Origin of the sequence: Apibacter sp. (assembly GCF_025291155.1) — a bacterium.
Lineage (GTDB): Bacteria > Bacteroidota > Bacteroidia > Flavobacteriales > Weeksellaceae > Apibacter.
Window position 1 is genome coordinate 1 of the sequence record NZ_JAMBJZ010000003.1, and the last position, 47457, is coordinate 47457.

Annotated in this window: 41 protein-coding genes, 1 rRNA gene and 1 other RNA gene; 27 read left to right on the forward strand and 16 right to left on the reverse strand. The window is 31.6% G+C overall.

Annotated features, from left to right (window positions below; translation table 11 throughout):
* The 10 genes from M3Z80_RS00695 to M3Z80_RS00740 all read left to right on the forward strand — a co-directional run.
* The coding region (locus tag M3Z80_RS00695) for an MIP/aquaporin family protein (RefSeq protein ID WP_293916555.1) at window positions 1-714 on the forward strand (714 nt) is incomplete at its 5' end.
* Window positions 715-781: 67 nt separating this feature from the next.
* Window positions 782-1432: a fructose-6-phosphate aldolase gene (gene fsa / locus M3Z80_RS00700; RefSeq protein ID WP_293916557.1), complete on the forward strand. Its 651-nt coding sequence runs from the start codon at window positions 782-784 to the stop codon at window positions 1430-1432.
* Between the two features lie 45 nt (window positions 1433-1477).
* The gene (locus M3Z80_RS00705; protein WP_293916559.1) at window positions 1478-2899 is read left to right on the forward strand and encodes a sn-glycerol-1-phosphate dehydrogenase; all 1422 of its coding nucleotides are present in this window, start codon (window positions 1478-1480) and stop codon (window positions 2897-2899) included.
* Window positions 2900-2963: 64 nt separating this feature from the next.
* A complete protein-coding gene (locus M3Z80_RS00710) occupies window positions 2964-3827 on the forward strand; it encodes an HAD-IIA family hydrolase (RefSeq protein ID WP_293916561.1) in 864 nt (287 codons plus the stop codon).
* A gap of 4 nt (window positions 3828-3831) precedes the next feature.
* Window positions 3832-4542, forward strand: coding sequence for an L-ribulose-5-phosphate 4-epimerase (locus M3Z80_RS00715; protein WP_293916563.1), 711 nt, complete (start codon window positions 3832-3834; stop codon window positions 4540-4542).
* A 30-nt stretch (window positions 4543-4572) separates the two neighbouring features.
* Entirely contained in the window at window positions 4573-6255 is a 1683-nt protein-coding gene (locus M3Z80_RS00720; protein ID WP_293916565.1) for a ribulokinase, read from the forward strand.
* 34 nt (window positions 6256-6289) lie between these two features.
* Window positions 6290-8002: a ribulokinase gene (locus M3Z80_RS00725; RefSeq protein WP_293916567.1), complete on the forward strand. Its 1713-nt coding sequence runs from the start codon at window positions 6290-6292 to the stop codon at window positions 8000-8002.
* A gap of 168 nt (window positions 8003-8170) precedes the next feature.
* The gene (locus M3Z80_RS00730) at window positions 8171-10198 is read left to right on the forward strand and encodes a transketolase family protein (protein ID WP_293916569.1); all 2028 of its coding nucleotides are present in this window, start codon (window positions 8171-8173) and stop codon (window positions 10196-10198) included.
* A gap of 2089 nt (window positions 10199-12287) precedes the next feature.
* Window positions 12288-13958 carry an alkaline phosphatase PafA gene (pafA, locus tag M3Z80_RS00735; RefSeq protein ID WP_293916571.1) on the forward strand — a complete coding sequence of 557 codons (1671 nt, stop codon included), beginning with the start codon at window positions 12288-12290 and terminating at the stop codon, window positions 13956-13958.
* A gap of 63 nt (window positions 13959-14021) precedes the next feature.
* Window positions 14022-15209, forward strand: coding sequence for a porin (locus M3Z80_RS00740; RefSeq protein WP_293916573.1), 1188 nt, complete (start codon window positions 14022-14024; stop codon window positions 15207-15209).
* A gap of 59 nt (window positions 15210-15268) precedes the next feature.
* Here the strand turns inward: M3Z80_RS00740 and M3Z80_RS00745 are convergent, their stop codons facing one another.
* From M3Z80_RS00745 to folE, 4 genes are all read right to left on the reverse strand, one after another.
* Window positions 15269-15778, reverse strand: a complete 510-nt coding sequence (locus M3Z80_RS00745) for a TlpA family protein disulfide reductase (RefSeq protein ID WP_293916576.1) — start codon at window positions 15776-15778, stop codon at window positions 15269-15271.
* Window positions 15779-15853: 75 nt separating this feature from the next.
* Window positions 15854-16219 (reverse strand): hypothetical protein, encoded by a 366-nt coding sequence (locus M3Z80_RS00750; RefSeq protein WP_293916578.1) that lies wholly within the window; start codon window positions 16217-16219, stop codon window positions 15854-15856.
* Window positions 16220-16237: 18 nt separating this feature from the next.
* Window positions 16238-17716 carry a cysteine--tRNA ligase gene (gene cysS, locus M3Z80_RS00755; RefSeq protein WP_293916580.1) on the reverse strand — a complete coding sequence of 493 codons (1479 nt, stop codon included), beginning with the start codon at window positions 17714-17716 and terminating at the stop codon, window positions 16238-16240.
* A 2-nt stretch (window positions 17717-17718) separates the two neighbouring features.
* Window positions 17719-18387 carry a GTP cyclohydrolase I FolE gene (gene folE, locus M3Z80_RS00760; RefSeq protein WP_293916582.1) on the reverse strand — a complete coding sequence of 223 codons (669 nt, stop codon included), beginning with the start codon at window positions 18385-18387 and terminating at the stop codon, window positions 17719-17721.
* Between the two features lie 338 nt (window positions 18388-18725).
* Between folE and M3Z80_RS00765 the strand changes: the two genes are divergently transcribed.
* Window positions 18726-19040, forward strand: coding sequence for a YkvA family protein (locus tag M3Z80_RS00765; RefSeq protein ID WP_293916584.1), 315 nt, complete (start codon window positions 18726-18728; stop codon window positions 19038-19040).
* 1 nt (window position 19041) lies between these two features.
* Window positions 19042-19944 (forward strand): tRNA (adenosine(37)-N6)-dimethylallyltransferase MiaA, encoded by a 903-nt coding sequence (miaA, locus tag M3Z80_RS00770; RefSeq protein ID WP_293916586.1) that lies wholly within the window; start codon window positions 19042-19044, stop codon window positions 19942-19944.
* A gap of 198 nt (window positions 19945-20142) precedes the next feature.
* Here miaA and M3Z80_RS00775 read toward each other — a convergent pair whose 3' ends face one another.
* The 8 genes from M3Z80_RS00775 to M3Z80_RS00810 all read right to left on the reverse strand — a co-directional run bounded on the left by M3Z80_RS00775 (window position 20143) and on the right by M3Z80_RS00810 (window position 26685).
* A complete protein-coding gene (locus tag M3Z80_RS00775; RefSeq protein WP_293916588.1) occupies window positions 20143-21303 on the reverse strand; it encodes an iron-containing alcohol dehydrogenase in 1161 nt (386 codons plus the stop codon).
* Between the two features lie 108 nt (window positions 21304-21411).
* A complete protein-coding gene (gene atpG, locus M3Z80_RS00780; RefSeq protein ID WP_293916590.1) occupies window positions 21412-22281 on the reverse strand; it encodes an ATP synthase F1 subunit gamma in 870 nt (289 codons plus the stop codon).
* Between the two features lie 25 nt (window positions 22282-22306).
* Entirely contained in the window at window positions 22307-23884 is a 1578-nt protein-coding gene (atpA, locus tag M3Z80_RS00785) for a F0F1 ATP synthase subunit alpha (RefSeq protein WP_293916592.1), read from the reverse strand.
* A 33-nt stretch (window positions 23885-23917) separates the two neighbouring features.
* On the reverse strand, window positions 23918-24460 hold the full coding sequence (gene atpH, locus M3Z80_RS00790; RefSeq protein ID WP_293916594.1) for an ATP synthase F1 subunit delta: 543 nt from the start codon (window positions 24458-24460) through the stop codon (window positions 23918-23920).
* Window position 24461: 1 nt separating this feature from the next.
* Window positions 24462-24956, reverse strand: a complete 495-nt coding sequence (locus M3Z80_RS00795) for a F0F1 ATP synthase subunit B (RefSeq protein WP_293916596.1) — start codon at window positions 24954-24956, stop codon at window positions 24462-24464.
* A 104-nt stretch (window positions 24957-25060) separates the two neighbouring features.
* Window positions 25061-25258: an ATP synthase F0 subunit C gene (gene atpE, locus M3Z80_RS00800; protein ID WP_055425716.1), complete on the reverse strand. Its 198-nt coding sequence runs from the start codon at window positions 25256-25258 to the stop codon at window positions 25061-25063.
* Window positions 25259-25276: 18 nt separating this feature from the next.
* Window positions 25277-26380, reverse strand: a complete 1104-nt coding sequence (gene atpB, locus M3Z80_RS00805) for a F0F1 ATP synthase subunit A (protein ID WP_293916603.1) — start codon at window positions 26378-26380, stop codon at window positions 25277-25279.
* 110 nt (window positions 26381-26490) lie between these two features.
* Window positions 26491-26685, reverse strand: a complete 195-nt coding sequence (locus tag M3Z80_RS00810; protein WP_293916605.1) for an AtpZ/AtpI family protein — start codon at window positions 26683-26685, stop codon at window positions 26491-26493.
* 194 nt (window positions 26686-26879) lie between these two features.
* Here M3Z80_RS00810 and M3Z80_RS00815 point away from each other — a divergent pair, with 194 nt between their 5' ends.
* The 4 genes from M3Z80_RS00815 to accC all read left to right on the forward strand — a co-directional run bounded on the left by M3Z80_RS00815 (window position 26880) and on the right by accC (window position 29593).
* On the forward strand, window positions 26880-27359 hold the full coding sequence (locus M3Z80_RS00815; protein WP_293916608.1) for a YceD family protein: 480 nt from the start codon (window positions 26880-26882) through the stop codon (window positions 27357-27359).
* 34 nt (window positions 27360-27393) lie between these two features.
* Entirely contained in the window at window positions 27394-27594 is a 201-nt protein-coding gene (gene rpmF / locus M3Z80_RS00820) for a 50S ribosomal protein L32 (protein ID WP_293916610.1), read from the forward strand.
* 132 nt (window positions 27595-27726) lie between these two features.
* Window positions 27727-28203, forward strand: coding sequence for an acetyl-CoA carboxylase biotin carboxyl carrier protein (accB, locus tag M3Z80_RS00825; protein WP_293916612.1), 477 nt, complete (start codon window positions 27727-27729; stop codon window positions 28201-28203).
* Window positions 28204-28234: 31 nt separating this feature from the next.
* The gene (accC, locus tag M3Z80_RS00830) at window positions 28235-29593 is read left to right on the forward strand and encodes an acetyl-CoA carboxylase biotin carboxylase subunit (protein WP_293916614.1); all 1359 of its coding nucleotides are present in this window, start codon (window positions 28235-28237) and stop codon (window positions 29591-29593) included.
* An 88-nt stretch (window positions 29594-29681) separates the two neighbouring features.
* On the opposite strand, the gene M3Z80_RS00835 is transcribed toward accC, so the two are convergent.
* The 3 genes from M3Z80_RS00835 to M3Z80_RS00845 are packed head-to-tail and all read right to left on the reverse strand — an operon-like array spanning window position 29682 to window position 32213.
* Window positions 29682-30233 (reverse strand): IS1096 element passenger TnpR family protein, encoded by a 552-nt coding sequence (locus M3Z80_RS00835; RefSeq protein WP_293916616.1) that lies wholly within the window; start codon window positions 30231-30233, stop codon window positions 29682-29684.
* A gap of 5 nt (window positions 30234-30238) precedes the next feature.
* A complete protein-coding gene (locus M3Z80_RS00840) occupies window positions 30239-31657 on the reverse strand; it encodes a CCA tRNA nucleotidyltransferase (RefSeq protein WP_293916618.1) in 1419 nt (472 codons plus the stop codon).
* Between the two features lie 7 nt (window positions 31658-31664).
* Window positions 31665-32213 carry an L-threonylcarbamoyladenylate synthase gene (locus M3Z80_RS00845; protein WP_293916641.1) on the reverse strand — a complete coding sequence of 183 codons (549 nt, stop codon included), beginning with the start codon at window positions 32211-32213 and terminating at the stop codon, window positions 31665-31667.
* Window positions 32214-32439: 226 nt separating this feature from the next.
* Here M3Z80_RS00845 and secD point away from each other — a divergent pair, with 226 nt between their 5' ends.
* From secD to M3Z80_RS00860, 3 genes are all read left to right on the forward strand, one after another.
* Window positions 32440-35310, forward strand: coding sequence for a protein translocase subunit SecD (gene secD, locus M3Z80_RS00850; RefSeq protein WP_293916620.1), 2871 nt, complete (start codon window positions 32440-32442; stop codon window positions 35308-35310).
* A gap of 219 nt (window positions 35311-35529) precedes the next feature.
* Window positions 35530-35823 (forward strand): Sec-independent protein translocase subunit TatA/TatB, encoded by a 294-nt coding sequence (locus M3Z80_RS00855; protein ID WP_293916622.1) that lies wholly within the window; start codon window positions 35530-35532, stop codon window positions 35821-35823.
* The gene (locus M3Z80_RS00860; protein WP_293916625.1) at window positions 35823-36374 is read left to right on the forward strand and encodes a phosphatase PAP2 family protein; all 552 of its coding nucleotides are present in this window, start codon (window positions 35823-35825) and stop codon (window positions 36372-36374) included. The genes M3Z80_RS00855 and M3Z80_RS00860 overlap by 1 nt, the downstream gene beginning before the upstream one ends.
* Here M3Z80_RS00860 and M3Z80_RS00865 read toward each other — a convergent pair whose 3' ends face one another.
* A complete protein-coding gene (locus M3Z80_RS00865) occupies window positions 36375-37610 on the reverse strand; it encodes a nucleoside permease (RefSeq protein WP_293916627.1) in 1236 nt (411 codons plus the stop codon).
* Between the two features lie 975 nt (window positions 37611-38585).
* Between M3Z80_RS00865 and ffs the strand changes: the two genes are divergently transcribed.
* The 8 genes from ffs to M3Z80_RS00905 all read left to right on the forward strand — a co-directional run.
* Window positions 38586-38683, forward strand: an RNA gene (gene ffs, locus M3Z80_RS00870) — signal recognition particle sRNA small type.
* 62 nt (window positions 38684-38745) lie between these two features.
* On the forward strand, window positions 38746-40398 hold the full coding sequence (locus M3Z80_RS00875; RefSeq protein ID WP_293916629.1) for a CTP synthase: 1653 nt from the start codon (window positions 38746-38748) through the stop codon (window positions 40396-40398).
* On the forward strand, window positions 40376-42229 hold the full coding sequence (yidC, locus tag M3Z80_RS00880; RefSeq protein ID WP_293916630.1) for a membrane protein insertase YidC: 1854 nt from the start codon (window positions 40376-40378) through the stop codon (window positions 42227-42229). Before M3Z80_RS00875 ends, yidC begins: the two co-directional genes overlap by 23 nt.
* A 91-nt stretch (window positions 42230-42320) precedes the next feature.
* The gene (fumC, locus tag M3Z80_RS00885) at window positions 42321-43715 is read left to right on the forward strand and encodes a class II fumarate hydratase (protein WP_293916632.1); all 1395 of its coding nucleotides are present in this window, start codon (window positions 42321-42323) and stop codon (window positions 43713-43715) included.
* 369 nt (window positions 43716-44084) lie between these two features.
* Entirely contained in the window at window positions 44085-45077 is a 993-nt protein-coding gene (pfkA, locus tag M3Z80_RS00890) for a 6-phosphofructokinase (protein ID WP_293916634.1), read from the forward strand.
* A 43-nt stretch (window positions 45078-45120) separates the two neighbouring features.
* Entirely contained in the window at window positions 45121-46131 is a 1011-nt protein-coding gene (gene gap / locus M3Z80_RS00895) for a type I glyceraldehyde-3-phosphate dehydrogenase (protein WP_293916636.1), read from the forward strand.
* 407 nt (window positions 46132-46538) lie between these two features.
* Entirely contained in the window at window positions 46539-46694 is a 156-nt protein-coding gene (rpmH, locus tag M3Z80_RS00900) for a 50S ribosomal protein L34 (RefSeq protein ID WP_055425699.1), read from the forward strand.
* Window positions 46695-47347: 653 nt separating this feature from the next.
* A 16S ribosomal RNA gene (locus M3Z80_RS00905) occupies window positions 47348-47457 on the forward strand; the annotation flags it as partial.

A 47457-nucleotide genomic window follows, 5' to 3' on the forward strand; every position in this document is an offset into this window, starting at 1 on the left:
TTAGATAAAACCTATGGAGAGGGAAACAAAGCAGCATTGAGTGGGCCATTGGGCTGGGGATTTGCAGTAGCTATGTCAGTAATAATTTCATCTCCATTTGATACCGGCGGTCAGTTTAATCCGGCTGTAACACTAGCACAATGGGCGGCAGGTGTATTAGATCAAAAATTTGTCCTCCCTTACATTACCGCGCAATTTATAGGATGTTTTCTTGGAGCTCTTTTAGTTTCATTCGTATATAAAGGGCATATTTCAGCTACTTCCGGTGATTCTTCTAAGATACTCGGTGTTTTTGCTACTAATGCATCTATTAGAAAAAATAATTCAATTCAAAATTTTGCTGCGGAAGCTATTGGTACATTCTTTTTAGTATTTATAGGGCTTTCAATGAGTTCAAACCATGGGGGAGAAATTATTGAAAATACTACAGGTATTCCGCAATTTACACATTCTATGGTCGGATTCGGTTCACTAGGAGCTTTGCCTGCAGGATTTATGATTTTTGCTATTGGTATGGCCTATGGAGGGGTTACAGGATGGTCTTTAAATCCGGCTAGAGACCTTATGCCAAGATTAGTTCATCAACTGTTACCTATCAAAGGAAAAGGAAGCAGTGATTGGGGATATGGGATAATTTACGCTTCCATTGCACCTATAGTTGGAGGATTAATAGCTGCAGCCCTTTATGTAATAGTTAAGCCCTACTTTAATTAATAGATTAATAAAAAGTTCGTTTTAAAATATTCAATATAATCACAAAATCATAAAAAAATAAATAAAAATGAAATTTTTCATTGATACAGCAGATTTAGAGCAAATCAAGAAAGCTCAAGATCTAGGAATTCTTGATGGAGTAACCACTAATCCTTCCATTATGGCGAAAGTCGGAATTACCGGTAAGAATAGTATATATGCTCATTACAAAGCTATATGCGAAATTGTAGATGGAGATGTAAGTGCAGAAGTTTTATCCACAGATTATGAAGGTATTATCAAAGAAGGTAAAGAATTAGCTGAAATTGATAAACAAATAACGGTGAAAGTTCCTATGATATACGATGGAATCCGAGCCATTAAATATTTTTCAAGTAAAGGAATTAAAACAAACTGTACTCTAGTATTTTCACCGGGGCAGGCACTATTAGCCGCTAAAGCAGGAGCAACCTATGTATCTCCCTTTATAGGAAGACTGGATGATACCTCTACAGATGGGTTGAATTTAATTTCAGAAATCAGAGAGATCTATGATAACTATGGATATAGTACACAAATCTTAGCCGCATCGATCAGATCCTCAATGCATATAATTAATTGTGCAAAAATTGGAGCAGATGTTATTACCTCTCCTTTAGCACCTATACTTGATTTGCTAAAACATCCATTAACAGATATAGGATTAGCTAAATTTATAGAAGACTCAAAAAAGCTTTAAATTACATAAAGACCAACAAATTATCAACCACAAAAAACTAAAAAAATGTCTAAAGAAAGTATAAAATCGGCTTTAAAACAAGCAAAAGAAACGAAATTTCTTGAAATCGAATCTAATATACTCAGTAAAGTTCCACAAATATTTAAAGAACAATTCCCCGGAAAAAAAGCGATAATTATAGCAGATCCAAATACCTACAGAGTAGCAGGAAAAAAAGTTCATGAAGCAATAAAAAGTGCAGGTTTAGAAGGGGAAGAACCTTACATTTTAGATGACCCTAACTTGTATGCAGATTATATTTTTGTTGAGCAAATCAGAGATTATCTGAAAGATAAAGATGTTACCCCAATAGCGGTAGGTTCCGGTGTTATCAATGATCTGACCAAAAGAGCAAGCTCTGAGTTAAAACGTCCCTATATGTGTGTTGCAACAGCAGCCTCTATGGATGGGTATTCATCCGCCGGAGCTTCCATAACAAACAAAGGAGCAAAAATTACCCATGCCTGTGAAGCTCCCAGAGCCTTAGTTGCTGATATAGATATAATTGCAGCAGCTCCACCTTTAATGACAGCTTCCGGTTATGCAGATTTATATGCTAAAGTTATATCGGGAGCTGATTGGATATTAGCAGCTGAATTAGCCGATCCTAATCATCCAAAAAAAGGGATAGAACCTATGACTAGTGCATGGAATATCGTTCAAGACGGTTTAGCCGAAGCCTTACAAGACCCTACAGGAGCAAAAAAAGGTAATCCTAAGGCAATTGAATTACTAACAGAAGGTTTAATGTTAGGGGGATTTGCAATGCAATCCATGGAATCTTGGGGAGCAGGAGTAAGCCGTCCTGCATCTGGATCAGAACATCAGTTTAGCCATCTTTGGGATATGGAACATCATACTTTCAAAGGAGAAATGGCAAAAAAATTCGGTCTATATCCCAATCAAGATGAACAGGCACCGTCTCATGGATTTAAAGTAGGAATAGGTACTTTAGCAATTACCGCATTGTATGAAGTTATGCTAAAAGAATCCATAGATCAGTTAAATATAGATGCCGCGGTTGAAAAATGGCCAACCTTAGAAGCGCAATTAAAAGAAATAGATGAAATGTTTGCAGGAACAGAAATACATCCTTTTGCAATTGCCCAAACTACAGATAAATACGTTACAAAAGAAGAATTAAGAGAACAACTTAATAAAATAAAAAATAATTGGAATCAATTAAAAGGAAAACTTAGAGCGCAAGTCATTCCTTTTGAAGAAACTAAAAAGCGCTTAGCAGCAGTGGGAGCACCTGTTGAACCGGAAGAAATCGGAATTACACGAAAAAGGCTTAGAGACAGTTTTTATAGAGCACATAAAATACGCAGCAGATATACAATTTTGGATTTTGCTTACAGAGCAGGGTATTTTGATCAATGGATTGATGAATTATTCGGTGTAAATGGAGCATTAAAAGGAAAATAAATTAAAAGGCGCATATATACTAAAGTTATATATGCGCCTTATATATCATTTAAATATAAATTGTATGGAAAATTATATCACAGATATAAAAACGATTCCGAATGCTCTTTTAGAAAGAATAAAAAAGCTAAAACACGTTGCTCTAGATATGGACGGAACCATTTATAACGGCTCAACACTATTCCCTTATACAATCAGTTTTTTAAAACAGTTAAAAAGATTAGGAGTAAGTTATTCTTTTTTGACTAACAATCCTTCTAAAAGCATTTCAGATTATTTAAAGAAACTAGAAGGTTTAGGAATAGAAGCATCAGAAGAAGAAATGTATTCATCAGCTGTAGCTACCATAGATTATCTAAAATCGAAACATCCTCAAATAAAAAAGCTGTTTATTTTAGGAACTCCCAGTATGATTGAACAATTTAAAAAGGCAGGATATATCTCTACAGAAGATTCGGCGGAAGATGAACCGGATGCTGTGATAGTAGCCTTTGATATGACTTTGTGCTATGAAAGATTATGCAGAGCAGCTTGGTGGGCAAAACAAGGTAAAATATACATAGCTACCAATCCCGATAAAGTTTGTCCGACCGATAAACCAGTAGTTTTAGTAGATTGTGCCTCTATTTGCTCTTCTATAGAAACTGCAACGGGGAGAAAGCCAGATATCGTTTTAGGTAAGCCACAAAAAGAAATGTTGGATGGTATATTGTCAGCTAAAAAATTAAAATCTGATGAAGTAGCTATGGTCGGAGATAGAATTTACACCGATATGATGATGGCACATAATGCAGGGGCATTCGGAGTATTGGTATTGACCGGAGAAGCCACTTTGGCAGATGCGGAAAAAGCAAATCCGGAACTAGATATTGTTTTGCCAAGTATTGAAGTATTAGGAAATTTAATAGAATATTCACATTCAATATAAATCTATGAAAAAATATGCTCAAATAAAAGAAGAAGCATTTGAAGGTAACCGATTATTACCAAAACTAAACCTTGTATTATTTACCTGGGGTAATGTAAGTGTTGCAGATCACGATAAGGGTGTTTTTGCCATAAAGCCGAGTGGTGTGCCCTATGAAAAATTAAAAGCTGAGGATATGGTTGTGGTAGATTTTGATGGAAAAGTAGTTGAAGGAAATTTAAGACCCTCATCAGATACCCCCACCCATGCAGTTTTATACAAACATTGGTCAGATGTTAATTCAATAGTACACACCCACAGCACGTATGCTACAGCATGGGCACAATCCTTATTAGATATACCCATATTCGGTACAACTCATGCAGATCATAATATTTCGGATATACCCTGCGCTCCTCCCATGGACGATGAAATGATTAAAGGAGATTATGAATACCAAACAGGTTTTCAAATAATAAACATTCTAAAAGAAAAAAAGTTGAGCCATAAAGAAATGGAAATGGTATTAGTTGGAAGCCATGCACCTTTTACTTGGGGAAAGACAGCAGAAAAAGCAGTTTATAACAGTGCCGTTTTGGAAAATATAGCAAAAATGGCCTATTTAACTAGACAAATAAACCCTGATGCCTTGCGATTAAAAGAGGCGTTGATCCATAAACATTATGAAAGAAAACATGGAGCAAACGCTTATTATGGACAAGAAAAAAACAAATAATTACTACAAACAAACTGAATAAACAAAAAAATGAAGAACATTTCAAACAATTTAGTAATCGGTGTTGATTACGGGACAGATTCAGCTAGAGCCATATTAATGGATGCTGAAACCGGTAAAGAATTGGCGCTTTCCGTGAAAGAATATCCACGATGGAAAAAGGGCATGTATTGCGATCCTATAAATTATCAATTCAGGCACCATCCCTTAGACTATGTCGAAGTACTTGAGTATATCGTCAATGAAGTGGTGAATACTGTTCCCGTTGCTAAAGAAAGAATAAAGGCATTAGCCATTGATGTGACCTGTTCCACTCCGGTTGTTGTTGATAAAGAAGGTACACCCTTAGCCTTACGAGAAGATTTTTTTGAAGATCCTAACGGGATGTTTATTTTATGGAAAGATCATACAGGTGTCAAAGATTGTGAACATATAAATAATTTTTCCAAAAAATGGCATACCGATTATACAAGATATGCAGGAGGAGGAGGAAATTATTCAGCCGAACATTACTGGGCTAAAGCGCTTCATATTTTCAGAGAAGACCCTAAAATCAAAGAAATCGGGCATTCTTTTGTAGATGCCTGCGATTGGCTTTCTAATCTTATAGTCGGACTTAAAAAACCAGAAGAGTTAAAAAGAAATATATGTACAGCCGGTTTTAAAGTAATGTGGAATAAAGAATGGGGAGGCTATCCACCCAATGAATTCTTCAAAGAATTGGATCCGGTTTTAGATGGAATCGTTGATACTTTTTCTAAAGAAGTCTATACCTGCGTTGAAACTATAGGGAACTTAACAGAAGAATGGGCGGAAAGATTAGGACTTACTACCGACGTTAAAGTGGCTGCGGGTAATATTGATGCCCATGCAGGAGGAATTGGCGCAGGAGTAAGAAATAAAGCAATTGTACAAATAATAGGAACTTCTACCTGCGATATTATAGTTGGACCGAAAAGTGAAAACAATAAATTAATTCCAGGCATTTCCGGTCAAGCAGACGATTCAATAATTCCGGGTATGGTAGGCTATGAAGCTGGACAATCAGTTTATGGGGATTACTATGCGTGGTTTAAGAGGGTATTAATGTGGCCATTACGCGAAATATTTGCCAAGATAGATTATATAGATAAGGATACTAAAGATAAAGTAATTCAGGAGGTATATGATAAGATGATTCCTGAAATGGCCAGACAGGCAAAATTAATACCTGCTAAAGATAGTCATATTATTGCTACCGATTGGATCAATGGAAGAAGAACTCCTAATGTAGATTATGAATTAAAAGGAACTATAACCGGTTTAGCCTTATCAAGTACTACCCCTCTCATATATAAATCCATCGTTGAAGCAACCGCCTATGGTTCTCGATCCATTGTTGAGCAATTTATTAATAATGGGATTGAAATCGATGAAATTATTGCCGTAGGGGGAATCTCTCAAAAATCTCCGTATGTAATGCAGATTTTATCAGATGTATTGGGAAAACCTATTAAGGTTATAGCTACTAGAGAAGCCTGTGCCTTGGGGGTTGCCATGTGTGCAGCCGTAACAGCAGGTATCTATTCAAGATTAGAAGATGCGCAAGAAAAAATGGGTATGGGAATATCAACAATTTACTATCCAAATGAACAAAATCATAAACATTACAATGTTGAATATGAAAAATACAAACGGTTAGAGAAGGTAAAAGAGCTAACCGGACAACCATAACAAAAATATGGATACGGAATAAATGATAAACAATATGATTTATTCTGTCTCTTTAAAAAAACTTCAAACTAAAACCCAAAAAATGCAACTATCAAACAATTTAGTAATAGGATTGGATTATGGTACTGATTCCGGAAGAGCAATTTTAATGGATGCAGAAACCGGAAAAGAATTAGCCTTATCTATCAAAGAATATCCCAGATGGAAAAAAGGATTATATTGTAATCCCGTCAAAACCCAATTTAGACAACATCCCTTAGATTACTTGGAGGTTCTCGAATTTATAGTCAAAGATGTTTTATATAAAGTTCCGGGAGCAGCAGAAAAAGTAAAAGCGATAAGTACCGATATGACAGGTTCAACCCCAGTAGCGGTAAATAAGGAAGGTGTGCCTTTATCACTACTTCCTGAATTTGCAGAAAATCCTGATGCTATGTTTATTTTGTGGAAAGATCATACAGGGCAGAAAGACAATGCGTATTTAAATGATTTCTCAAAAAAATGGCATATAGATTATACCAAATCGGCTGGATGCGGAGATTATTCAACCGAACACTTTTGGACCAAAGCACTTCATATTTTCAGAATACCTGAGATAAAACAAGCGGCTTATTCTTTTGTGGAATCGAGCGACTGGCTACCCGCCATACTTTGCGGTATTACAAAACCCGAAGAAATAAAAAGAGGTATGGGAATTGCCGGATCAAGAGCAATGTGGAATAAAGAATGGGGCGGCTATCCGCCTAATGAATTCTTTAAAACGATGGATCCTTCCTTGGACGGCTTAGTTGATACTTTTCATAAAGAGGCCTATACCTGTGATCAAATTGCGGGAACAATAACCAAGGAGTGGGCAACCAAATTAGGACTTCCGGAAAATGTACTTATTGCTGTAGGAAATTTAGATTGTCATGCCGGAGCTATAGGTGCAGGAGTAAAAGATAAAGCTATGGTGGAAATTGTCGGAACTTCTACTTGTGCCATTACCGTAGGTCCCAAAAGCATAGGAAACAAATTGGTTCCGGGTATTCCACAACAAGCAGATGATATCATTCTTCCGGGGATGGTGGGTTTCGAAGCAGGGCAATCTGCCTTTGGAGACTTATATGCCTGGTTTAAGAGATTATTAATGTGGCCGTTGGATAATATTATGCTAAAATCAAATATCGGTGATCCGGAAACACGGCAAAACTTAAGGGACGAGGTATATGCGGAAATGATTCCAAGTTTGGCGAGACAAGCGAAGATAATACCGCCTAAAGATAGTAATATAGTATCTACGGATTGGATTAACGGAAGGAGGTCTCCTAATGTAAATTATGAATTAAAAGGAACCATAACGGGAATCGCCTTATCCAGTGTAGCACCTCTTGTATATAAATCATTAGTAGAAGCAACGGCATATGGAGCCAAGAACATTATTGATCGTTTTGTTGATAATGGGATAAAATTAAATGAAATTATTGCTGTAGGAGGGATTTCTCAAAAATCACCTTATGTGATGCAAGTCATGGCGGATGTGATAGGAATGCCCATAAAAGTTATTGCCACAAGAGAAGCATGCGCATTAGGAGTCGCTATGTGTGCAGCCGTGGTTGCAGGTATATATAAGGATTTACCTGAAGCGCAAGGCAAAATGGGAATGGAAATATCAAATATTTATTATCCGAATCAAGAATATAATAAACATTATAACCAAGAATTTAATAAATATTTAAACTTAGAAAATATCAAAGAATTGTTATAAATATAAACAGTATATATAGGGTAAAATAAGAACAATTTGTACATTTTGTAAAAATATTATGAAAAAAGCTAATAAAATTATTGCTTAATTTTCACAATATTACTTTAAATAATGAATACAAGTGTAATTAAAACGTAAATTTGAACCCCAAAAATTATAAAAAATAAAATGACCGACATTAAAACGTTAAATAGAGCAGCAGATAATATCAGAATATTAGCTGCATCAATGGTTGAAAAAGCGAAATCAGGACATCCGGGAGGAGCCATGGGAGGAGCTGATTTTGTCAATATATTATATTCCGAATTTTTAGAGTACGATCCTAAGAACCCAAAATGGGAAGGGAGAGATAGATTTTTTATGGATCCGGGACATATGTCACCTATGTTATATTCCGTGTTATCTTTAGCAGGAAAATATACTATGGATGATCTTAAAAATTTTCGTCAATGGGGAAGTGTTACGCCGGGACATCCGGAGTTGGATGTAGAGCGAGGAGTAGAAAATACATCCGGTCCCTTAGGGCAAGGACATGCCTACGCCGTGGGAGCTGCCATTGCAGCAAAGTTTCTAAAAGCACGGTTGGGAGATGTTATGGGGCAGACCATATATGCATTTATTTCAGATGGAGGAATACAAGAAGAAGTATCTCAAGGAGCAGGTAGAATTGCCGGACATCTAGGTTTAGATAATTTGATTATGTTCTATGATTCCAATGGAATTCAACTTTCCACCACAGTAAAAGAAGTAAATCAAGAAAATGTTGCGGCAAAATACGAAGCTTGGGGATGGAAAGTTATTAACATAGAAGGAAATAACCCTACTGAAATCCGTAAGGCATTACATGAAGCCAAAGCTGAAAAAAGCAGGCCTACCCTTATTATAGGACATACTATTATGGGAAAAGGAGCTGTCGATGCGCAAGGGCAATCTTTTGAAAATAAAGTTTCCACACATGGTCAACCTTTAGGAGAAGCCGGTGGAGATTTATCCAAAACCATTGTCAATTTGGGAGGAAATCCTGACGAACCATTTGCTATTTTTCCCGAAGTTCAGGCTCTCTATGCAAAAAGAGCAGAAGAATTGCAGGAAATTGTAAAAGTTAAGAACAAAGCCAAAGAACAATGGGAAAAAGAAAATCCCAAATTAGCAGAAAAAATGAAAATTTGGTTTTCAGGATTGGCTCCTAAGGTTGATTGGGATAGTATAACACAAAAACCAAATGCGGCAACACGTGCGGCTTCCTCAACCGTTTTAGAGGCCCTTGCAAGGCAAGTGGAAAATATGATTGTATCTTCTGCTGATTTATCCAATTCTGATAAAACAGATGGGTTTTTAAAACAGACCCATGCCTTCACCAAAAATGATTTTTCTGGATCTTTTTTACAAGCCGGCGTTGCAGAATTTACAATGGCTTGTTTATGTGTAGGAATGAGTCTTCATGGGGGGGTAATTCCCGCTTGTGCAACTTTCTTCGTTTTCTCTGATTATATGAAGCCTGTAGTACGAGTTGCAGCATTAATGGAGCAACCAGTAAAATTTATTTGGACTCATGATGCTTTCAGAGTAGGAGAGGATGGACCGACTCATGAACCGGTTGAACAAGAAGCACAAATCCGTTTAATGGAAAAGCTGCAAAATCATAAAGGGCGTAATTCAATGTTGGTTTTAAGACCGGCTGATGTACAGGAAACGACTACTTCTTGGAAACTAGCTATGGAAAACATTCATACACCGACAGCCTTGATTTTATCCCGTCAAAATATTAAAGATTTACCGGCCATAAAAGACCGTTATAATGAATCTTTACAAGCTTCTAAAGGGGCTTATATAGTTCAGGAAGAGGAAGGGTATGATATAATTCTATTGGCTTCAGGTTCGGAAGTATCAACCTTGGTGGAAGGTGCAGAATTATTGAAAAAAGACGGAATAAAGTGCAGAATTGTTTCAGTGCCTTCTGAGGGATTATTTAGAGCGCAACCTAAGGAATATCAAGAGTCTATCCTTCCAAAAAGCCAAAGAAAATTCGGATTGACCGCAGGACTTCCGGTAACATTAGAAGGATTGGTGGGCGAAAGCGGTAAAATTTGGGGTATGAATTCTTTCGGATACTCTGCTCCTGCTTCTGTATTAGACCAAAAATTAGGTTTTACACCAGAAAATGTTTATGAACAAGTGAAAAAAATGATTAAATAGTTTTCGTAATTGAATTAAAATTAATAGACTTTTTAAAAGGAGAATTATTATATAATTCTCCTTTTTTATTAGTGTAAATAATGTAAATATTCTATATTTATTTGTTATTATTTTGTTGCGTTAATAGGGGGAATAAGTTAATAATATGTTTATTATGTAATGGCTGGTTGTTTTTTAAAGTTAGCATGGAATCTATTAAACAAATAATACTACTAATATGAAAAAATTAAAGCTATTAATTATTGTTATTGCAATAACGTTAACCTATTCATGTAACAATAATGATGAGGACAAATTCAAACCAATCACAGAATATTCTCGAATTAAGAATTAGAATTTTGTAAGAGTATCCGGAGAACATTTCAATATTTCAAACATGCAAGTCGGATATTCCGTAATTAATAGGATATAAAATTACGAATTTAAACTTACAAGAAGATGAAGCCTTTACCATAACACCACAATCAGGCTGTCCAGTAGTTCATCAAATATTTAAATGAAGATTACAATTTATATTACCGAAATAAAAAAGTAGAAAAATTTTTTACTCTCGATAAATAAGAGGAATTTACACTCCATATTATTAAAAAGCCCAAAAATTTCAGACATATATATGAGCTAAATTAAAAAAATATTTAAATCTAATAAGGTAAAGATTAAAGTCTTGAAGATCCTACTAAAAATTATAAACAGTTACAAAGATTTTATCAAATTCATGTAGCTAGCTGATGATGAAAAATCTTTAAATTAAATTCTAAGACTATATCATATGCCATTTATCATTTAAAAGACATATATAGTAAACATCTATCGACAATATTCATACGGAATATAGATAACTGTTATGTTTTATACAATGTAAGTCGAAAACTGATTTTTTGTAAGATTAATAGTAAAAAATTAACTAATAAAAGCTTTACATAAATAAATGATATGAAAAAATCAAAATATGGATAGCTCCAATCTTATTAGGATCATGTTCCAACGATGACGATCGTCAATATAGGAGACAAAACTACAACAGTTGTATTAAAATGTCTTACAACCCTTAATGTGCAACCCTATGGAGAATTAAAAGATTGTAACAAAAAATCATCTTTATGTTTATAATAATGTAGATTTTAATGTTATAGATTATGATATTAATGATTGATATAGTTATTAAGCAATCAATGGATTGTATTAAAAATTGTGAATTAAAATTAATTAAGGATACTTAAGAATATATTCCTCCTTCACAAAAAAATGATCAAGCACTACCATTTTTCTAATTCAAAATATAATTACGATGAAATCTTAGAAATAGATTTATCAAAGATAAAGATCAACCGATTAAAAAACAATTCGTTGTTAGAAATGGTGAATTCATTCGAAGACTTTCATAAAGAATATTGATGAAAACTCATTGCAATTACATTAGCTTTATCTCCTCTGGTTTTTAAGTTTAAGTAAAAACACTTGACCTGTTAAAGATTAGATATAATTTTTGAAATCAGTAGACAAAGGATTTATTTAGAATTATTAAAAAAAGGGATAATTGTACTTATACAATTATCTTTTTTATTATTTAAGATTTACAAAGAGAGTTAATATAAATAAGAGCAAGTTTTAAAATAGATAACTTATAAATATTCATACTTATATGTTTTTATTTATGCGATATAGTAAACAATTATTGAAAAATTACTTATTATTTTTTAATAATAAATTATAATAATAGAAAATACTATATAATTTCATATATAAATAGTATATTTCGTTAAGAAAATTAAAGGCTTAATTAAACTAATCTAAAAAATAAATTAGTGTTTCTATTAATATGAAAAAATATTAATTTAATTTATAATTTTTTTTATATTTGGATACATCATATAAATAAACTAGTAAATGAATGCTTATTATGATAATATAATTAATTTTAATTAATTTATTTATTTTTGTTTTTTAAATTTTAGGTAAAAATGCTTTTTTTGTTCTAAAAAATTATTTTATTTTTTATATATGTAAAATAAAAACATAAAATAAAGTATGTAATTTATATAATATATATAAAGCCATATTTGTGAGATTATGAACTTATAATAAAAATATGAAAATAAGAAAAATTACTCTGATTTTGCTAACAATAATGACAGTTTACTCTTCATTAGGGGCGCAAAATAAATCTCAGGTCGAAAGGCCCAAACTTGTTGTAGGAATTATCGTAGATCAAATGAGATGGGATTATTTGTATCGATTGTATGATCGTTATGGTAATGCAGGTTTTAGAAGGCTTTTAAATGAAGGCTTTTCATTTGAAAACTGTATGTTAAATTATATTCCTTCCTTCACTGCAATTGGACATAGCACAGTATATTCAGGATCGGTACCTGCAATTCATGGTATTGCCGGGAATGATTTTATTGAACAAAGTACAGGAAGAAGCATTTATTGTACAGAAGACCCGAAGGTTAAAGGAGTAGGATTGGATGATCCTGAAAATAAAGTTGGAAAAATGTCTCCTCAGAATTTGAAAGTGTCTACAGTAACAGATCAGTTGAAATATGCTACTAATTTCAGATCAAAAGTAATTGGTGTATCACTGAAAGATAGAGGAAGCATTCTTCCTGCAGGTCATGCAGCTGACGCAGCTTATTGGTTTGATGCTAAAAGTGGTAAATGGATTACCAGTACTTATTACATGAATGAACTACCTAAGTGGCTAAAGGATTATAATGCTAAAAATATGCCTGAGAAATATCTTAATCAAGATTGGAATCCAACCTATCCGATTTCCACTTATATACAAAGTCCGGATATAAAATTATTAGGTAGTTATGAGATTGGATTTAAAGGCTATGATAACCTTACATTCCCGATGAAAACTTCTCAAATGATGAAATCTTTAGGAGTAAAATTGATTCAATATACCCCTTATGGAAATACAATTACTACAGATATAGCTAAGTTGGCAATAGAGAATGAGAAGCTTGGAAATAATAAAACAGGAGAAACTGATTTTTTAGCTATCAGTTATTCTTCTCCTGATAAAATGGCACATCAATTTTCTATAAACTCAATTTTAACAGAAGATTTATATATAAAGCTAGATCAGGAAATAGCGGATCTCTTAGGATATCTTGATACAAAAGTTGGAAAAGGAAATTATTTAGTGTTTTTAACTGCTGATCATGCGGCTACACCGAATGCTAAATTTATGAATGAAAATAAGATGTCAGGCGCTTTACATAGATTAACTCCGTATGAAAAGAAGTTAAATGATTATCTTAAAAATAAATTTGGAAGAGACGATTTAGTTAGAAATTTTAATAATTATCAAGTAAACTTTAATTATACTTCAATTAAAGAAGCGAATATAAATCTGGAAGATCTTAAATTAGAATGTATCAATTACCTTCAAGATGTAAAAGGTGTATTATACGCGGTTGATATGAAAAAAGTGGCTGTTGCTACAATTCCTCAATATATAAAAGAAAAAATTATTAATGGATATAATAGAGATTATTCAGGTGAAATACAAATAATCTTAGATGCCGGAACTTACGATTTGGAATATCATCCTACCAAAGGAGGTACCCACGGTACTTGGGGACCGGACGATGCGCATATTCCTTTTGTATTAATGGGATGGAAAATACCTCATGGTAGTACTTCAGATGAAGTTTATATGACTGATATTGCTCCGACAATTTCTTCTTTATTAAAAATACAAATGCCTAGCGGTTCTATAGGTAAACCGGTAGATTATAAAATGAAATAATAATCGTTCTATTTCCTCTGTACAAAAATAGTATAGAGGAAATATTTTATGTTCTTACTGATTATGAATAAAAAAATTTTGCTTTATATTTTATCTCTATTTTTTGTAGATAATTTTATTAATTCACAAACATTGGAAATAAAAACTGGTCCGGATAATGAAGATAAAGTTAAAGTAACAATGGGAGGTCGTATAGCCTTCGATGGAGCTCTTTATTTTGATGATAAAACAACGTTAGGAAACGGAATGACCATATCCGATGTGCGTTTGACCACAAAAATGCAATATAAGAAATGGGATGCGAAAATAGATTTTGGTTTTGCAGATAAAAAGGTAAATACTAAAGATATACATTTAATTTATAATATTAATGAAAATTCATGGGTAAAATTAGGGTATGCAGGAGAGCAGCTTGGATTGGAAAACTGGGAAAGTACAGCTTGGCAAAAATTTATGACTCCCGCATCGAGTTCACAAGTTTTCGGGTCTGGACGACAACTGGGGCTAACTTATGTTAAATGGAATAAAAGAATCTATGTTAGCGGTGGATTCTATTCTGACAATGATGCTCTTTCCAACAGTAAAGAAGGAAATCAAGGATACGCTTGCGTTAGTAAATTTTCCTATGATCCTTTAAGCTCTAACGGTAATATTCTACATCTAGGAATTTCAGGAGAATATAGAACCGGTAATCGTGATGGTTTAGATGAGAATAATAAAACCAAAAGAATAATGAATTATTCTGGTGATCTTATTACTAAGGTTGAAAAAAAGAAACCATTAGATTTCACAATTACTAATGTTAAAGATCAATACCGATTTGTAACAGAGCTACTTGCTACTACAGGACCCATTTTTTTATTGGGAGAATATTATAACTTACATGTTAATAGAAAAAAATATTATCATTCGTATAATGCTGGTGGATTCTACATACAATCCGGTGTGTTAATTTTTGGAGATAAGACCTATAGATATAATTTAGGAGACAGAAGATTGAAAAGACCAGATGGTAAAACTCTTGAAATGGCAGTAAGATATGATCATACGGATCTTAATGATGGGGTTTATCAAACGGAAATTTTAAAAGGAGGAAGGATGAGTGATGTATCGGTAGCCTTAAATTATTATGTAAATAAATATATAGGTTTTAAGCTTAATTATTCGAATGTCAATTTAGGAGTTTATAATAATTACGGGAATAAAGAAAACATTAACTTGATACAAGGAAGAGTTATTGTTGTATTTTAATACCTCAAACAGATAAATTGGGTAAATTAATACATTATGAAATAAAAAAATACAAATAATTATAAATTTTGATTGATTATAGAATCAAGTTCCTTTTCATTAAGTGACCGTTCTTTGAATAAAATTTTTATGCCCTTCTTATAAAAAGCTGTTGCGGGTATACTACCTGCCCAAGAAGGATCTATTGAAGGAATCCATTCCTCAATATTTTTAAGATCATTTATGAGATAGACTTCAGTACTTATGGAATATTTTTTAATAAATTTTTTAACAAACTCTATATTTTCTCCCTGATTTAAATTAATTAAGACCATCTTGTAACCAACATTATTTTTATATTTTTCGTTTATTTTCATAAATGTCGGAATTTCCATCACACAAGGCATGCACCAAGTAGCCCAAAAATTTACAACTAAAAGTTTGTCATCATTCTTTTTAATGATTTCCTTTAAATCTGAAAAAGCAATTACTTTTATATTTTTTATACTATCGGTTGAAGCAAGTTTCTGAGCTTTTCCTATCCAAATGGATAAAATAAAAAAAATAATTGCATAAAATCTTTTTACCATAAAACGATCAAAAAGGTTTATAACTTATCAATTAAGATTTTTAAAGTGTTATTATATAGGACTGAGTATCAAATTTTATTTACTCAGTTCAATATATTGATATTCGTAAATAGGAAGGGACATAGGGTTGGTTTCATCATAATAGATAGATAAAGAATCACCAATCTTGCTCTTATCCTCTGGCATTTTTCTGATAATTGTAGAATGTAAGTTTCCTTTATCATCTCTATAAATGATATTCCATACATTAATCTTTTCATTTGCAATAGAAACCTCACTTTGTTCACCGGTAATTTTAGCTTTTGCTTTTTTAGAAGCAGCTACATTCATAACATTTTCAGGAGCAATAACAGTTGCAGTTTCTTTTTTAGTTATTTTCGAGCAGCCGTAAAATGCAGCTAACTGAAATAAAATAATTGTCAAGTAACCGAATTTTTTCATTGTTTTATAATAATTTAATTATTCAATTTCATAAGTAGTTCCTTCTTTCCCGTCTTTAAGAACAATACCGGATTCTGATAAACGATTACGTATTTCATCGGATAATGCCCAGTCCTTTTCAAGCCTTGCTTTAGTTCTTAAGTCAATAAGCACTTTCATGGCATGATCTAACTTACTATTATCGTTTAATGTATCAGAAAGTAGCTCTAATCCGAGAATATCATAAAAAAAAGAATGAAGAGCAGTTTTTAATTTATTTAAATCAGTAGCGGTTAGTGTTTCATTTTTTAATTCTAAATTATTTATAAGTTTAGCTATATCGAATAAAAGAGAAATTAATACCGGAGTATTAAAATCATCATTCAATGCAGTATAGCAATTATCAATCCATTCATCAATATTATAGCTTGAAACTTCTGAACCATCTAGTGAAGGTATCTTTTCAATAGCTGATGTTAGCCGAAAAAATCCTTTTTCTGCTGCCACTATTGCATCGTTAGACAAATCTAATACGCTTCTATAATGAGCTTGTAAAAAGAAAAAACGAACAATTATCGGATGAAAAGGCTTTTCAATAAAATTATTATTACCGTTAAATAATTCTTCAGGTAAAATAGTATTTCCTGTAGACTTACTCATCTTTTGTCCATTTAAAGTAAGCATATTGGTATGAAGCCAATAATTTACAGGTTCTTCACCAAAAGAGCCTTTCGCTTGGGCTATTTCGCATTCATGATGAGGAAATTTTAGATCCATGCCTCCTCCGTGAATATCAAACTTTTTACCTAAATATTTGGTGCTCATAGCAGTACATTCCAAATGCCAACCCGGGAATCCATTTCCCCACGGAGAGGGCCATCTCATAATATGTTCAGGAGAAGCATTTTTCCATAAAGCAAAATCTTGAGGATTTCTCTTTTCTCCCTGGCCATCCAAATCGCGAGTATTGGCAATCATGTCTTCAATCTTTCTTCCACTCAGTTCGCCATAATTTCCCCCTTCCGAATCAAATTTATTGACATCAAAATATACTGAGCCGTTTATCTCATAAGCTAATCCTTTATCTATTAATTTTTTTATAAGTTCTATTTGTTCTACAATATGACCAGTAGCAGTAGGTTCTATATCCGGAGGAAGCATATTAAATGAGTCTAAAACTTTATGAAAATTAAGCGTATACTTTTGAACTACTTCCATGGGTTCAATTCTTTCCAAACGGGCACGACTGGATATCTTATCTTCGGAATTATCATCTGTAAGATGCCCGGCATCAGTAATATTTCTAACATATCTTACTTTATATCCTAAATGTCGCAGATATCTGTTAATTACATCAAATGATAAAAAAGTACGACAATTTCCCAAATGTACTTTGTTATATACAGTCGGTCCGCATATATACATTCCTACAAATCCTTCATGTAAAGGGGTAAATATTTCTTTTTTTCCGTGTAAAGAATTGTATAATTTTATTTGATTATTCAGATAGTTACGCATAATTAAATTTTAAAATGAGAATCAATCCCAATATAATGTAAAAATTCTTGTCTTGTTGTCGGATTATTTAAAAAAATGCCACTTAGCTCCGCGGTTACCGTACTACTCTCCGTATCCTGTATTCCTCTGGAATTTACGCATAAATGCTTAGCATCGATTACACAAGCCACATTATTTGTGTTCAATACCTCTTTTAAAGCTTCAACAATCTGTCTGGTTAAACGCTCTTGAACTTGAGGTCTTCTGGAATAATAATTTACAATTCGATTTATTTTAGATAAACCGATGACTTTTCCGTTTGAAAAATATGCCACATGAGCTCTTCCTATAATAGGCAGAAAATGATGCTCACAGGTTGAATAAACAGTAATGTCTTTTTCAATCAACATTTGACGATACTTATAACTATTTTTGAATGTAGATACTTCGGGTTTATTTTCGGGAAGTAGACCTCCAAAAATTTCATTAACGTACATTTTTGCAACTCTTTTAGGCGTATCTTTCAAACTATCATCATTCATATCCAAGCCAAGAATTTGCATGATCTTAGCAAAATGATCCTGAATAGCTTTTTGCTTTTCTTCAGGAGATAAAACAAATGCATCCGATCGAATAGGTGTGTATTCTGTATGTGAAAAATGTTCAAGTTCTTCGTCTTCTTTATTAAACATAATAAAAAAAATCTAAATTTCTACAAAAATAAGTTTTTTTGGTTGAAAACCATTACAATATTGAAATGCAACTAATCATTTTTAAAATAAAAATTTAAAATAAAAACGGTATCTTTGCATAGATTTAATCTAAATAGTCAACTGATTGTGAATATTTATCTTCAATATACATTTGTGACAATTACTTTACTATTTGCCGTATGGTATTTGATAAAACTATTTAAGGATACTTTTTTTTCCAAAAAGAAAAAATGTGGAGGAGGAGCCAATTGTAAATGTGGCAGAGATTAGGTTTTGGAATAAAAATTGATTTTTATTAGTCAGTCAAGAATCTTGATATGAAAGGAAAACATTTACTAGGAATAGTTTCTAAGGATAAAAATTTTATATCCAAAATTCCTATTTTATTCAGGATGCTAAAAGCGTCCTTAAAAGGAAAATATAAGCCAGGTTTCAAAAATCTGTTTATATTTACTTTTTTACTACTCTATATAATATCTCCCATTGACCTTATACCCGATTTTTTGGTAGGGATAGGAATTTTGGATGATTTAACAATCGCCTATTTTGCTTTCTCCAAATTATTTAAGGAAGTAGATAAATATTTGGTATGGGAAAATCGAAATCACTATACTAGTATTATTGAACAATAATATGAAAATTTTATTTTCTATTGTTGGCCCTACAGGAATTGGTAAAACTTCTCTTTCAATTATATTAGCACAAAGACTAAATACGGAAATTATTTCTTGTGACAGCAGACAATTTTATCGGGAGATGAAAATCGGTACGGCTTCTCCATCCTTAGAAGAATTATCTTTAGTTTCACATCATTTCATAAATAATTTAAGTATAGATCAAGAATATTCAGTAGGGGATTTTGAAAAAGATGCCCTAAAAAAGATTTCCGAACTTTTTGATAAGTATAATCAATTGATTATGGTTGGAGGCTCTGGGCTATATGAAAAAGCGGTAAATGAAGGCTTAGATTATTTCCCCGATGTAGATCCTAATATCAGAAAAGAATTAATTAAGGAATTTCAAGAAAAAGGCTTAGATTATTTACAAGATGAATTGAAAAAGAATGATCCAGAATATTATGCAGAAGTAGATTGTAACAATCCTACGCGCATGATACGAGCATTGGAAATTTTCAGGGGGACCGGTCGACCTTACAGTTCCTTTAGAAATAATTTACTAAGAAAAAGAAATTTTTCTACCGTAAAAATTGGATTAACGGCTCCTCGAGAAATTATATACGATAAAATAAACAAAAGGGTAGACTTAATGATTGAAAATGGTCTATTAGAAGAAGTGATTTCTTTAAAAAATTATAGGCATAAGAATGCCCTTCAAACGGTCGGATATAAAGAATTATTTGAGTATCTCGATGGGAATATTTCATTAGAATTTGCTATAGAAGAAATAAAGAAAAATAGTCGTAGATATGCCAAAAGACAGTTAACCTGGTATAGAAAAGATGAATCTGTGCATTGGTTTAACTATCTAAACACGGATGAAATCATAGGTTTTGCCATGAAGATAATTGATCAATAAATTGAAGTAAAATTATATCAAATTTGAATTATTAATTATAAAATCTTATCTATTAAGTTATTGCGCTATCCTCAAAATACTATAAAGTATTTTAATCATTTTAAAAGGATAGAGATTTAAAAATTTTAATTTACTTATCTCTTGAAAGAATAAAAAATCAGGATAGTCATATCCTGATTTTAACTAATTGATATTTTCTTACTTTCTTAATTCTAATATTTTCTTAACTTCATTTGCCGTAATGTTTTTGTGTTCTCCTAATTTCCATTCTCTTTTTTCCATTCGGTCATAAATTTTTTGGATAGCATCATCTCCTAAATTGTAATCGGAAAGTCTGGTTTTAATATTCATACTATGAAAAAAGCTTTCAACAGCAGTAATGGAATCGTTTATTAATTCTTCCGTAGAATCGGATTGCAAAGAAAAAACTTCTCTTCCTAATCTAAGTATTTTTTCTTTTTTCTCTTCTTTCTGTAATTTCATGACTCCGGGCAATACTATTGCTAGTGTTTGTGCATGATCAATTCCATAAAAAGCGGTTAACTCATGACCAATCAAATGCGTAGACCAATCTTGAGGAACCCCGCAAGCAATCCAACCGTTCAATGCCCAGGTGGAAGCCCACATTAGATTTGCGCGAATATCATAGTTTAAAGGGTCTTTTAATGCTTTAGGACCATCAATAATCAATACTTTTAATATGGATTCTGCCATAAAATCCTGTAATAAACCATTTACAGGATAGGTTAAATACTGTTCTATTACATGTACAAACGAATCAATAACTCCATTACTGATTTGCACAGGAGGAAGTGTGAAAGTAACACTTGGATCTAAAACGGAAAACTTAGGGTAGACAAGGGGAGAACTAAATGACAATTTTTCAAGGGTTTCTTTTTTAGTAATGACAGCTCCCGCATTCATTTCCGATGCAGTAGCAGAAAGAGTCAATATTGTTCCAAATGGAAGCGCTTTATTAATTACCACATTCGGCTTATCTGCAAGAATTCTCCATGGATCACCTTCTTCAAAACAAGCGGCAGCAACAATAAATTTTGTAGCATCAATAACAGATCCGCCACCCACAGCTAAAATGTAATCAATATTTTTCTGTTTTATTACCTCTACTGCTTGCATACAAGTTTCATAATGAGGATTAGGCTCAATACCTGAAAATTCAAACCACTGATAGTCTTTTAATGCATTTTTTACCTGATCATAAACACCATTTTTTTTGATGCTACCTCCTCCGTATATAACTAAAACTTTATAGTGTGAAGGTATCTCTTTTGTTATTTCGGAAATCATATTCTTTCCAAACAAAATTTTTACAGGATTAACAAAAGCAAAATTATTCATTATTCAATTTTTAACTGTTTTTAGTCTCTCAAAATTTGAACCAAATCTGGATAAAAACAAAAAAGGTTACCAATTTAGGTAACCTTTTTTTATATAAACAAATGAATTTTAATTTTCCAATGCTTGTGCGCCGCTCACTATTTCAATTAATTCATTAGTAATAGAGGCTTGTCGAGCTTTATTATAAGATATAGATAATTGACTTTTTAATGATTTAGCGTTATCTGTGGCTGCTTGCATCGCAGACATTCTTGCTCCATGTTCTGCCGCATTAGAATCCAAAATAGCTTTAAAAAGTTGAGTTTTTAAAGAGGTAGGAATAAGGTGTGATAAAATGCTTTCTTTAGACGGCTCATAAATATAATCATTTACCGTAGAAGTATTATTAGTAGTTTCAGGTAGTTCAATAGGCAAGAATTGTTCTACTTGTAAAAGTTGTACAACGGCATTTTTAAATCGGTTATAAATTAACTCTATTCTGTCATATTCTCCAGATACATATTTGTTCATTAAATCATCAGATATAGCTGAGGTATTTTCATAAGTAGGTGCATCCCAAAGTGAGCTACTGTTTTTATAAACTGATACTACTTTTTTTAAGTTTTCATATCCGTTTTTGCCTATAGTTAAAATATCCACTTGAATATTTTTATACTCATTGTCCAAAAGATTTTTAACTGCTTTAATTACAGTTGAATTGAAAGCTCCTGCCAATCCTTTATTAGAAGTAATGACAACAAGTAAAACTTTTTTAAGTTCTCTTTTTTTTATGTATTCAGCTCCTCCCGAATCGTTATCAAAAGAAGAACTAACATTGGATAATAGTTCCTGCATTTTTTCTGAATAAGGACGTAGCCTTAAAATTGCATCCTGAGCTCTTTTCAGTTTAGAAGAAGAAACCATCATCATTGCACTTGTAATTTGCATGGTAGAATTTACTGATGCAATTCGATTTCGTATTTCTTTTAATGTTGCCATTTTCTATTATCGTCTTTTATTTTTTTTAAGAATAATTTTTAACAACTCCAGCTATGATTTTATCTAAAGAAGACGTTATAGTGTCATCAATTTTTCCGGCTTTTAAAGTTTGTAATAAATCTGCATGTTGAGTACGTAATGTCTCCGTCAAATTTCTTTTAAAATCCTGAACTTTATTTACAGGAACTTCCCGTAGTAAATTTTGAGTTCCGGCATATATGATGGCAATCTGCTCTTCTACAGGCATTGGCGAATTTACAGATTGTTTCAAAATTTCCACATTTCTTTCGCCTTTAGCAATAACTGCAGCAGTAGCAGGGTCTAGATCAGAACCAAATTTAGCAAATGCTTCCAATTCACGAAACTGAGCTTGGTCGATCTTAAGAGTTCCCGATACTTTTTTCATAGGTTTAATCTGCGCAGAACCACCCACTCGAGATACAGAAATTCCAACGTTGATTGCAGGTCTAACCCCTGAATTGAATAAATCTGATTCTAAGAATATTTGTCCATCTGTAATAGATATCACATTCGTTGGAATATAAGCAGAAACGTCTCCGGCTTGTGTTTCAATAATTGGGAGAGCAGTTAAGGAGCCTCCACCTTTTACTATACCCTTTAAAGAGTCCGGTAAATCGTTCATATTAGAGGCTACTTCATCATTATTAATAATTTTAGCAGCTCGTTCTAATAGCCGCGAATGCAAATAGAAAACATCTCCAGGATAGGCTTCACGACCCGGTGGTCTTCTTAATAATAGAGAAACTTCACGATAAGCAACTGCTTGTTTTGAAAGGTCATCATAAATTATTAATGCAGATCTTCCAGTATCTCTAAGAAATTCTCCAATAGAAGCTCCGGCAAAGGGAGCATAAACCTGCATAGGGGCAGGGTCTGATGCATTAGCTGCAACTACTACGGTATATGCCATTGCTCCCTTATCTTCCAAAGTTTTTACGATTTGTGCAACTGTAGAAGCTTTCTGAGCTATAGCAACATAAATGCAATAAACAGGTTTTCCCTGATCATAAAATTCTTTTTGATTAAGAATAGTATCGATAGCTACCGTTGATTTACCGGTTTGACGATCTCCAATTATTAAATCTCTATGTCCCCTTCCTATGGGAATCATTGAATCTATAGCTACAATACCTGTTTGTAAAGGTTCATTTACGGGCTGACGAAATAATACTCCGGGAGCTTTTCTTTCCAAAGGCATTCTAAACAAATCTCCGGTAATCGGTCCTTTTCCGTCTATGGGAGCCCCTAAGGTATCAACAACTCTTCCTATCATGCCTTCCCCTACATCAATAGAGGCAATGGTTTTAGTTCTTTTAACGATATCTCCTTCTTTAATACCGTTGGATTTACCCAATAGAATTACTCCTACATTATCTTCCTCTAAATTCTGAACCATTCCTTCCAAACCATTGGAAAATTTTACAAGTTCTCCTTGTTCTGCATTACTAAGTCCATAAATCCGTGCAATACCGTCACCAACTTGTAAAACAGTCCCTACTTCGTCAAGGGAAATATTTTGATCAAAATTTGATAATTGTTGTTTTAAGATTGCAGAAACTTCTGCGGGTTTTATATCTGCCATTGTGGTCTATATTTATAAGTTATAGGTAAAATATTAAAATATTTTATTACTTAATTTTTTCTGAATATTATTTAATTCTGATTTTACGCTAGCATCAATTTGCTGGTCATCAATACGTAAAATATATCCTCCGATCAATGATTCATCAATTTTATTTTCGATTATTGCTTTTTCTTGATTGATCTTAGGATAGGTATTTAAAATTTGACTTGTTGTTTCTTTATCTAATAGAAAGGTAGAAACTATTTCTACACGCTGTATACCATTATATTTATCGTACAATTCCAAAACTTGTTGTGCTATTTCCAATAAATCATTTTCCCTTTTATGTTTTACAACAAGAGTGATAAAATTACGAGAAGTAGGGGAAAAAGATTTAAAAATCTCATTTATGATTTGAACCTTTTTAGGGGTTTCAATAATCGGAGATTTTAAAAAAAATTGTAAATCTTTACTCTGTCTGATTAAGTCAGTTAAAGAATGCATTTCTTTAACGATTGCTTCGCCTTCATTTAAAGATAAAGCATATTCCCATAATCCGGTTGCATAACGTTTGGCGAGTTTTACAACTGACATATTAGTTCAATTTAGCTTGGTTAACTAATGATTCTATAAGCTTTTTTTGTTCTTCAGGATTAGATAATTCTTTTTGAAGAATTTTTTTTGCTATATCGATGGATAAATCTGCTACCTCACTTTTTATTTGATTAATGGCAGATATTCTTTCAGCATTGATAGTATCTTTTGCAGATTGAATAATTTTGTTACCCTCTGCTATAGCTTCATCTTTTGCTTCGCTGACAATTTTATCTTTAATTTCGCGAGCTTCTTTCAATATGGCGTCTCTTTCCATACGAGCTTCTTTCAAAATCTGCTCATTCTGAGAGGTAAGTTTTGCCATAGCTTCTCGCGCATTTTTTGCTTCATCTAAAGATTTCTGTATTGAATTCTCTCTGTTTTCTAAGGCTTTTAAAATGGGATTCCATGCAAATTTCCTTAAAATAATTAATAAAACTATAAAGGAAATGGTCATCCAAAATATTAAGCCGATTGAAGGAGTTAATAAATCCATATTTTATATCTTTTTAACTTTTTATAAAAGAGTTTACCTAAATTATTAAAAGAAAACTCGAATAACCAACCGTTATCATTTCGAGTTTTCTAATATTTTTCTTCTTACTTAATCAACGATACAACAATTGCAAATAATGCAACTGCTTCAACTAATGCTGCTAAGATTAATGCAGAAGCTTGAATTTTACCTTGAGCTTCAGGTTGTCTTGCAATTGCTTCCATCGCTTTTCCTCCGATAAGACCAATTCCAATCCCTGCTCCAATAGCAGCTAAGCCTGCTCCTATTACTGACATTCCCATATTATTATGTATTAAAAATTAATGTTCTTCATGACTATCCTCTGTTGCCATACCAAAGTATAGGGCAGACAAGGTTGTAAATATATATGCTTGTAAAGCGGTAACTAAAATTTCGATTACACTTATAAAGACAACTGCAACGACAGAAACCGGGGCTACAAAATATGATTTGAATATAAAAATTAGTGATATTAAACTTATAATTATTATGTGTCCAGCAGTTATATTAGCAAATAATCGTACCATTAGAGAAAATGGTTTTGTAAAAATACCAATAACTTCTATAGGTGCTAAAAATAGTTTCATGGGAACGGGTACTCCGGGAGTCCAGAATATATGTTTCCAGTAATTTTTATTTCCACTAATATTGGTTATTATAAATGTGATAACCGCTAATGTAAAAGTTACTGCGATATTTCCAGTTAGATTAGCTCCAAATGGGAAAAAAGGAATTAATCCCATAACGTTATTTAACCATATAAAGAAAAATACCGTTAGTAGATAGGGCATGTATTTTTTATATTTTTTTTCTCCTATATTAGGGATAGCTATTTCATCTTTCACAAATACTACTAAAGGTTCGACTACTGCAGCTACTCCTTTAGGAACTCCATTGTATGCACTCGATTTATAATATCGAGCTGCTGTAATAAATACAACAAGCAGTATTAATAGCGAAAGCCACATGGAAAAAATATTTTTAGTTATAGAAAAATCTAAGGGTGCTTTATTGATCGGATGATGTTGATCATCAAGATGCATAATCTTAGATGACTCAATTATATATTCACCGGCATTATTTTTTCTTGTATTTGCATAATATATCTTTTCGTGGAACTTTACAAAATTCATTCCCTTTTTTTCTATAATAACTTCTCCGTTATCATCTCCCTTAAATTCTTTTGAAGAAAAGGTAACAATACCCTTATCAGTCCAAAGAATAACAGGCAAATAAAGGGTGACATCTTCGCCCCAAATTTCAAATTGATGAGCATCCTTCACGTGATGCATCGCAGTTTCAGTGGGGTTAAATGTTTCTGAATCATTATTTTTTGTGCCTTCAGCAAATGTGAAGTTTAAGGTAAAAACTAAAACTAAAAAGTTAACTGCAAGTTTTATCATATTATTCAGATTCATAAATATGCAAATATACTCATTTTTAAATCACAATCCATGTGTATGACTTTTTTCATATTTCATTATATATTTAAAAGAAACTATGATTTATATTTTCATCTTTGTTTTCTCAATATTTGACGAATGATAGTAATTAGTCCAATAGCTATTCCCAATAAAGTGAAAATTATTGTAAATAGTGGCTTCATGGATAGATATTGTTCATCAAGATAATGCCCTATTCCTGCAAATAGTAGGATAGTTACCATAAGCTGAATACCTAATCCGGAATAAAAAGCATAATCTTTCATTTTAATTGCACAATTTCTCTTACAAATTTACAAATTTTAATAGAATAATGCTACTTTTTCAATACTAAAAGGGTGATAGGGGATTTATACTATATTAATTTATAAAAAGGTATATTTGAATAGCTGTATTTACTTAAAATTGAATTAAAATTTGTAGTTTTAAGAACTTATACTTAACTTTGCAATCCATATTTATGGAAAGGTTACGCAATTATGATATTTTGTTTTCGTCATTAAAGCTTGGAAGCCATAGCTTTACGATGGATATTGAACAACCTTTTTTTGATTTGTTTGATTTTACACAAGAATTCAAAGGGCCAGAAATAACGGTTAATGTTGAACTAATTAAGCATTCTTCGTTTTTAGAATTGAAGATAAAAACTGAAGGTGTTGTGATGTTAATATGTGATATTTCTGGTGAGGAATATGAACAAGTTGTAAAGAATGAAATCAAAACATTAGTCAAATTTGGTGATGCCTTTGACGATACTAATGAGGAAGTTTTAATATTACCATTAGGTTCCCATAGCATAAATGTCGCTCAATTGATTTATGAAAGCGTGCTTTTATCCATACCAATGAAGCATGTTCATCCTAAATATTCTGAAGGATATGAGGACGAATATACAAGTTTACTTGAAAAGTATGGCCTGTCTGATGAAGAAGGCAAATAATATATAAAATTAAAAAAATATTTAAGGAAGAATTATGGCACATCCTAAAAGACGTCAGTCATCTACAAGAAGAGATAAAAGAAGAACTCACTACAAAGCGTCAGTTCCTCAATTGGCTAAATGTTCAACAACCGGAGAATTACACTTGTTTCATCGTGCACACTGGCATGAGGGAAAATTATACTACAGGGGAAAGGTAGTTATGGAAAAGAATGTAGAAGAAGTTGAAGAATAATTCTATAATCTTAGAATATAAAAATATAAAATAATGTTACCATTTAATTAAATTTTAATTAAATGGTTTTTTTCTATATAAAATTAATATATTTCCATTACATTTGGAAAATTAAATTAAAAGTTCTAGCTCATGGACATTAAAGAAATTCAAAATTTAATTAAATTTGTATCTAAATCAGATGTTGCAGAAGTAACATATAAAACAGATGAATTCGAGATTTCTATAAAGACTAATAACGGTTCGATAGTTTATGCACCAGAAGTTTCTCGACCTATGCCAACGATAGCAAATCATCCAGCAGCAGCTACGCCAACTGTAACTAGTAATCAACCTGAATCTTCACAAGCTGAAGAAGATACATCTAAGTATGTAACTATTAAATCTCCTATGATTGGTACATTTTACAGAAAACCGTCTCCGGATAAAGAAGTGTTTGTAAATGTAGGAGATACTGTAAGTGCAGGAAGTATTGTTTGTGTGATAGAAGCAATGAAATTATTTAATGAAATAGAGTCTGAAGTTTCGGGAAAAATTGTTAAATTTTTAGTAGATGATGCTTCTCCAGTAGAATTTGACCAACCTTTATTTTTAGTTGATCCATCTTAATTAAATTAATCAAAATTAAAAGTCAAAGTGTATGTTTAAAAAGATTTTGATTGCTAATAGAGGTGAGATAGCCATGCGTATTCTTAGAACAGCAAAAGAAATGGGTATAAAAACCGTTGCTGTTTACTCTACGGCAGATGCCAAAAGTTTGCATCTACGATTTGCTGATGAAGCAGTATGTATTGGACCAGCAGCAAGTAAAAACTCGTATCTTAAACAACTTAATATTTTAGCAGCTGCAGAAGTTACTAATGCAGATGCTATTCATCCGGGGTATGGATTTCTTTCAGAAAATGCAAATTTTTCAAGGTCTTGTCAAAAGATGGGTATTAAATTCATTGGTGGTACTCCCGAAAATATTGAAAGAATGGGGGACAAGGCTTCTGCCAAAGCAACCATGAAAGAAGCTGGAGTTCCAACTGTACCTGGCTCAGATGGATTAATAGCGTCTTATGAAGATGCTGTCAAAATTGCTAAAGAAATAGGTTATCCTGTAATGCTTAAAGCAACTGCAGGAGGGGGAGGAAAAGGAATGAGAGCAATATGGAAAGAAGAAAATCTAAAAAGTTCTTGGGACTCCGCTGTTCAAGAAGCTGAAGCTGCATTTGGGAATGGAGGTATGTATATGGAAAAGCTTATTGAAGAACCTAGACATATTGAAATCCAAATAGCGGGTGATAAGTATGGCAAAGCCATTCATTTGTCTGAAAGAGATTGTTCAGTACAAAGACGTCATCAAAAATTGGCAGAAGAAACACCTTCTCCATTTATTACTGAAGATTTACGCAAAAAAATGGGAGATGCCGCTGTTAAAGCAGCTGAATATATCGGTTATGAAGGAGTGGGTACTATTGAATTTTTAGTTGATAAATATAAAAATTTCTATTTTATGGAGATGAATACAAGAATTCAAGTAGAACATCCCATTACAGAACAAATTACCGATTTAGATTTATTAAAACTTCAAATAGAATTAGCTGCCGGAGCTAAAGTTCCTAAAAATAATTTTTATCCTCAAAGACATTCTATAGAATGTAGAATTAATGCGGAAGATGTTTATAATGATTTTCGCCCTTCACCAGGAAAAATTGTTACGCTAAATATACCAGGTGGAAATGGAGTTAGAGTTGATACTCATGTATATTCCGGATATACAATTCCACCATTTTACGATTCCATGATAGCTAAATTAATAGTTACCGCTCCTACTAGAGATGAAGCAATTATAAAAATGAAGAGAGCATTAGATGAGTTTTATATTGAAGGAGTAAAAACTACCATTCCATTACACAGGCAACTTATGGATGATCCTAATTTCCTTAAAGGAGATTATACGACAAAATTTATGGAAGATTTTGTTTTGGATAGAAAATACGAATACGATCTTTAATTAAGATCTTATTTGAAACAAAATATATAGATAACTTTATAAATTTAAAAAAGGAAATTAAAATTATTTTAATTTCCTTTTTTTATTTTTATAATTCGTCGTCATCTATAAGTTCTTCATCTTCATAAGAATCATCATCTTCATAGGAATCATCATCGTCATCAAATTTAATATTCATATCAACGTCTTCTACCTCACTGAAATCATCAATATTGGATGGAGAAATAAACTTTTTATCAGGAGCTTTTAACGGCATTTTTCCAAAGCGATATACAGTTAAAGGATATACGCCGATAGCTTTTCTATCAATAACTTCTAATAGTTCCACATAAAAAGACCACATTTTCATAAAGTCGTAGACGAACAGCATTTTATCTCCAACTTTAGTGAAAGCTTCATTGATATAAATATCAGACATGGTTTCTCCTTCCCCATCTTCATCCATATCTTCTAAAGGAATTTCCTTTCCTTGTGTCCAATTATCATCGGACTTATAAAATGAAGCTAATTCATCACCTTGTAAACTAAAAGCACTTTTGATACCTTCATATAAATTCCACAAAGTTTGCAAATCCTTAATCTCAATATCTCGAAAAACGTCCCCTTCAGTTTCAAGAATTACTCTAATCTTATAAATCATATAGTCTAGCTTTTTCGTTTTAAATTTAATTTTTTTCCTAATTGTAACATATAGTTATATGAGTTTTTATAATCATTTTTTATAGTACCCTCTAATATTCCTTCTTTGATTGCTTCTTTAATGTTTCCTATTTGCTTTCCTTCAATTATTTCGAAAGCTTCCATAATGTCATGTCCGGTGATTGGGGGCTGAAAATTTCTAATTTTATCTTTTTCTTCAACTTCTTTAATTTTTTCTTCTACATAATCAAAATTCTGTTTAAAACGCGTTTGTTTTTTTAAATTTTTAGTAGTTATATCGGCTTTACAAAGTAAAAATAAATCTTCTAAATCATCGCCCATATCAAATAATAATCTTCTTAGTGCACTGTCTGATGCTTCATCAGTGATAAGTGATATAGGTCGTGAGCTATTCTGAACTAATTTTTGAACGTATTTTAAAGGGTCACCAAGTGGTAATTTAAGCCTTTTAAAAATAGACAGTACCATTTTACTTCCGACAAATTCATGAGAGTGAAAAGTCCAACCTATTTTTTTATCGAATTTTTTTGTACGTGCTTTTCCAATATCATGTAATAAAGCTGCCCATCTAAGCCATAGATTAGTTGTATTTTTACTTATATTATCAACCACCTCTAATGTATGGTAAAAATTATCTTTATGTTTTTGACCTTCTACTTCTTCAATACCTTGCAAGTCTGTTAATTCGGGTAAAAAACGTTGTAGAAGTTGTACTTCATATAATAATTTTAGACCGATGCTTGGCTGTGCAGCCATCATAATTTTATTGAATTCGTCGGTAATTCTTTCTTTAGATAATATATCAAAACGTTCTGCATTTTGTTTGATAGCATGAAAAGATGACGATTCTATGCTAAAATTTAATTGAGTAGCGAAGCGAATAGCTCTTATCATCCTTAATGGATCGTCAGAATAAGTAATTCTTGGTTCTAAAGGGGTACGTATAATTTTCCTTTTTAAATCATTCAGGCCATCGAAAGGGTCAATTAGTTCACCAAAATTATTTTCGTTTAAGCTGATAGCTAATGTATTGATGGTAAAATCTCTTCTGTTTTGATCATCTTCAATTGTACCTCTTTCAACTGAAGGTTTACGACTATCGTAGGTATAGCTTTCTTTTCTTGCTCCGACAAATTCCACATCATAATCTTTAATATGTATCATAGCTGTTCCAAATCGTTTGAAAATGGATACTTTAGGCTTAGACTTTAATTCATCCGCAATAGCTAAGGCTAATTCAATGCCACTACCTTCCGTAACGATATCAATATCTTTAATTTTCGGTCTTTCAAGAAGAAGATCACGAACAAATCCTCCTATGACAAAAGTTTGTTGATTCTTTTTAGAAACAACATTTGATATCAATTTAAAAATAGGATTTTGTATTGCGTGAGTTAAATTCATCTAATTACTATTCTCTAATTACTTTAATTCGCCCATCTTCAGATAGTTGTATTATCGAAGATGATGCGTATTTCTTAATTTCTTCGTGGCGCAAATTTATTATATAATCTACACCTTCCAAAATTTTGGAGGAAATTGATGAAAAATTTTCAGGAGAAGATTCACCACTTATGTTTGCAGAAGTGGAAACTATTGGTTTATTGAGTTTTGAAATTAATTTTTTACAAAACGGATCGTGTGTTAAACGAATTCCTATTGTATTTTTATCTGAAATAAGTGTTTTAGGTAAATTTTGAGGATTATCATATATTATGGTTAAAGGTTTGTTTGACAAATCAATTAAATCCCAAGCCAATGATGGAACATTAACATATTCTTGCAATCGTCTTTCGGACTCCACAAGTATAATTAAATTTTTAGTTTTATCTCTTTGTTTTATTTTGAAAACTTTTTCAATAGCATCTACATTGGTAGCATCGCATCCGATTCCCCATATAGTATCGGTGGGATAAAGAATTATTCCGCCTTTTTTTAAAATTTCAACTGCTTTTTCAATTTCTATTTTTTCCATAATTGTTTAAAATACAAATATAAAACGGCATTGTTATATAAAATTAATTTTTATATTTTTTATTTATAATTATTTTTCTAAAATTTATATATATTCCTCAATGTAATTATTTTAATTAGTAAAAAAATATATAAATAATTGCTAGTCATCAAAGAGACTGTTATATTTGCAAATTAAATGAAAAATACATTATTATAATTAAAACTTACCAATGAAAGGAAAAGGACTTGTTAAATTTTTTGCGATTGTTCTTGGATTAATATGTTTAGCGGAATTATTTCCTACATTATATGTTAATCGTATAGAATCAAAAGCAAATAGTTTATCTAACGGAACGGAGGCGAGTAGAAGAGCTGAGTTGGAAAAATTAGCTAAAGACACTTTGAATCTCGGAATTGTCAAGATGAATTATTATGATGCTAAGAAAAATGAAATGCAGTTAGGGTTAGATCTTAAAGGAGGTCTCAATCTATTGCTTGAAATTTCCGAAAAAGATTTGCTTTTAGATTTAGCTGATAATTCTGAAAATCCTGTATTTAGAAAAGCGCTAGAGATTGCTACTTCTGAAGAAGTTAAATCTAGGAATACTTATACCTCAAATTTTTTCAAAGCATTTCAAGTAGCTAAAATCGAATTGAATCAGTCAAATTTACAATTATCTTCTCCTGAAGTTTTTGGTACAAGAGATTTAGCAAATCAAATTCAACATAATACTACTGATGAAGATGTTGAAAAATATATTTCTGGAGTTATAGAGTCTAAAGTAACTAAAGCTATAGATGTTATTAGAGCTCGTATAAAGAAATTAAATATTGACGAACCCAATATAGCACGTGTTCCAGGGACGGGAAGAATTTTAGTTGAGCTTCCGGGAGTGACTGATGCAGATCGAGTTAAAAAATTGCTGCAAACTTCTGCAAGATTAGAATTTTGGGAAGTTTATGACCAACCTACAGCTTGGGCCTATATAATGGACGTGAATCAAAAAATTGCAGACAATAAATTAACAAGTTTATTAAAACTGTCAAATAGATCAAATGCTTTAGCCGTTGCAAAATTATCGGACACTGCTGCTATTAATAAGATTATATATTCAGATAAAGCTAAAAAATTATTACCGGTAGGTCTTCGGTACATAAAACTACTTTGGGCATCTAAACCAGATTCTAAATCAAATAATGAACTTGAATTATATGCTATTAGAGGAACCAAAAATAATAAAGCACCTTTAGTGGGAGCGGTAACTGAGGCAAGTTTAACTTTTGATCAGTTTAATAGGATACAAATTGGTATGCAAATGGGGCCGGAAAGTGCTTTGGTTTGGAAAGGTATGACTGAGAAAAATATAGGTAAACCTATTGCTGTAGTTTTAGATGATGTAGTATATACTGCACCTAATGTTAATTCGATTATTCCTAATGGTCAATCCGTAATTAGTGGTAATTTTACAGAAAGAGAAGCTAATGACTTGGTTGACGTTTTAAAATCGGGAAATCTCCCTGCTAAAGCTAAAATCATTCAATCGGAAGTTGTAGGTCCGACTTTAGGACAGCAATCTATAAATAATGGTTTACTATCTATAGTTGTTTCTTATGTATTTATACTAGCTTGGATGATATTCTATTATGGAAAAGCTGGTTTATATGCTAATATAGCTTTAATATTAAATTTATTCTATTTAATAGGAATTATGGCTTCAACGGGAGCTGTTTTAACTCTTCCGGGAATAGCAGGTATGGTACTTTCCATGGCGATGGCAGTAGATGCTAACATTATTATATTTGAAAGGGTTAAAGAAGAATTAAGAAGAGGCAGACCTTTAAAGCAGGCCTTCATGGAAGGGCAAAAACATGCGCTAGCAGCGATTATAGATGGAAACTTAACAACTTTAATTGTTGGAATTGTTTTATTATTTAGTACCGGACCAATAAAAGGATTTGCAGTTACTTTAGTTATAGGAATTTTCTGTACATTGTTTACAGCAATTTTCATTACTAGTATGTTTATTTACGGCTCAATGGAAAAAGGTAAAAACTTTTCTCTTGCAACTAGTATAACTAAAAATTGGTTTACTAATGTCCATTTTAAATGGATGGAAAAAAGAAAATATGCATATATTTTCTCATTAATTATAATGGTTGTTGCACTTGTATCAATGTTTACTAAAGGCTTTGATAAAGGTGTCGATTATACGGGAGGAAGAACCTATGTTATTAAATTGGAAAAAAATATATATCCTGAGGAGGTTACTGCTTCTTTAGAGAAATTATTTACTAACGAAGGTGAGTCATCCAATATAAATGCTAAAAAGTATGGGGAAGGTAACCAAGTAAGGATCACAACCAAATATGGTATGGATAGTAATGATCCAAATATTGATGTTGTAATACGTGAAAAGCTATATTCAGGATTAAAAAAATATCTACCTACCAATTATTCTAAAGATAATTTTGTTAAAGGTTCGCCTTATGGTATTCAATCCAGTTCAGAGGTTGGTCCTACTGTAGCAAGTGGTATTGTTAGAAACGGTGTTATTGCCGTATCCATTGCATTAGCAGGTATTTTCCTATATATCTTGGTAAGATTTAGAAATTGGCAAATGTCTACAGGAGCTGTTGCTGCCTTATTACACGATTCAATTGTGGTCATGGGGGCATTTTCTGTATTGAGCTGGTTGAAGATTATTCCTTTTTCAGTTGAAATCGATCAATCTTTTATTGCTGCGATTCTGACAATTATTGGATATTCTATTAATGATACTGTAATTGTATTTGATAGAATTAGAGAAAATAAGAAAAATAATGCTCATCATCTTATGACATTGGAAGAATTGTATAATGATGCCATTAATCATACCTTAGGAAGAACTATTAATACTGGAGTATCCACTATTATGGTAACAGTAATTATTTTCTTCTTTGGAGGTGAGACTTTACAAGGGTTTATGTTCGCTTTATTTTTAGGTTTTACTTTTGGTATGTATTCTTCAATTTACATTGCATCTTCTTTATCTTACGATTTAACTAGATACAAATATGATAAAGAAGCATCTAATCCTAAATTATCTTCATCTGTAAAATAAATAACTAAAAAAATATAGTTAAAAAGGATCTTGTTATTCAAGATCCTTTTTAATTTATATAAATTATTACTTATGAATAAATAAAAGGTGATTTATAAATGATATTATTAAATATTTGATAATTTATAAAAGAATGGTTTGATAATAATTAAATATTTATTAAATAAGAAAAATACATTTGATAAAGTTGTAAATTTGTAAAAATTAAATCTATATACAGTGAGTTTTGGAGAAATTATAGTTATATTATTGGTTGTAGTATTATTATTTGGTCCGGATAAAATCCCTGAAATAGCTAGAGGCTTAGGCCAAGGAGTACGTGCTATGAAGGATGCTACCGATAATATAAAAAGAGAAGTTATGTCTCAGATAGATGATAATGGGGCTGTCAAACAAATTGAAGACGAGATAAGTGAGGCTAAAAAAAATATGGATAAAACATCGAACGAAGTTACTAATAATTTGAATGATCTTTTGGATGATACTATCGATGGTCCTATTAAAAGAAAATGATGGATAATTTAATAGAATGGGACGTAAAATTATTTTTATATTTAAATAATTTAGGAACCCCTAAGTTTGATTCTTTTTGGTTACTTATTACTAATGAATACTATTGGATTCCAACTTATGTTTTTATTTTTTTAGTGATATGGGAGAAATATGGTTGGAAAAAAGTCTTTATAATCGGAGCAAGCATTGGAATTATGATATTACTAAGCGATACGACATCTTCTATATTTAAAAATTGGATACAGCGTCCTAGACCTTGTAGAAATCCTGAATTGGATGGATTGTTTAGATTGGTTATCGAAAAATGCAGAGGATCCTATTGCTATTTTTCTGCTCATGCTGCTAATTCGTTTGCTTTAGCTACTTACTTATCCATTCTTTTTTATAGAAACCATAAATATGCACCAATTTTATTATTTTCCTGGGCTTTATTAGTTTCATATAGTAGAATATATGTAGGAGTTCATTTTCCTCTAGATATTCTTACAGGTACATTTATAGGGATTTTAACAGGGTGGATATTTGGAAAAACATTAAAGTATATACTATAATTATTTGGATGATTTTTTAGGATTAAAAACAAAAGGAAAAATAATAAATATAATTAAAGAATAAGTAGCAAAGGTAAACCAAACATATGGCCAATTTGTTATACCATTTACAGTAAAATGTTCAACTACCCATCCACTTCCATAACTTCCTAAAATTGCACCTAATCCATTAGTCATAATCATAAATAAACCTTGAGCGCTGGAACGAATGCTTTTATCTGTTTCGTTGTCTACAAATAATGATCCGGATATATTGAAAAAATCGAAAGCCATTCCATATACAATCATTGAGATAATTAAAAGATAAATTTTATTTTCAGGATTTCCTAAACCGAATAAACCGAATCGTAAAAACCAGGCAAACATACTAATCATAATCACTTTTTTAATTCCAAATTTTTGTAAAAAGAAAGGAATTAATAAAATACATAAGGTTTCAGATATTTGTGATATGGATAATAAAAGATTAGGATGCTTAACGCCGAATGAATTTGGATAAGTAGATTTAAAACTATCTAGAAATGGTCCACCGAAAGCATTGGTTATTTGTAAAGAGCAACCCAATAGCATGGAGAAAAAGAAAAATATAGCCATTTTTTTATTTTTTAATAAAACAAAGGCATCTAAACCTAAAGCATGTACCAATCCTTTATTGTTATTATTTCTGGTTGGAGGGGTATTCGGCATAGTGAAAGAATATAGAGCCATAATAATTCCCGCCCCCGCGCTGATAAAAAGCTGCACTGAATTTCTTGCAAAACCTAAGAAATCTACCGTCCACATTGCAGCAATAAAGCCTACGGTACCCCATACTCGTATGGGAGGAAAATCTTTTACTGAATTTAATCCATTTTTTTCAAGAGCATTATAAGAAACTGAATTAGTCAATGAAATTGTTGGCATATAAAAACAGGTATGCAAAAACAGATAAAGATAGAATATATGATATTCTTTAACTTGTGATGCCATAAAGATAAATATGGCTGCTAAAATGTGACTTATTCCTAATACCTTTTCAGCATTTAACCAACGATCAGCAACTATACCAAGTAAACCGGGCATAAAAAGTGAAGTAAATCCCATAGTTGCAAATAAACTGCCAATTTGAATTCCAGTAAATCCTAATCCACCTTCATTAACAGGCAATCCTGCATATCCTCCTAAGGAAATCAACCAAGCACCCCATATATAATATTGTAGAAAAACTAGAATAATTAGCCGTAATTTTATATTCATGTCTTTAGGTATTTTGATCAGTAGCTAAGATAGTAATAATTTTTTGTGAAAAAGAAAACAAAATTGATGATATTTAAATCTTTCTTTAAGGCTTAATTTTAATTTCGAATTATTTTTAATGATACATTTGACAATATTAAAATTATTCCTATAATAATTATTTATAAATTATATGTAATAATTGCGAATTTCTTTTTTTTATATATTTTTTCCGAACATCTATTCAATACAATTATTAGACTAAAAGAGAGTATATAAATAATTTTTTTAATGATTCCATTTTTAACACTTATTTAAAATATACTAAGTATTACTAATTATGTCATTAAATATTTTTATTAGTAATGATTTCTTTACCATCTACATCTAAACTGTATATTTTCAACTATTTTTAAAGAATTATTTTCTGTATTGTTGATGAAATATGGTTCGTTTCATATTTTAGATTTACTAATTAGATAACTTCTCTAACTCCAACTAAATTACCATTAACCATACTGGAAAATATTTATCAAGATAGTCCTACTTGAAACAATCATTTACTATTTAAAATAATTGATTTTCTATCTACAATTCTTTCAAATAATCATAATTAGCTTCATATATTGGATAATATAAGTTGTGATAAAATATCCTTTTTATTTTATTTATATAATTTTGGATAAAAAATACTGATTTACACAATCAATAAATACATGTAATCGATACTGTTCATATCTTGATTTATTATAATAGAAATTGGTTAGTTTGAAAAAATTAAGATGTTATTTTATATACTTTTTTGATAATTGAAAATATTTATGAAATTTTAATAAATATAAAATGCTTTTTTTATTTTAAAATTAAAATAAATTAAATGATTTATATTTTTTGAGATACCTGCAAAATCAAATTTATTTAACGACAGAAGTAAAAAATATTTTTCAAAAAAGTGGCATTATTTTGTATTTTTTGTAAAAAGTTATATTTTTGCACCGGCAAGTCCTGCACAACCAGCTCCTGTGAATCCTCCAGGGTGGGAACGCAGCAAAGGTAAACGGTTGTAGCGGTGTGATGCAGGTAGCTTGCCTTTTTTTATTGGTACTGACTGAACTATCCTAAACTATATAAACTAAATCATTTAAATTTTAAAATTATGTCTGACCAATCTTCTCCAAAATATATATTTGTTACAGGTGGTGTTACTTCTTCGCTTGGGAAGGGAATTGTCGCTGCTTCTTTAGGTATGCTACTAAAAGCCAGAGGTTATAAAGTAACCATTCAAAAGTTGGATCCCTATATAAATATTGATCCGGGAACATTAAATCCCTATGAGCATGGAGAGTGTTATGTTACTGAAGATGGAGCTGAAACCGACCTGGACTTAGGTCATTACGAAAGATTTTTAAATAGTCCTACCAGTAAAGATAATAATGTTACTACCGGTAAAATATATCAAACTGTTATTGACAAAGAAAGAAGAGGAGACTTTCTAGGTAAGACCGTACAGGTTATTCCTCATATTACTAATGAGATAAAGAGAAGAATTAAAATATTAGGGAAAAAAGGAGATTTTGATATTATTATTACTGAAATAGGAGGAACGGTAGGAGATATAGAATCATTACCCTATGTAGAAAGTGTCCGTCAATTACGTTGGGAATTAGGATATCAAAATTCCATTGTAGTTCATCTGACATTAATTCCTTATTTAGCAGCGAGTGGAGAGCTAAAAACTAAACCGTCACAGCATTCCGTACGTCAACTGATGGAATATGGAGTACAAACTAATTTTTTAGTTTGCAGAACTGAATGTTCAATTTCCAAAGAAGTACGATCAAAACTTGCTTTATTCTGTAATCTAAATATAGATAATGTTATAGAAAGTAAAGATCTTCCAACCATTTACGAAGTTCCTTTGTACCTACAAAATCAAAATTTTGATGCTTTAGTATTAAAAGAATTAGGTTTATCTACAGATAAGAAGCCGGACTTAAAGCAATGGAACGATTTTTTGGAAAAATATAAAAATCCTAAAAATAACGTTGAAATAGCTTTAGTAGGTAAATATGTTTCGCTACAAGATTCTTACAAATCTATTGTTGAAGCATTGATACATGCAGGAGCTACTTTAGAAACTAAAGTCAATATTAAATGGATATACAGTGGAGATCTCACCTACGAAAATATTTCCGATTACCTAAAAGATGTAGACGGAGTAATTATTGCTCCGGGTTTTGGAGATCGCGCCATAGAAGGAAAAATAGTTGCTTGTCAATATGCTAGAGTAAATAAAATACCTATCTTTGGAATTTGTCTTGGGATGCAAATTGCAGTAATTGAGTTTGCAAGAAATGTATTAGGATATAAAGATGCCGATAGTGTTGAATTTAATTTACAGACGTCAGCACCGGTTATATGTCTTATGGAAGAGCAAAAAAATGTTTCCAATAAAGGAGGTACTATGAGACTAGGAGCATGGGCATGCAAATTGAAAAAAGGTTCAATTGTTGAAAAAATCTATAATTCTCAGAATATAGAAGAAAGACATAGACATAGATATGAACTCAATAATGAATATATAAATGAATTCGAAAACAATGGTTTAGAGGCTATTGGAACTAATCCGGATACCGGTTTAGTAGAAGTTATTCAAGTAAAAAATCATCCGTTTTTTATAGGAGTACAATATCATCCGGAATATAAAAGTACTGTAGCTTCTCCGCATCCGTTATTTATGGCATTAGTTAAAGCATCTCAAAATTATCAAATAAATAAAGTAAAGAATGCAACAAGAAAGCAAATTTGATAAAAACCAGCTGATTGGTTTTATTCTTATAGGGATTATTCTAATCGGATTTTTGGTTTATTCCAATAATCAGCAAAAAAAAGCTATAGATGAAGCTCAAAAAACTGAACAGCAAGTAATCAACTCTGAAAATAAAGTTCAGATATCACATGAAAAAATAGCATCGGTAAAGCCAGATTCATTAGCTCAGGCAAAATTAGAATTATTACCTTTTTCAAATGATGAAATAGATGTAAAAATAAGTACATTAGGTGCGCAATTGCGTGAAGTACGTTTAAAAAAATGGACGGCTTACGATAAAGATAATGCATCACATAAAAAACCCTTATTTCTTGTAAATAAAGACAATACGGATTTTAATATTTCTTTCAAAGATAAATCGGGTAAAATTATCAATACAAGAGATTTGATTTTTACACCTTCAAAAGAAGGAAATGTAACTGTTCTTACCGCCAATTTAGAAAATGATAGCTTTATACAATTTCGTTACGCATTAAAAGGTAAATATTCTTTAGAATTTCAAATTCTTACGAAAGGATTATCACAAATTACCAATCAGCAAGATGCCATGTTAAATTGGAATCAAAATGCAATTGCGCTGGAGAAAGGAAAGTCGCAAGAAACAACCTATACAGAATTTAGATACAGCTTAAACGATTATTCGCAGACTGATTACGATACCAACGGATTTACTGAAGATAAAGATAAAATTGATTGGATAAGCATAAAACAACAATTCTTTGCTACCATTTTAGAAGCTCAGAATGGGTTTTATAAATCCAAAGGAACTCAAGAAGCAGAAAGAGATAATCCCGATTATCTTAAAAATTTCTCCTTTACGAGTATAGTTCCCGTTCAACAAGGAGAAATTAATCAAAAATATACCTGGAACTTTCTTCCATTAAACTATGATTTGCTAAAATCTTATAAAGCCGATAATGGAGATAGTAAACAATTCTACTATAACATTCCTTTTGGATGGATGAAATGGTTATGTATATTTTATTTATGGATTTATGAATTCTTGTCAAAATTCGGAATTGCTGCAGGATGGATTATTTTCTTAATGACCATCGTTGTTAAATTAGTTACCTCTCCAATTATGTATAAACAATACATACAAGGAGCAAAAATGCGAATACTTAAACCAGAAATTGATGAATTAAATGAAAAACATAAAAATTCTGATCCGCTAAAGAAGCAACAAGCAACTATGGATTTGTACAGAAAGGTTGGAGTAAATCCTTTAGCAGGATGTTTACCTGCCTTAATACAAATACCTATTTTCTATTCATTATTTCGATTTTTCCCGAATAATATAGCTTTAAGAGGACAATCCTTTCTTTGGGCAGATGATCTTACTGCATATGATTCTATTTATGAATGGACTACACATATACCTATATTATCAAGTATTTATGGGAATCATATAAGTTTATTTACTATACTTTATTGCTTAGTACTATTAATTTATACTAAAATGTCCACTTCTACGATGCAAGCACCAACGCAAGAAGGTATGCCCGATATGAGATTTATGATGTATCTGATGCCGGTTATGTTTATTTTCTGGTTAAATTCTTATGCCTCTGGTCTTTCTTGGTATTATTTGGTGTCCAACGCAATCAATATACTTTTAATTGTATTAATCAAAAACTTTTTGATTAACGAAGAAAAGTTACATGCAAAAATGCAGGAAAACAAAGCCAAGCCTAAAAAGAAAAAAAGTAAATGGCAAGAGAAAATGCAAGCAATGTTGGAACAAGCTCAAGAACAACAAAAACAAATTCAAAAACAAAAAATGAATCAAGCTAAAAATAGAGATAAATAAAAAGTTAGTATTTTATTTAGATAAAAAATCAGCCAAGGGGGCTGATTTTTTTTATTTTTGTATAATATAAATATAATAATATAAACTTACCATGAATTACCGTATTGAGAAAGATACTATGGGAGAAGTTCAAGTTCCCGGAGATAAATATTGGGCAGCCCAAACTGAAAGATCAAGAAATAATTTTAAAATTGGTCCCGAAGGATCAATGCCTAAAGAGATTATAGAAGCATTTGGTTATTTAAAAAAAGCAGCGGCCTATGCAAATAGCGATTTGGGAGTATTACCGGTTGAAAAAAGGGATTTAATTGCTAAAGTATGCGATGAAATTATCAAAGGCGATTTAAATGATCAATTTCCATTAGTTATTTGGCAAACCGGATCCGGCACCCAATCTAATATGAACGTAAATGAAGTCATATCTAATAGGTCACTGGTATTAGGAGGCGGAAAATTGGGAGAAAAAAGTCCGATACATCCTAATGATGATGTAAATAAATCCCAATCATCAAATGATACATTTCCTACAGCGATGCATATTGCAGCATACAAAAAAGTAGTAACTCATACCTTGCCTGCAGTTGAAAAATTAAAAAACACATTACAAGAAAAATCAGAAAAATTTAAAGATGTAGTTAAAATAGGAAGGACACATTTAATGGATGCTACTCCATTAACACTTGGACAAGAATTTTCAGGATATGTAGCCCAATTAGAACATGCCATAAAAGCTATCAAAAATACCCTATCACATTTATCAGAATTAGCTCTAGGAGGAACAGCTGTTGGTACCGGTTTAAATACCCCTAAAGGATATGATGTAAAAGTGGCAGAATACATTTCCAAATTTATAGGTTTACCATTTATAACAGCGCCCAATAAATTTGAAGCTTTAGCAGCACATGATGCAATAGTAGAAACCCATGGAGCTTTAAAACAATTAGCAGTATCTTTATTTAAAATAGCTCAAGATATACGATTACTAGCATCTGGACCAAGAAGTGGGATAGGGGAGTTATTTATACCCGAAAATGAACCAGGATCTTCCATTATGCCCGGTAAAGTCAATCCTACACAAAATGAAGCAATGACCATGGTTTGTGCTCAAGTACTTGGAAACGATACAACAATATCATTTTCAGGAACTCAAGGAAACTATGAATTAAATGTCTTCAAGCCAGTTATGGCCTATAATTTTTTACAATCCGCACAATTATTAGGAGATGCTTGTAATTCTTTCCACGAACATTGTGCGATCGGTATTGAACCCAATTATTCAAGGATAAAACAATTAGTAAACAATTCATTAATGCTGGTAACAGCTTTAAATACACATATAGGCTACGAAAACGCTGCAAAAATTGCAAAAACAGCACATAAAAATGGTACCACACTAAAAGAAGAAGCTATTAACTTAGGATTAGTTACTGCCGAACAATTTGATCAATGGGTGAAACCAGAAGACATGGTCGGAAGCTTAAAATAAAATAATAATTTTAATCAAGCTAAGATCTGAAATTTTTGAAACAGAGTATTATAAATCAACGTAAACCGGCAATAATCAAGTATACTGGTATTATTTTTGAAAAATTGATAAGTAGAATTTATTAAATACCAAAGTTTAAATAACCATATTTAAAAATATAGATAAAGCAAAAAATGTGGATATAAAATAAATATTTAGCTTATTCTTTGTGAGAAGAAGATTAGCTACAAATTTAATAAAAATTAAATTTTAAATCAATATAAGATAATATGATATATATCTATTTATATATGTCCATTTATTAATGCAAAATCCACAAATGATTAGTATATTTGTATGATCTTAGAATGTAAAAATTTATAAAAAAACATGTCTAAAAACATTAGTAAAATAAAGAAAATAGGTGTTTTAACCTCCGGAGGGGATTCTCCGGGAATGAATGCTGCCATAAGATCAGTTGTAAGAGCTGCTAATTATTATGGAATTGAATGTTGTGGAATAAGGATGGGATATGATGGACTAATTAATGATTTAGTTGTTGATTTAGGTCCTCGTTCAGTTAGAAACCTAATTAATAGAGGAGGAACTGAACTTAAATCTGCAAGATCCGATGAATTTAGAACAATTGAAGGAAGAGCTAAAGCTGCACAGACAGTTAAAAAACATAATATAGATGCATTGGTTGTTATAGGAGGAGACGGATCGTTTACGGGAGGAACAATATTTCAAAAAGAACAAGGAATTCCTTTCATTGGAATACCGGGAACTATTGATAATGATATATTCGGTACGGATTTTACCTTAGGATATGACACAGCACTCAATACCGTAGTTGATGCGATTGATAAGATCAGAGATACGGCAACTTCTCACAATAGGGTTTTCTTTATAGAAGTTATGGGAAGAGATGCCGGATTTATAGCACTCAATAGTGGAATAGCTACTGGAGCCTTAGATATACTTATCCCAGAACAAAAAGATAGTATAGAAGATTTGTTTGCTTCTTTCGATAATGCTAAACAAAAAGGTAAAACTTCCAGCATTGTAGTAGTTGCAGAAGGAGAAAAATTGGGAGGTGTATATGATTTAGCTAAATTCACTAAGATGAAATATCCTGAATTTGACGTTAAAGTCACTGTATTAGGTCATATTCAACGAGGTGGATCACCAACTGTTGCGGATAGAGTTTTAGCTTCAAGGCTAGGAGTAGCTGCAGTTGAAGGGTTAATGGCAGGTAAATCGAATGTTATGGCAGGTATGCAATCAAGTAAAGTTGTTTTTACTCCAATAGAAGATGCAATAAAAAAACATAATGAAATAGACAAGGATCTTATAAAAGTAGCCGATATCCTTTCTACATAGATAAAATAAAAAATTAATTTAAATAACGTTAAAAAGAAGTATTATGTCAAAAATTAAAATTGGTATTAATGGTTTCGGTCGTATTGGAAGATTAGTATTCCGTGCTGCTCAACATAATGAGAATATAGAAGTTGTTGGTATTAACGACCTTATTGATGTTGAATATATGGCCTACATGCTAAAATATGATACTGTTCATGGTAAATTTGATGGAACAATAGAAGTTAAAGACGGAAAGCTAGTAGTAAATGGAAAAGCAATCAGAGTAACTGCTGAAAAGAATCCGGCAGACCTTAAATGGGGAGACATCGGAGCAGAATATATAGTTGAATCAACAGGATTATTCCTTACTAAAGATAAAGCACAAGGACACATTGATGCAGGAGCAAAATATGTAGTTATGTCTGCGCCATCTAAAGACGATACTCCTATGTTCGTATGTGGTGTAAATGATAATACCTACGTAAAAGGGACTCAATTTATTTCAAATGCATCATGTACTACAAACTGTATATCACCGGTTGTTAAAGTACTGAATGATAAATTTGGTATCTTAGAAGGTTTAATGACTACCGTACATGCTACCACTGCAACCCAAAAAACTGTTGATGGTCCGTCAGCTAAAGATTGGAGAGGAGGTCGTGCAGCAGCAGGAAATATAATTCCATCTTCAACAGGAGCAGCAAAAGCAGTAGGAAAAGTAATTCCTTCTCTAAATGGAAAATTAACAGGTATGGCATTCCGTGTACCTACTTTAGATGTTTCAGTAGTAGACTTAACAGTTAACTTAGCTAAAGAAGCTACCTACGATGAAATTTGTAAAGCAATGAAAGAAGCATCTGAAGGTGAATTAAAAGGAATATTAGGATATACAGATGAAGAAGTAGTATCTTCAGACTTTATTACAGATCCACGTACATCAATCTTTGACGCCAAAGCAGGTATTCAATTAAGTCCTACTTTTGTTAAAGTAGTTAGCTGGTATGATAATGAGTGGGGATATTCCAATAAGGTTGTGGAATTGATCCAAAGAATTGCTAAAATAAACGGATAATATCCATTTATTATGGTTTTATAAAGTTAAACAATTATATAAAAAGCTATCTTTTTTAAGATAGCTTTTTTATTTTCAATAATTTATTGAAAATAAGTATATTTTAAAATAATATAGAAAAATACAAAATTTAAAAATTAATTAATTCATTAATAAAAATGAAATCATATCTTATAAAATAGGATATTGTACACATAAAAATTATTAGTGATTAAAATTGTGACAATCAAAAATGTGTTATTTTAAACCTAATAATCTTTATTGAATAGTATAAAAGTATAATAGCATTAAAGATATATGCAAAAAATTACACAAAAACACAATTAAAAGTAGGAATATAAAAAATAAATAGTATCTTTGCTATCTCAAATAAGATTAACGAATATAAAGATATAAGATAACAACCGATGAAACGTACATTTCAACCTTCAGAAAGAAAGAAAAGAAACAAGCATGGTTTTCGTGAGAGAATGGCATCAGCTAATGGAAGAAAAGTCTTAGCAAGACGTAGAGCAAAGGGAAGAAAGCAATTAACTGTTAGTGAATATAGAGCTAAAAGATAATAAGCTTAGAAAATATCGAAAATTTAAAAAGACTGCTATGTATATTAGCAGTCTTTTTTATTATATAATTTAAGTTAACTTATATTATAATCATATTTAAAAAATATCTTCTTTGAAATATAAAAAAGTAGGATAGAAGATTAAGATAGGGGCGAGGAATTTAAATAACTAACACAATAATATGATAGTAATCAAATTCTAAATATAATAAAAGAATAAGTTATAATATAAAGATGAATGGAAAATGAATTAAAGAGATGAGTGAGGGATGGGAGGAAAAAATTGAGTTATAAAAAAGGGAAATAAGAATAGTACTAAAGAGTAAGAAAGAGAGGGGGGGAATTAAAAAAAGTTTAAAAAAAATTTCAGGGTATAAATATTTGGTAGTCAGGTGTATTTATCTTTATAGGTAAAAAAAGATTAAAAAAAAGATTAAAAAAAACTTGCAAGTAATAAAAAAGTGAGTATCTTTGCACCCGCAAGTCAGGAATAACGGATGATTAAAAAGTTAAGAATGGCGAGCGAAAAGAGAAAAAGATCGTTGAAATAAAAAGTTTAAAAGCTTACAAAAATAAAGTAGCAAAACAGAACCTGGAAGAGAAAAGATTCTTTTGAGTTTTGGAGAAGACAAGCATTGTTAAGATAAAAGAATTACAATGGAGAGTTTGATCCTGGCTCAGGATGAACGCTAGCGGGAGGCCTAACACATGCAAGCCGAGGGGTATTTTGGAGCTTGCTTCAAGAGAGACCGGCGTACGGGTGC

Coding starts and splice junctions, on each gene's coding strand:
- M3Z80_RS00775 (WP_293916588.1), bottom strand. CDS start 21,303: ATGAATAATTTTGCTTTTGTTAATCCTGTAAAAATTTTGTTTGGAAAG.
- atpB (WP_293916603.1), bottom strand. CDS start 26,380: ATGATAAAACTTGCAGTTAACTTTTTAGTTTTAGTTTTTACCTTAAAC.
- M3Z80_RS00720 (WP_293916565.1), top strand. CDS start 4,573: ATGAAGAACATTTCAAACAATTTAGTAATCGGTGTTGATTACGGGACA.
- yidC (WP_293916630.1), top strand. CDS start 40,376: ATGCAACAAGAAAGCAAATTTGATAAAAACCAGCTGATTGGTTTTATT.
- M3Z80_RS00810 (WP_293916605.1), bottom strand. CDS start 26,685: ATGAAAGATTATGCTTTTTATTCCGGATTAGGTATTCAGCTTATGGTA.
- M3Z80_RS00750 (WP_293916578.1), bottom strand. CDS start 16,219: ATGAAAAAATTCGGTTACTTGACAATTATTTTATTTCAGTTAGCTGCA.
- M3Z80_RS00715 (WP_293916563.1), top strand. CDS start 3,832: ATGAAAAAATATGCTCAAATAAAAGAAGAAGCATTTGAAGGTAACCGA.
- fumC (WP_293916632.1), top strand. CDS start 42,321: ATGAATTACCGTATTGAGAAAGATACTATGGGAGAAGTTCAAGTTCCC.
- M3Z80_RS00705 (WP_293916559.1), top strand. CDS start 1,478: ATGTCTAAAGAAAGTATAAAATCGGCTTTAAAACAAGCAAAAGAAACG.
- accB (WP_293916612.1), top strand. CDS start 27,727: ATGGACATTAAAGAAATTCAAAATTTAATTAAATTTGTATCTAAATCA.
- atpE (WP_055425716.1), bottom strand. CDS start 25,258: ATGGGAATGTCAGTAATAGGAGCAGGCTTAGCTGCTATTGGAGCAGGG.
- M3Z80_RS00730 (WP_293916569.1), top strand. CDS start 8,171: ATGACCGACATTAAAACGTTAAATAGAGCAGCAGATAATATCAGAATA.
- atpA (WP_293916592.1), bottom strand. CDS start 23,884: ATGGCAGATATAAAACCCGCAGAAGTTTCTGCAATCTTAAAACAACAA.
- rpmH (WP_055425699.1), top strand. CDS start 46,539: ATGAAACGTACATTTCAACCTTCAGAAAGAAAGAAAAGAAACAAGCAT.
- M3Z80_RS00725 (WP_293916567.1), top strand. CDS start 6,290: ATGATTTATTCTGTCTCTTTAAAAAAACTTCAAACTAAAACCCAAAAA.
- M3Z80_RS00865 (WP_293916627.1), bottom strand. CDS start 37,610: ATGAATATAAAATTACGGCTAATTATTCTAGTTTTTCTACAATATTAT.
- miaA (WP_293916586.1), top strand. CDS start 19,042: ATGAAAATTTTATTTTCTATTGTTGGCCCTACAGGAATTGGTAAAACT.
- atpH (WP_293916594.1), bottom strand. CDS start 24,460: ATGTCAGTTGTAAAACTCGCCAAACGTTATGCAACCGGATTATGGGAA.
- M3Z80_RS00765 (WP_293916584.1), top strand. CDS start 18,726: ATGAAAGGAAAACATTTACTAGGAATAGTTTCTAAGGATAAAAATTTT.
- accC (WP_293916614.1), top strand. CDS start 28,235: ATGTTTAAAAAGATTTTGATTGCTAATAGAGGTGAGATAGCCATGCGT.
- M3Z80_RS00740 (WP_293916573.1), top strand. CDS start 14,022: ATGAATAAAAAAATTTTGCTTTATATTTTATCTCTATTTTTTGTAGAT.
- M3Z80_RS00875 (WP_293916629.1), top strand. CDS start 38,746: ATGTCTGACCAATCTTCTCCAAAATATATATTTGTTACAGGTGGTGTT.
- cysS (WP_293916580.1), bottom strand. CDS start 17,716: ATGCGTAACTATCTGAATAATCAAATAAAATTATACAATTCTTTACAC.
- M3Z80_RS00745 (WP_293916576.1), bottom strand. CDS start 15,778: ATGGTAAAAAGATTTTATGCAATTATTTTTTTTATTTTATCCATTTGG.
- M3Z80_RS00860 (WP_293916625.1), top strand. CDS start 35,823: ATGGATAATTTAATAGAATGGGACGTAAAATTATTTTTATATTTAAAT.
- M3Z80_RS00710 (WP_293916561.1), top strand. CDS start 2,964: ATGGAAAATTATATCACAGATATAAAAACGATTCCGAATGCTCTTTTA.
- secD (WP_293916620.1), top strand. CDS start 32,440: ATGAAAGGAAAAGGACTTGTTAAATTTTTTGCGATTGTTCTTGGATTA.
- gap (WP_293916636.1), top strand. CDS start 45,121: ATGTCAAAAATTAAAATTGGTATTAATGGTTTCGGTCGTATTGGAAGA.
- M3Z80_RS00840 (WP_293916618.1), bottom strand. CDS start 31,657: ATGAATTTAACTCACGCAATACAAAATCCTATTTTTAAATTGATATCA.
- fsa (WP_293916557.1), top strand. CDS start 782: ATGAAATTTTTCATTGATACAGCAGATTTAGAGCAAATCAAGAAAGCT.
- atpG (WP_293916590.1), bottom strand. CDS start 22,281: ATGGCAACATTAAAAGAAATACGAAATCGAATTGCATCAGTAAATTCT.
- M3Z80_RS00815 (WP_293916608.1), top strand. CDS start 26,880: ATGGAAAGGTTACGCAATTATGATATTTTGTTTTCGTCATTAAAGCTT.
- rpmF (WP_293916610.1), top strand. CDS start 27,394: ATGGCACATCCTAAAAGACGTCAGTCATCTACAAGAAGAGATAAAAGA.
- pafA (WP_293916571.1), top strand. CDS start 12,288: ATGAAAATAAGAAAAATTACTCTGATTTTGCTAACAATAATGACAGTT.
- folE (WP_293916582.1), bottom strand. CDS start 18,387: ATGTTTAATAAAGAAGACGAAGAACTTGAACATTTTTCACATACAGAA.
- pfkA (WP_293916634.1), top strand. CDS start 44,085: ATGTCTAAAAACATTAGTAAAATAAAGAAAATAGGTGTTTTAACCTCC.
- M3Z80_RS00795 (WP_293916596.1), bottom strand. CDS start 24,956: ATGGATTTATTAACTCCTTCAATCGGCTTAATATTTTGGATGACCATT.
- M3Z80_RS00835 (WP_293916616.1), bottom strand. CDS start 30,233: ATGATTTATAAGATTAGAGTAATTCTTGAAACTGAAGGGGACGTTTTT.